The organism is Janthinobacterium sp. SUN128, from assembly GCF_030587275.1.
GTDB classification, from domain to species: Bacteria; Pseudomonadota; Gammaproteobacteria; order Burkholderiales; family Burkholderiaceae_D; genus Janthinobacterium; species Janthinobacterium lividum.
This window is the reverse complement of record NZ_JAPWHY010000001.1, coordinates 2,353,970-2,411,640: the sequence shown is the minus strand read 5'-3', so window position 1 is coordinate 2,411,640 and position 57,671 is coordinate 2,353,970. Positions and strand designations below refer to the sequence as shown.

Annotated in this window: 46 protein-coding genes, 1 tRNA gene and 1 pseudogene (2 of these 48 running past the window's edge); 35 read left to right on the top strand and 13 right to left on the bottom strand. The window is 63.5% G+C overall.

Annotated features, from left to right (window positions below; genetic code table 11):
- The 5 genes from gshA to O3297_RS10860 all read left to right on the top strand — a co-directional run.
- Positions 1-1,237 carry the 3' portion of a glutamate--cysteine ligase gene (gene gshA, locus O3297_RS10880; protein WP_305048677.1) on the top strand. It extends 395 nt beyond the left edge of the window, so the window shows 1,237 of its 1,632 coding nt (coding positions 396-1,632); its start codon lies off the left edge, out of view; the stop codon is at positions 1,235-1,237.
- Between the two features lie 33 nt (positions 1,238-1,270).
- On the top strand, positions 1,271-1,666 hold the full coding sequence (gene gloA, locus O3297_RS10875) for a lactoylglutathione lyase (RefSeq protein WP_034783936.1): 396 nt from the start codon (positions 1,271-1,273) through the stop codon (positions 1,664-1,666).
- An 85-nt stretch (positions 1,667-1,751) separates the two neighbouring features.
- Entirely contained in the window at positions 1,752-3,263 is a 1,512-nt protein-coding gene (locus O3297_RS10870) for an SUMF1/EgtB/PvdO family nonheme iron enzyme (protein ID WP_305048675.1), read from the top strand.
- A complete protein-coding gene (locus tag O3297_RS10865; RefSeq protein ID WP_305048673.1) occupies positions 3,263-4,123 on the top strand; it encodes a DUF692 domain-containing protein in 861 nt (286 codons plus the stop codon). The genes O3297_RS10870 and O3297_RS10865 overlap by 1 nt, the downstream gene beginning before the upstream one ends.
- Positions 4,113-4,922: a DNA-binding domain-containing protein gene (locus O3297_RS10860; RefSeq protein WP_305048672.1), complete on the top strand. Its 810-nt coding sequence runs from the start codon at positions 4,113-4,115 to the stop codon at positions 4,920-4,922. Before O3297_RS10865 ends, O3297_RS10860 begins: the two co-directional genes overlap by 11 nt.
- Before the next feature lie 13 nt (positions 4,923-4,935).
- Here O3297_RS10860 and O3297_RS10855 read toward each other — a convergent pair whose 3' ends face one another.
- Positions 4,936-5,100, bottom strand: coding sequence for a hypothetical protein (locus O3297_RS10855; protein WP_167468680.1), 165 nt, complete (start codon positions 5,098-5,100; stop codon positions 4,936-4,938).
- Positions 5,101-5,313: 213 nt separating this feature from the next.
- On the opposite strand from O3297_RS10855, the gene O3297_RS10850 reads away from it, so the two are divergent.
- Entirely contained in the window at positions 5,314-6,219 is a 906-nt protein-coding gene (locus tag O3297_RS10850; RefSeq protein ID WP_305048671.1) for a LysR family transcriptional regulator, read from the top strand.
- A gap of 19 nt (positions 6,220-6,238) precedes the next feature.
- Here the strand turns inward: O3297_RS10850 and O3297_RS10845 are convergent, their stop codons facing one another.
- The 6 genes from O3297_RS10845 to O3297_RS10820 all read right to left on the bottom strand — a co-directional run bounded on the left by O3297_RS10845 (position 6,239) and on the right by O3297_RS10820 (position 15,568).
- Positions 6,239-7,678 carry an efflux transporter outer membrane subunit gene (locus O3297_RS10845; protein WP_305048670.1) on the bottom strand — a complete coding sequence of 480 codons (1,440 nt, stop codon included), beginning with the start codon at positions 7,676-7,678 and terminating at the stop codon, positions 6,239-6,241.
- Positions 7,679-7,683: 5 nt separating this feature from the next.
- Complete coding sequence (locus O3297_RS10840) at positions 7,684-10,824, bottom strand: efflux RND transporter permease subunit (protein WP_034783941.1); 3,141 nt, start codon at positions 10,822-10,824, stop codon at positions 7,684-7,686.
- A gap of 9 nt (positions 10,825-10,833) precedes the next feature.
- Positions 10,834-11,976, bottom strand: coding sequence for an efflux RND transporter periplasmic adaptor subunit (locus O3297_RS10835; protein ID WP_305048669.1), 1,143 nt, complete (start codon positions 11,974-11,976; stop codon positions 10,834-10,836).
- A complete protein-coding gene (locus O3297_RS10830) occupies positions 11,973-13,442 on the bottom strand; it encodes an MFS transporter (protein ID WP_083299738.1) in 1,470 nt (489 codons plus the stop codon). The genes O3297_RS10835 and O3297_RS10830 overlap by 4 nt, the downstream gene beginning before the upstream one ends.
- A gap of 121 nt (positions 13,443-13,563) precedes the next feature.
- Positions 13,564-14,421, bottom strand: a complete 858-nt coding sequence (gene cysE / locus O3297_RS10825; RefSeq protein ID WP_080753494.1) for a serine O-acetyltransferase — start codon at positions 14,419-14,421, stop codon at positions 13,564-13,566.
- A 289-nt stretch (positions 14,422-14,710) separates the two neighbouring features.
- Positions 14,711-15,568 carry an MBL fold metallo-hydrolase gene (locus tag O3297_RS10820; protein WP_034783945.1) on the bottom strand — a complete coding sequence of 286 codons (858 nt, stop codon included), beginning with the start codon at positions 15,566-15,568 and terminating at the stop codon, positions 14,711-14,713.
- A gap of 188 nt (positions 15,569-15,756) precedes the next feature.
- Here O3297_RS10820 and O3297_RS10815 point away from each other — a divergent pair, with 188 nt between their 5' ends.
- Both O3297_RS10815 and O3297_RS10810 read left to right on the top strand, forming a co-directional pair.
- The gene (locus tag O3297_RS10815) at positions 15,757-15,993 is read left to right on the top strand and encodes a hypothetical protein (protein ID WP_070257673.1); all 237 of its coding nucleotides are present in this window, start codon (positions 15,757-15,759) and stop codon (positions 15,991-15,993) included.
- 112 nt (positions 15,994-16,105) lie between these two features.
- Entirely contained in the window at positions 16,106-16,354 is a 249-nt protein-coding gene (locus O3297_RS10810; protein ID WP_211550413.1) for a hypothetical protein, read from the top strand.
- Positions 16,355-16,415: 61 nt separating this feature from the next.
- Here the strand turns inward: O3297_RS10810 and O3297_RS10805 are convergent, their stop codons facing one another.
- Positions 16,416-16,673, bottom strand: a complete 258-nt coding sequence (locus tag O3297_RS10805) for a hypothetical protein (RefSeq protein WP_305048668.1) — start codon at positions 16,671-16,673, stop codon at positions 16,416-16,418.
- Positions 16,674-16,723: 50 nt separating this feature from the next.
- Between O3297_RS10805 and prpB the strand changes: the two genes are divergently transcribed.
- The 7 genes from prpB to O3297_RS10770 all read left to right on the top strand — a co-directional run bounded on the left by prpB (position 16,724) and on the right by O3297_RS10770 (position 27,601).
- The gene (gene prpB / locus O3297_RS10800; protein ID WP_034783951.1) at positions 16,724-17,611 is read left to right on the top strand and encodes a methylisocitrate lyase; all 888 of its coding nucleotides are present in this window, start codon (positions 16,724-16,726) and stop codon (positions 17,609-17,611) included.
- Between the two features lie 69 nt (positions 17,612-17,680).
- Positions 17,681-18,835 (top strand): 2-methylcitrate synthase, encoded by a 1,155-nt coding sequence (gene prpC / locus O3297_RS10795; protein WP_034783952.1) that lies wholly within the window; start codon positions 17,681-17,683, stop codon positions 18,833-18,835.
- A gap of 11 nt (positions 18,836-18,846) precedes the next feature.
- Complete coding sequence (acnD, locus tag O3297_RS10790; RefSeq protein WP_305049647.1) at positions 18,847-21,441, top strand: Fe/S-dependent 2-methylisocitrate dehydratase AcnD; 2,595 nt, start codon at positions 18,847-18,849, stop codon at positions 21,439-21,441.
- A 115-nt stretch (positions 21,442-21,556) separates the two neighbouring features.
- Entirely contained in the window at positions 21,557-22,747 is a 1,191-nt protein-coding gene (gene prpF / locus O3297_RS10785) for a 2-methylaconitate cis-trans isomerase PrpF (protein WP_305048667.1), read from the top strand.
- 137 nt (positions 22,748-22,884) lie between these two features.
- A complete protein-coding gene (locus tag O3297_RS10780) occupies positions 22,885-24,411 on the top strand; it encodes an MBOAT family protein (protein ID WP_305048666.1) in 1,527 nt (508 codons plus the stop codon).
- 12 nt (positions 24,412-24,423) lie between these two features.
- Positions 24,424-25,683 carry a hypothetical protein gene (locus tag O3297_RS10775; RefSeq protein ID WP_305048665.1) on the top strand — a complete coding sequence of 420 codons (1,260 nt, stop codon included), beginning with the start codon at positions 24,424-24,426 and terminating at the stop codon, positions 25,681-25,683.
- Positions 25,634-27,601, top strand: a complete 1,968-nt coding sequence (locus tag O3297_RS10770) for a propionate--CoA ligase (protein WP_305048664.1) — start codon at positions 25,634-25,636, stop codon at positions 27,599-27,601. Before O3297_RS10775 ends, O3297_RS10770 begins: the two co-directional genes overlap by 50 nt.
- A gap of 44 nt (positions 27,602-27,645) precedes the next feature.
- On the opposite strand, the gene O3297_RS10765 is transcribed toward O3297_RS10770, so the two are convergent.
- Positions 27,646-28,359: a S24 family peptidase gene (locus O3297_RS10765; protein WP_083299753.1), complete on the bottom strand. Its 714-nt coding sequence runs from the start codon at positions 28,357-28,359 to the stop codon at positions 27,646-27,648.
- Between the two features lie 149 nt (positions 28,360-28,508).
- Here O3297_RS10765 and O3297_RS10760 point away from each other — a divergent pair, with 149 nt between their 5' ends.
- The 18 genes from O3297_RS10760 (at position 28,509) to O3297_RS10675 (ending at position 50,100) form a co-directional block, all read left to right on the top strand.
- On the top strand, positions 28,509-28,925 hold the full coding sequence (locus O3297_RS10760; RefSeq protein ID WP_034783960.1) for a FeoC-like transcriptional regulator: 417 nt from the start codon (positions 28,509-28,511) through the stop codon (positions 28,923-28,925).
- An 18-nt stretch (positions 28,926-28,943) separates the two neighbouring features.
- On the top strand, positions 28,944-29,486 hold the full coding sequence (locus tag O3297_RS10755) for a zinc finger-like domain-containing protein (protein ID WP_034783962.1): 543 nt from the start codon (positions 28,944-28,946) through the stop codon (positions 29,484-29,486).
- A 335-nt stretch (positions 29,487-29,821) separates the two neighbouring features.
- Positions 29,822-31,027 (top strand): phage tail tube protein, encoded by a 1,206-nt coding sequence (locus tag O3297_RS10750; RefSeq protein ID WP_034783963.1) that lies wholly within the window; start codon positions 29,822-29,824, stop codon positions 31,025-31,027.
- Between the two features lie 30 nt (positions 31,028-31,057).
- Positions 31,058-31,555, top strand: coding sequence for a hypothetical protein (locus O3297_RS10745; protein ID WP_139144556.1), 498 nt, complete (start codon positions 31,058-31,060; stop codon positions 31,553-31,555).
- Positions 31,556-31,563: 8 nt separating this feature from the next.
- Positions 31,564-31,899, top strand: a complete 336-nt coding sequence (locus tag O3297_RS10740; protein WP_070257666.1) for a hypothetical protein — start codon at positions 31,564-31,566, stop codon at positions 31,897-31,899.
- A 115-nt stretch (positions 31,900-32,014) separates the two neighbouring features.
- Complete coding sequence (locus O3297_RS10735) at positions 32,015-36,583, top strand: tape measure protein (protein ID WP_305048663.1); 4,569 nt, start codon at positions 32,015-32,017, stop codon at positions 36,581-36,583.
- Positions 36,580-38,049 (top strand): hypothetical protein, encoded by a 1,470-nt coding sequence (locus tag O3297_RS10730; RefSeq protein ID WP_305048662.1) that lies wholly within the window; start codon positions 36,580-36,582, stop codon positions 38,047-38,049. Before O3297_RS10735 ends, O3297_RS10730 begins: the two co-directional genes overlap by 4 nt.
- Positions 38,046-39,608, top strand: coding sequence for a hypothetical protein (locus O3297_RS10725; protein ID WP_305048661.1), 1,563 nt, complete (start codon positions 38,046-38,048; stop codon positions 39,606-39,608). The genes O3297_RS10730 and O3297_RS10725 overlap by 4 nt, the downstream gene beginning before the upstream one ends.
- Before the next feature lie 289 nt (positions 39,609-39,897).
- A complete protein-coding gene (locus O3297_RS10720) occupies positions 39,898-40,641 on the top strand; it encodes a hypothetical protein (protein WP_305048660.1) in 744 nt (247 codons plus the stop codon).
- A 193-nt stretch (positions 40,642-40,834) separates the two neighbouring features.
- Positions 40,835-41,665: a hypothetical protein gene (locus tag O3297_RS10715; RefSeq protein WP_305048659.1), complete on the top strand. Its 831-nt coding sequence runs from the start codon at positions 40,835-40,837 to the stop codon at positions 41,663-41,665.
- Positions 41,665-43,512 (top strand): hypothetical protein, encoded by a 1,848-nt coding sequence (locus O3297_RS10710; RefSeq protein ID WP_305048658.1) that lies wholly within the window; start codon positions 41,665-41,667, stop codon positions 43,510-43,512. Before O3297_RS10715 ends, O3297_RS10710 begins: the two co-directional genes overlap by 1 nt.
- A gap of 183 nt (positions 43,513-43,695) precedes the next feature.
- Entirely contained in the window at positions 43,696-44,550 is an 855-nt protein-coding gene (locus tag O3297_RS10705; protein WP_305048657.1) for a hypothetical protein, read from the top strand.
- Positions 44,551-46,380 (top strand): hypothetical protein, encoded by a 1,830-nt coding sequence (locus tag O3297_RS10700; protein WP_305048656.1) that lies wholly within the window; start codon positions 44,551-44,553, stop codon positions 46,378-46,380. It abuts the gene before it with no gap.
- Positions 46,381-46,448: 68 nt separating this feature from the next.
- Positions 46,449-46,877 carry a hypothetical protein gene (locus O3297_RS10695; protein WP_034785835.1) on the top strand — a complete coding sequence of 143 codons (429 nt, stop codon included), beginning with the start codon at positions 46,449-46,451 and terminating at the stop codon, positions 46,875-46,877.
- Between the two features lie 14 nt (positions 46,878-46,891).
- Positions 46,892-47,389 carry a glycoside hydrolase family 19 protein gene (locus O3297_RS10690; protein WP_305048655.1) on the top strand — a complete coding sequence of 166 codons (498 nt, stop codon included), beginning with the start codon at positions 46,892-46,894 and terminating at the stop codon, positions 47,387-47,389.
- Entirely contained in the window at positions 47,386-47,736 is a 351-nt protein-coding gene (locus O3297_RS10685; RefSeq protein WP_305048654.1) for a hypothetical protein, read from the top strand. Before O3297_RS10690 ends, O3297_RS10685 begins: the two co-directional genes overlap by 4 nt.
- A gap of 155 nt (positions 47,737-47,891) precedes the next feature.
- On the top strand, positions 47,892-48,128 hold the full coding sequence (locus O3297_RS10680) for a hypothetical protein (RefSeq protein WP_161789594.1): 237 nt from the start codon (positions 47,892-47,894) through the stop codon (positions 48,126-48,128).
- A 505-nt stretch (positions 48,129-48,633) separates the two neighbouring features.
- Positions 48,634-50,100, top strand: coding sequence for a nucleobase:cation symporter-2 family protein (locus O3297_RS10675; protein ID WP_305049645.1), 1,467 nt, complete (start codon positions 48,634-48,636; stop codon positions 50,098-50,100).
- 27 nt (positions 50,101-50,127) lie between these two features.
- On the opposite strand, the gene O3297_RS10670 is transcribed toward O3297_RS10675, so the two are convergent.
- The 4 genes from O3297_RS10670 to O3297_RS10655 form a co-directional block, all read right to left on the bottom strand.
- Positions 50,128-55,170 carry a diguanylate cyclase domain-containing protein gene (locus tag O3297_RS10670; RefSeq protein WP_305048653.1) on the bottom strand — a complete coding sequence of 1,681 codons (5,043 nt, stop codon included), beginning with the start codon at positions 55,168-55,170 and terminating at the stop codon, positions 50,128-50,130.
- A 402-nt stretch (positions 55,171-55,572) separates the two neighbouring features.
- Positions 55,573-55,974 (bottom strand): hypothetical protein, encoded by a 402-nt coding sequence (locus O3297_RS10665; RefSeq protein ID WP_305048652.1) that lies wholly within the window; start codon positions 55,972-55,974, stop codon positions 55,573-55,575.
- A gap of 428 nt (positions 55,975-56,402) precedes the next feature.
- Positions 56,403-56,708: a hypothetical protein gene (locus O3297_RS10660; protein WP_305048651.1), complete on the bottom strand. Its 306-nt coding sequence runs from the start codon at positions 56,706-56,708 to the stop codon at positions 56,403-56,405.
- Positions 56,709-56,807: 99 nt separating this feature from the next.
- A tRNA-Leu gene (locus O3297_RS10655) sits at positions 56,808-56,891 on the bottom strand.
- A 104-nt stretch (positions 56,892-56,995) separates the two neighbouring features.
- Here O3297_RS10655 and O3297_RS10650 point away from each other — a divergent pair.
- Together O3297_RS10650 and O3297_RS10645 are read left to right on the top strand one after the other, a co-directional pair.
- Positions 56,996-57,273: pseudogene (locus O3297_RS10650) on the top strand (IS110 family transposase); the annotation flags it as partial.
- 374 nt (positions 57,274-57,647) lie between these two features.
- Positions 57,648-57,671, top strand: partial view of a hypothetical protein gene (locus tag O3297_RS10645; protein WP_070281942.1) — the start only. Its footprint extends 1,794 nt past the window's final position; the window shows 24 of its 1,818 coding nt (coding positions 1-24); its start codon is at positions 57,648-57,650; its stop codon lies off the right edge, out of view.

The window sequence follows — 57,671 nt, the reverse complement described above, 5'->3', positions numbered from 1 at the left end:
CTACCGGCGCGGCCTGGCGCTGCGCTATGGCAAAAGCATGCAGTGCATCGCCGGCATCCACTACAACTACTCGCTGCCGCCCGCATTGTGGGAGCGCCTGCGCGCGGACGAGGGCGATGGCCGCACGGCGATGCAGTTTCAGTCGGAAAGCTATGTCGGGCTGATCCGTAACTTCCGCCGCTATGGCTGGCTGCTGATGTATCTGTTCGGCGCCGCGCCAGCCCTGTCGGCGCATTTCCCGGGACGCGGCGACTTCCCGCTGGAGCAGCTGTCGGCCGATACCCTGTACCTGCCGTACGCCACCAGCCTGCGCATGAGCGACATGGGCTACCAGAACGATGCCCAGGCCGGCCTGACCCCCGACTACAACACGCTCGACAGCTATATCACCAGCCTGGCGGCGGCGATGAACCATCCGTACCTGCCGTATGTCGAGCTGGGCACGCGGCGCGAGGGGCAGTGGGTGCAGATCAATACCAACCGCCTGCAGATCGAGAACGAGTACTACTCGGCGATCCGCCCCAAGCGCGTGGCGCACAGCGGCGAGCGCCCCTTGCATGCGCTGGCCCAGCGCGGCGTGCAGTACGTGGAGGTGCGCTGCCTCGATGTCGACCCGTTCGAGCCGCTGGGCATCGGCGCGCCAGCCTGCCACTTCCTCGACGCCTTTCTGCTGTTTTGCGCGCTGCAGGACAGCCCGCTCACCGGCCATGCGGAAAGCCGCGAGAACACCGAGAATTTCGCCCGCACCGTCAAGGAAGGACGCCGTCCGGGACTGCTGCTGGAGCGCCACGGCGAACAGCTCAGCCTGCAGGCGTGGGCTGGCGAGCTGCTCGATCGCATTGCCCCCATGGCCGCGCTGCTGGACCAGGCGCGCGGCGGCGATGATTGCGCCACGGCGCTGGCGGCGCAGCGCGCCAAGCTGGCGGACGTGGCACTGACGCCTTCGGCGCGCGTGCTGGCGGCGATCCGCGCCGAGCAAGGCAGTTTCGACGCATTCGCCCTGCGCCAGAGCGCGGCGCACGCGGCGCATTTTCGCGGCCGTCCCCTGGCGCCTGCGGCGCTGGCGCGCTTCACGGCGCAGGCCGATGCCTCGCTGGCCGAGCAGGAGCGCGTGGAACGCGCCGACAGCGGCGATTTCGGCCAGTTCGTCCAGCGCTACCAGGCGGGCGCCCGCTACCTGCCGGTGCCGGACGAACCGGCCATGGAAGCTGTCTTGCCACAGCAGCGCGTCGCCTGACCCCTTGTCCCAATTTGATTGAGCCATCACACCATGCGCATACTTCATTGCATGCTGCGCGTCGCCGACCTCGACGCCGCGCTGCATTTCTACCGCGACGCCCTGGGCATGACCCTGCAGCGGCGCCACGACTATCCGGATGCGCGCTTTACGCGCGCCATTGTCGCCTATGGCGAAGCGCCGGCGCACGCCGCCATCGAACTGACGCATAACTGGGACCGGCAAGCCTACACCCACGGCGATGCCTACGGCTACCTGGCCCTGGCGGTCGACGATGCGGCCAGCGTCTGCGCCAGGGTGCGCGCGCATGGCGGCACGGTCACGCGCGAGGCGGGGCCGATGAAACACGGCAGCAATGTCATCGCCTTCGTGCAGGACCCCGACGGCTACCGCATCGAGCTGATCGAAGCGAGCGCGCACTATGACTGATACATCGACTTAACAACGACTGACACGGCATGGCTGGCGCCCCGCTGGCGGCGCCTGCCGGCATTTTTGAAAAGGAAGTCACCGCATGGTGCAAGTATCAACGACAAGCAAGGCCGCCACGCCGCCAGCGCCAGTGCCGCAGCCGCAGAACCGGCAGGCGCTGGTACAGGCGGCCGTGGCCGCGGCCTGCGCCCTGGCCGTGGCGCTCCCCGCGCCGGCGCAGGCGCCGGAAAAAAAGGCCGCCGCCAAGAGCGAAATCTGCTATGGCGTGGCCAAGGCCGGCCAGAATGAATGCGCCAATACCACCTGCTTCCATTTGTGTTCGGGCATGGCGACCGTCGACCGCGATCCTGGCGAATGGATGACCGTCCCGGCCGGCACGTGCACGGCGCTGGGCGGCAAGGTGGAAGCGGCGCCGCTGGCCTGCCCGGGCGCGGCGCCCGCCAGGACCGGCCCACCGGCCGATGTGGCGGCGGGCGATGCGCTGTACCACGAGGGCGACGCGGCGCGCGCGCTGCCGGCGTGCGCCGCCTGCCATGGCCCCAAGGGCAATGCCGCCGTCGCCGATTATCCGAAGCTGGCCGGGCAGAACCTGGCCTACCTGGATGGCCAGCTGCGCGCCTTCCGCTCGCATGCGCGCGTCAGCCCCCTGATGAACACGGCTGTCGCGCCCCTGACGGATGGCGATATCGCCAACCTGTCCGCCTATTTGTCCAGGCAAAAGCCGGATGCCATCGACCCCAGCCTGACCACTCCCGTGGCCGCCGGCAAGTCGTTCCGCGATTGCGACGGCGCGTGCCCGGAGATGGTGCCGCTGCCGGCCGGGCGCTTCCTCATGGGATCGCCGCCTGGCGAGAGCGGGCGCTTCGGCAATGAAGGCCAGCACCCGGTCGAGATCCTGCAGCCGTTTGCCATCGGCCGCTTCAGCCTGACGTTCGAGCAGTTCGACGCCTGCATCCAGGATGGCGGCTGCGACGGCTACCGGCCGTCAGACGAAGGCTGGGGACGCGGCACGCGCCCGGCCGTCAACGTCAGCTGGAACGATGCGCAAAGCTATCTGCGCTGGCTGTCGAAAAAGAGCGGGGCGCGCTACCGCCTGCCCACCGAGGCCGAGTGGGAATATGCGGCGCGCGCAGGCACCGTCACGGCGCGCTGGTGGGGCGAGGACATCACGCGCGGCGACGCCAAGTACGGCCCCGACGACTGCCCGCAGCAGAAGCATTGCGGCGGCGTCGTCTCCGGTTCGGGCAACTGGCCCACCACGGCGCCCGTTGGCAGCTACGCGCCCAATCCGGCAGGGCTGTACGACGTGCTGGGCAATGTGTGGCAGTGGACGGCCGATTGCTGGCACAGCGACTACGAAGGCGCGCCGAAAGATGGCCGCGTGTGGGATGAAGCGGCTTGCAAGAAGCGCGTGGCGCGCGGCGCCTCCTGGACCGACACGCCGAACTTCGTGCGCGCGGCCACCCGCCTGGGCCTGGGCGCGGAAGGGCGGCGCGGCTGGATCGGCCTGCGCGTGGTGCGCGAGATGGACGCGGCGCCCGGCACGGCGGCCAAGGGCGGCGCGGCGCCGGCGGGCACGCGCGGCTTGCCCTGATGCGCGAGGTGGCGCAGGCCGCGCCCCTGGTGGGCATCGGCCTGCGCGGCGCGCATTACCGCGACATGCTGGCGCGGCGCCAGCCCGTGGACTGGCTCGAGGTCCACAGCGAGAACTACCTGGCCGAAGGCGGCTGGGACCTGCACGTGCTCGAGACGCTGCGCGCCGATTATCCCGTCTCGCTGCATGGCGTCGGTATGGGCCTTGGCTCCGTGTACGGCTTTTCGCGCGCGCACGTGGAGCGCATCGCGCGCCTGGCCGCACGCATCGAGCCGATGCTGGTGTCCGAGCACCTGTGCTGGGGCGCCACTGGCGAGGCGATGCTCAACGACTTGCTGCCGCTGCCGCTGAACGGTGCCAGCCTGGAACTGGTTTGCCGGCGCGTCGACCTGGTGCAGGAGGTACTAGGCCGTCGCATCCTGCTGGAGAACGTCTCGACCTATCTGCGCTTTCCCGGCGACAGCTGGGGCGAGACGGAGTTCCTCGCCTGCGTGGCGCGCCGTACCGGCTGCGGCGTGCTGCTGGACATCAATAACCTGTATGTCAATCAATGCAACCACGGCGAGGATGCCCTGGCCGCGATGGCGGCGCTGGCGCCGGGCCTGGTCGGCGAATTGCATCTGGCCGGCCACTGCGAAGATGGCGGCCTGCTGGTCGACCACCACGGCGCGCCCGTGGCCGCTGCCGTGTGGGACCTGTACCGGGCCGCCTTGCGCCGCTACGGTCCGCTGCCCACCCTGGTCGAATGGGATACCAACTTGCCGCCCTTCGCCACCTTGCTCGACGAAGTGGCCCGCGCGCGGGCGCTTGCCGGCGAGGTGCTCACGCCGGCGGACCTGGCGGCGTGCGATGACGCTTGAGGAGCTGGCGCGCCTGCAGGCCGCGTTCGGCGCGCAGATCAGCGCGCACACGCCGGATGCCTGCGCGCTGGCGCCGTGGCTGGGCACCGATGCGCGCAGCGCCAGCGCCCTGGCGCGCTATGGCCAGACGCTGCGCCAGCATCACGCGCGCTCGCTGGAGCTCGTATATCCGGTGCTGCGCGCGCTGGGCGGCGCCTCCTGGTTCCTGGCCATGGCGCATGCCTATGGCGATGCGCATCCGTCGCGCAGCGCCGACCTGGCCCGTCTCGGCGCCAGCCTGCCGGTGTTTCTTGCCGCCTGGCCGCCGGCCGCCGCGCATGGCTATTTTGCCGACGTGGCGCGCCTGGAGTGGTTGCTGCATGAAGCCCATGGGGCGCCCGATGCCGCTGCGCTGACCTTGCGCGACGTGCAGGCGGCCGGGGCGTGCCAGGTCGATGCCTGGCAGCTGGCGCTGCATCCGGCGGCCGTGCCGTACCGTTCGCCCTGGCGCGCGGCGGCGATCTGGCTGGCGCACGACGCCGCGGCGCGGCATGCCATGCCGCCTGATGCATGGGGCGAGACGCTGGCACTCGTGTACCGCCACGGCTGGTCGGCGCAGGTGCGCGAGATCGACGCGTTGGAAGCGGCGGCGCTGGACGTGCTGGCTGGCGGGTCCACTCTGGGCGCTGCGCTGGCGGCGGCGCAGCAGGCGCACCTGAAGGGCAACGGCTGCAGGCCGTTCGCGCCGGCGCCCTTGCTGCTGCGCTGGCTGGCCGATGGCTTGCTGGTGCAGGCGAGTGATGGCGGGCGCGTGTGCTGAAGTAGAGGCGTGCCTACAATGGCCAGCCGCAGGTGCCCCAGCCGGTGGCGTCGAGCGGATAGGCATCGGCCGGCGCGGCCGCAGCCTTGCCTTCGCTGCCGTCTTGCTCCTGCTCCTGGATCGGCGCTTCGCTGGCCGGCGCAAGGAAGCGCGCGGCCCAGGACAGCAGGCGGCTCACCGGATGCTCCCCGGCATCGATGCCAGTGGGTGATAAATGGTGCGGGCGGCTGGGGCGGATGAAGGAGCAAGAATGGCTGGCATGTCGTTGTCGATCAAAGTGGCGATGCAGCCATCGTAGCGCCGCGCCGGGCGCGCCGGAAGGCGTGTGGCGCGCAATGTATCCATGCGTCTGGCGCCATGGCGCCGGCAAATCATGCTAAGGTAAGAAACTATGTCGATACCAGATCTGAACCTGTTAATCACCCTCGATGTCCTGCTTGCCGAAGGCAGCGTCACGCGCGCCGCGCGGCGCTTGCGCCTGAGTCCATCGGCCATGAGCCGCGCCCTGGCGCGCCTGCGCGAGACGACCGGCGATCCGCTGCTGGTGCGCGCCGGGCGTGAACTGGTGCCCACGCCGCGCGCGCTGGAGCTGCGCGAACGGGTGGGCCAGTTGGTGGGCGAGGCGCTGGCCGTGCTGGGGCCGGCGCAGCGGCTCGATCCGCGCCAGCTGGAGCAGACCTTCACGCTGCGTTCGAGCGACGGTTTCGTGGAAAATTTCGGTCCTGCGCTGCTTGCGCATATCGGCGCGCAGGCGCCCGGCGTGCGCCTGCGTTTCGTGCAAAAAGTCGACCGTGAAAGCGTGCAGCTGCGCGAGGGCAGCATCGACCTGGAGACGGGCGTGATAGGCAATTTCACCAGCCCGGAAGTGCGCACGCGCAGGCTGTTCGGCGACCGTTTCGTGGGCGTGGTGCGCAGCGGCCATGCGCTGGCCCAGGGCGAGATCAGCGCCGAGCGCTATGCGGCCGGCCAGCATGTGCTGGTGGCGCGGCGCGACCAGGATACGGGGCCGATGGACGACGCGCTGGCGGCGCTGGGACTGCAGCGCACGATTGCCAGCATCGTCGGCGGCTTCACTGCGGCGCTGGCGCTGGCCGCCGGTTCCGACCTGATCGCCACCGTGCCGGAACGGCATACGGGCAATCTGCGCGCCGGCATGTTCAGCTTTGCGCTGCCGCTGCGCATGCCGGATCTGACCGTCTCCCTGATGTGGCATCCACGCATGGACGCCGACCCCGCCCACCGCTGGCTGCGCGGCTGCGTGGTCGACGCCTGCGCCGGCCAGTCAGGCGTCGCCTGACGCCGCCGGCAGCGTCATCCTAGCGCGTCACGGGCCCGTCGAAGCCGCCCGCCATGGCCGTGTAGCTACGGGCCGTGGCGATGGCCACGTCGCGGTGGGCCGTCACCAGCTGCTCCTGCGTGGCCAGCGCAATACGTTCCGCTTCGAGCACGCCGAGCAGGCTTTCCGCGCCTTCCTGGTAGCGCACCCTTGCCAGGCGCGCGCTCTCCTGCGCCAGCTGGTGCGCCTCGCGCAGTTCCGCGTGGCGGCTGCGCAGCTGTACCCATTGCGCGATGGCGCTGTCGGTTTCCTCCAGCGCCAGCGCCAGCGCCTTGTCGAAGCCGGCCTGCGCGGCCAGCACTTCGGCGCCGGCTGCGCGCGCGCGGGCACGGCGCGTGCCGCCATCGAACAGCGGCAGGGAAAAGGCGGCGCCCGCATGCCAGCGCGCCGCATCGCTGCCATTCCAGTCGCCGGCCACGCCGGAGGCGCCGAACAGCGCGCCCAGGCTGATGCGCGGAAAGCGCTCGGCGATGGCGGCGCCTTCGCGGGCGCTGGCCGCCGCCAGCGCCCGTTCGGCCGCGCGCACGTCGGGCCGGCGCAGCAGCAAATGGGCCGGTTCGTCCGTCAGCAAGGATTGCGGCAGCGCCAGCGGCATCGGCTGGTCGAGCGCTGCCAGTTCCGGCGCATCGAGGCGCTGTCCCGTGAGGGTGGCCAGCCGGTTGCGCGCCACGCGCTCATCAAAGTTCAGGCTGGGCAGGCGGGCACTGGCCAGGCGCATCTGCGCCTCGGCGCGCATGCGTTCGGCCGGCGCGGCGCGGCCCGCGTTCTCGCGCTCGCGCACCAGCCGCAAGGTGCCGGACTGGTTAGATAATTGCTCCTGCAGGCTGGCGCGCATCTGCTGCGCGCCGCGCAGCACCAGGTAGGCATCGACCACCTGCGCCAGGATCAGGCGCCGCACGTCGTCGCGCACGGCGGCGCGCTCGTCCGCCGAAGCCTCGGCCGCGGCGATGCTGTGGCGCACGCGGCCAAACAGGTCGAGCTCCCAGCTGAAGACGGCGTTCCACTGCACCGGCGAGGCGATGTGCGGCTGGCCGTCGCTGCTCTCGATCGCCGCCAGGCGCGCGCGCCCGGCCTGGGCATCAAGATCTACCGTCGGCAGGCGGGCGCCGCGCGCCGCTTGCGCGAACTCGCTGGCGCTGGCCAGGCGCGCGGTGGCGATGCGCACGTCGTAATTGTCTTGCCAGGCGCGCTTGACCAGCTGCTCCAGCCTGGCATCGCCCAGTTCTTGCCACCACAGCGCGGGCGGCGCGCCGGCCTGCAGCTCCGGTGCGCCGGCGGCCGAGGGCAGGACCGGCAGCTGCGCCGTGTCGAGCGCCCGCGTGGCCGTGGGCGTGCCGACGCTGCAGCCGGCCAGGGCCAGCATGGCGGCCGCCAGCAGCGGCGCGGCGTGGCGCGTGTTCAAGTGAGTCATGCTGCTCATGCGGCTCATGCGGCTTCTCCCAGCGCGACCGTGCGCGCGGCAGGCGCCGTGCGGCGTCTGCTCAGCAAAGTGAAAAACAAGGGTGTAAACAACAGGCCCGACAAGGTCACGCCCAGCATGCCGGCGAAGACGGCCGTGCCCATCGACTGGCGCATTTCCGCGCCCGCACCGGAAGACAGCATCAGCGGTATCGCGCCCAGCAAAAAAGCCAGTGAGGTCATCAGGATGGGCCGCAGACGCGTGCGGGCGGCGGCGATGGCCGCTTCGCGCGCATCGGCGCCGGCCGCCATCGCCTGGCGCGCGAATTCGACGATCAGGATGGCATTCTTGGCAGCCAGACCGATCAGCACCACGATGCTGATCTGCGTCAGCACGTTGTTGTCCAGGCCGCGCCACGATACCCCGATCAGCGTGGCCAGCACGCAGCTGGGCACGATCAGCACGACGGACAGGGGCAGCAGCCAGCTTTCAAACAGGGCCGCCAGCAGCAGGTACACCAGCAGCACGGCCAGGCCCAGCACCATGCCGGTGCTGCCGCCCGCGTGCTTTTCCTGCAACGCCAGTTCCGTCCACTCGTAGTCGAAGCCGGCCGGCAGGCGCGCCTTGAGCAGCTCTTCCATCGCGGCGATGGTTTGCCCCGTCGAGTAGCCAGGCTTGGTGCTGCCCTGGATTTCGGCGGCAGGATACAGGTTGTAGCGCGGCACGCGGAACGGCGCCGTGCCTTCGCTGAAGGTGGCCACGCTGCCCAGCGGCACCATGTCGCCGTTGGCGGCGCGTGTCTTCAGCGCGGCCAGGTCGGCCACGCTGCGCCGGTAGGGCGCGTCCGCCTGCGCGGTGACCCGCCAGACCCGGCCCATCAGATTCATGTCGTTGACGAACACGGGCGCCATGTAGCTTTGCAGGGTCTCGTTGACGCGCAGCAGCGGCACGCCCAGGTACTCGGCCTTGGTGCGGTCCAGTTCAACCTTGATCTGCGGGCTCATGGCGTTGAACGGCGTGAAGGCGCCCATCACCGAGGGCAGTTTCCCCGCTTCCTCGGCGATGCCGCGCGCGGCCGCCTGCAACGCTTGCGGTCCCAGGCCGCCCGTGTCGCGCAGCATCAGCTTGAAGCCGCCGCCGGTGCCGATGCCGGGCACGGAAGGCGGGGGTATCACCATCACGCGCGCCGCGCTGATGGGCGCCAGCCTGGCGCGCATGGCGCCCAGCATGGCCGGGCCATCCAGGCCATCGCTGGCGCGCGCGCCGAAGTCCTTGAACATGGTGAAGATGACGGCCGTGTTGGGCGCCGAGGTAAACGTGGCGCCGTCGGTGCCGACGAAGGCGGCCGTGTGGGCCACGCCGGGGTGGCTCATCAGGCGGGCCGTGGCGTCCTGCACCACTTCGCTGGTGCGCGCCAGGGTCGAGCCGGCCGGCAGCTGGATCGAGACGATGGCATAGCCGCGGTCCAGCTGCGGCACGAAGCCGCGCGGCGTCACGTCCAGGCGCCACAGGGTCAGGCCCGCCAGCACCAGATACACGGGCAGCATCAGCCAGCGCCGCGAGAGTATGCGCCCGGTCAGCTGCACGTAGCCGCCTGTCAGGCGGGAAAAACCGCGGTTGAAGATGGTCATCCAGCGCGCGCCCAGGCTGTTGGCATCGTGCTGCGGCTTGAGCAGCAGCGCGGCCAGGGCCGGCGACAGCGTCAGCGAGACCAGCGCCGAGATCACGGTGGAGGCGGCGATGGTGACGGCGAACTGGCGGTAGAACATGCCGGAGATGCCATCGATGAAGGCCGTCGGCACGAACACCGCCACCAGCACCAGCGCGATGGCGACCAGGGCGAAGCCCACCTCGTTCATGCTGCGCTGCGCCGCGGCGACGGGACTCATGCCTTCCTCCATGTGGCGCTCGACGTTTTCTACCACCACGATGGCATCATCGACGACGATGCCGATCGCCAGCACCAGGCCGAACAGCGACAGGGTATTGAGCGTATAGCCCATCGCGGCAAGCACCGTGAAGGTGCCGACCAGGGATACGGGAATGGCCAGGATGGGAATGATGGCGGCGCGCCACGAGCCGAGGAACAGCAGCATGGCCAGGCACACCAGCAGTGCCGCCTCGAAGATGGTGTCGCGCACCTTGTCGATCGAGGAGCGGATGAATTCGGTCGGGTTGTAGTAGGCGTGGTAGGCGACGTCCTGCGGGAAATCGGCTTCCATCTTCGCCAGCTGGGCCAGCACGCGGTCGCCCGTGGCCAGCGCGTTCGAGCCGGGCAGCAGGCTGATACCCAGCGCGATGGCCGTGCGGTTGTCGACGAAGCCGCTTTCCGTGTAATCCTGCGCGCCCATCTCGACGCGCGCTACGTCGCGCAGGCGCACCACGCCGCCATCGGCATGGGCGGCCACGACGATCGCTTCGAATTCGGCCACGTCGCGCAAGCGGCTTTGCGCCTGCACCTGCACCTGATAGGCACCGTCGCTGCCGCCCGGCGGCTGGTTCAATACCCCCGCGGCGACCTGCGAATTGGCTTGCCGCACGGCGGCGATCACTTCCGGTGCCGTCAGGCCCAGCGAGGCCACGCGCGCCGGGTCGAGCCAGATGCGCATCGAGAAGTCGCGCGCGCCGCGCGTGTAGATGTCGCCGACGCCTTCAACACGGGCCAGCTTGTCCTTGATGGCGGTGCCGATGAAGTTGGAGATGTACTGCTGGTCGCGCGTGCCTTTCGGCGAATCGAACAGCACCACCATCAGCAGGTCGGGCGAGGCCTTCTTGACGGCCAGCCCCAGCCGGCGCACGGCTTCGGGCAGGCGCGCTTCGGCTACCGCCACGCGGTTCTGCACCAGCGACTGGGCCTGCTCGACGTTGGTGCCCGGCTTGAACACCACGCTGATGGTCAGCTTGCCGTCGCCCACCGATTGCGAGGACATGTAGAGCATGCCGTCGACGCCATTGATTTCCTGTTCGATCGGCGCGGCGACGGTATCGGCAATTTCCTGCGCCGAGGCGCCCGGGTAGTTGGCCTTCACCGTGACCGTGGGCGGCACGATCTCGGGAAACTCCGAGATCGGCAGGCGCATGGCCGACACCGCGCCCACCAGCGTGATCAGGATAGACAGCACGATGGCAAACACGGGACGGCGGATGAAAAATTGGGAAAAACGCATGGTCTCTCCTTATGCGCCGTTGGCGCGGGGAGTCGCCACCAGCACCTGGTCGCCCGGCCGCACCTTGGCCGCGCCGGAGACGATGACCCTGTCCTGCGGCGAGAGGCCGGAGAGCACGATCTGCTTGTCGCCCTGCAGGCCGCCCAGTTCCAGCTTGCGCGGCGCCACCTTGCCCGCCGCGTCCACGACGAACACCATCTTTTTGTTCTGGTCGCTGAGGATGGCGGCGTCGGGCACCAGCAGGCGCTCTTGCGCCGCGCCGACGGGAATGCGCACGCGCGCAAAGCTGCCCGGCATGACGGCGCGGTCGGCGTTGGCCAGGCTGGCGCGCAGGCGCACCGTGCCCGAACGGGCGCTGATCTCGTTGTCGACAAAGTCGACGGTGGCATCCTGGGCGGGGCCGCCGCCATCGAGCGCCAGCTGCACCTTGCCCGGCAGCTTGCTTTGCTGGCGCAGGCGCTGGAAATCCGCTTCCGACAGGTCGACCATGGCGCGTACGGGGCTGTGCGCAACGATGGTGGTCAGCACGCCGCTCTGCGCCGCGCCGCCTGCCACGTAGTTGCCGACATCGACGCGGCGGTCCGACACCGTGCCGGCGATGGGAGCGCGCATGGTGGTGAAGGACAGCTCCAGTTCGGCGCTGCGCAATTCCGCCTTGCTCAGCATGACGGCCGCCTGCGCGCCTTCCAGCTCCCCGCGCGCCCGTTCCAGTTCCTCGGTGCTGGCCGCGCCCGTTTGCTGCAGCCGGCTGCTGCGCTCGAACTGGGCCGTTGCCAGCTTGCTGCGCGCATTGGCCTGGGCCAGGCTGGCCTGGGCGCGGTCGCGCGCCGCCGCGAAGGGACGCGGGTCGATGACGAACAGCGCATCGCCGGCCTTGACCTGCTGGCCATCGCGAAAGGCGATCTGCTGCAGATAGCCCGACACGCGCGAGCGCACTTCCACGCGCTGCGACGGCTCGATGCGGCCCGTGTAGTCGAGGGTCGCCTGCACCATCGACGTTTCCGGCAGGGCCACGGAAACGGTGGGCTTGGGCGGCGGGCCGCCAGGCGCGGCCTGGGAACGGCCGCAGCCGGACAAGGTGGCGCTGCAGGCCAGGGCCAGCAGCAGTAACAGCGGGACGGGCAGGGACGGGATCGGACGGGGGCGCATCATGCGGGGTCTCCAGAAGGCGTAGGGGGCTTGGCCAGGGCGCGGCCGAGCGCGAAAATGGCCAGCGCGGCGAGTATCAGCGCGCTGGCGACGGCAAAGGTGGCGTGCATGCCACGGATCATGGCGGCTGGCTGGGCGCTGGCGATATCGCTGGCGCTGGCAAAAAAAGCAAAGATGGCGCCCATCACGGAGGCGCCCGTGACGAGGCCCAGATTGCGCGACAGATTGAGCATGCCGGAGATGAGGCCGCGCTGGTCGGGAACGATGTCGCCCATCACGGCGGTATTGTTGGCTGCCTGGAACAGCGCGTAGCTGGCCGTGAGCAGCATGATCGGCGCGACGTAGCCGGGGATGCCCAGGCTGGCGGGCAGCAGGGACAGCGCCAGGCAGGCAGCGGTCGCGCCGCACAGGCCCGCGCCGCCCATGCGCTGCGCGCCGTAGCGGTCCACCAGCCAGCCGGACGGTACGCCGCAGAACGCCGCCACCAGCGGTCCGGCCGCCAGCACCATGCCGGTGACGGCCGTGCCCAGGCCCAGGCCGCGCGCCAGGTAGAAGGGGCCGACCACCAGGGTGGACATCATGACCGTCGACACCAGCATGCTGGTCGCCAGGCCGGCGCTGAGCACGGGCGCGCGCAGCATGGCCAGGCGTATCAGCGGCGCCGGCGCCTTCAGTTCCACATACACGAACAGGGCGCCGCCCACGCAGGCTGCCAGCAGCAGCGCCACGTTGCGCATGCCGAAATGGCCGCGGCCCAGGGTCATGGCCAGCGCATAGGCGGCCAGGGTCAGCGCCAGCAGCAGCGTGCCGCGGTGGTCGAAGACGGGACGCCTGGCGTGCGCGCCGCGCTGGTCGGCCGGCAGGAAGCGCCATGCCATCAGCAGCGCCACGCCGGCCAGCGGCACGTTGACGAGGAAAATGGCTTGCCAGCCGAACTGCGCGATCAGCAGGCCGCCCAGTGCCGGACCGAGCGTGGTGCCGACGGCCGACATGGTGCCGAGCAGGCCCATGGCGCTGCCCGTCTGCGCCTTGGGCACGGTGCTGCCGACAAAGGCCATGGTCAGGGCCATCATGACGGAAGCGCCGAGGCCCTGCAGGGCGCGCGCGGCGACCAGCAGCCACAGGGTGGGCGCCAGGGCGCACAGGATGGAGGCGACGGCAAACAGCGCGATGCCTGCCAGTAGCAGGCGGCGCCGGCCGATCATGTCGCCGAGGCGGCCCACGCTGACGATCAGCGCGGTGATGGCCAGCAGGTAGGCCAGCACGATCCATTGCACATCCTGGAACGGCGCATGCAGGGCCTTGGCCATGTCGGGCAGGCCCACGTTGGCGATGCTGGTGCCCAGCGCGGGCAGCAGCATCGACAGGGACAGGCTGGCAAGCGCGCCGCGCACGGGCATCGTGGCGGTACCGGCCGGGGCGGCCTGCTGGCTGGGTGAGGGTGGTAGGGGTTTTGACGGCGAATTCATAAGGTGGTTGATCCATCCATTAACGGTCATTACATGGTACTGAGGGATTTGGTATGGCGGAAGACGCACAATTTGCACTTTGTTATTGCGTTTGACGCCATGCCTGGTGCGCCGGGCAGCGCTACAGCATCTGGTCCATCTCGAAGGCCGGCAGGCTGTCGGCCTGGTGGTAGCGGACGATGCGCCCGGGAATGCCGGCCACGGTGCAATGCGCGGGCACGTCGCGCAGGACCACGCTGCCGGCGGCCACCTTGCTCATGGCGCCGATCTCGATGTTGCCGAGGATTTTGGCGCCCGCACCGAGCATCACGCCCGAACGGATCTTCGGATGGCGGTCGCCATGCTCCTTGCCGGTGCCGCCGAGGGTGACGTTCTGCAGGATGGAGACGTTGTCGTCGACCACGGCCGTTTCGCCGATGACGATGCCGCTGCCGTGATCGAGCATGATGCCCGCGCCGATGCGCGCGGCCGGATGGATGTCGATGCCGAAGACGCTGGCCGCGTGGCTGGACAGGGCAAAGGCGGCCTCGCTGCGGCCCGCCGTCCACAGATGGTGCGCCATGCGGTAGGTCTGCAGCGCATGAAAGCCCTTCAGGTTCAGCAGCGCATGCAGGCCGTCAGGACAGGCCGGATCGCGCTGCGCGATGGCCGCCAGGTCGGCCGTGATGCTGGCCAGGATGCGCGGCTGCGTGCTTAAAATGTCCTCGAACAGGGGGCGCAGCACGGCCGGGCGCATGTCGCGCGCGCCCAGGCGGTGCGCCAGGACGGCGGCGAGCAGTCCGGCGGGGCTGTCATGCGGCAGAATCAGCTCGTCGAGCATGGGCCGCAGCAAGGGCTCGCGCGCGGCGAGCCGCAGCGCCAGTTCGCGTACCTGCTCCCAGGCGCAGTCCACGCTGGCGGGCTGGCAGGCTGCGGCGGCGTCGATGCGGCGCAGGGGCGGCGCGGGCGGCAGGGGGCTGGCGTATGTCAAGTAAGTCATCGTGGCGCCTGTCCAGGCAAAGGAAGGAAAAGTGGAGCGCCTGGCAACAACGCCGGCGCCGGCTGGCAAGTGCCCAGGGCCCCGGAAGGCCGGGCTGCGCGGATTGCGGGTACACGATAAGCCGCCGCAGGGGGCGAAGCAAATCGTAAATACTGAGCGCGCGGCTCACGATTCCTGATGCTTGGGGAGGGTGTGGCAGGGGCGCATGCCGCACCGGCGCTCGGGCAGGCGGCGCCAGGGGGCGGTGCGATGTGGCGGGAAGGAGGGGGCGCAGCGTGGCCCCGCGAAATTACAGCGCGTTGAGCGGAATCTTCAGGTAGCGCACGCCGTTGTCTTCCGGCTCGGGCAGCTTGCCCGCATTGATGTTGACCTGGATGGCGGGCAGGATCAAGGTCGGCATGTCGAGGGTGGCGTCGCGGCTGGTGCGCATGGCCACGAATTGCTCTTCCGTGATGCCGTCGCGCAAGTGGATGTTGCCGGCGCGCTGCTCGGCCACCGTCACTTCCCAGCGCGCCTCGCGGCCGTTGGGCGGGTAGTCGTGGCACATGAACAGCCGCGTCTGCGGCGGCAGCGCCAGCAATCGCTGCGCGGAGCGGTACAGCAGGGCAGCGGAACCGCCGGGAAAGTCGCAGCGGGCCGAGCCCACGTCCGGCATGAACAGGGTGTCGCCGACAAACACGGCGTCGCCGATCTGGTACGCCAGGTCGGCCGGCGTATGGCCGGGCACGTGCAGGGCGCGTACTTCCAGCTTGCCGATATGAAAGACCTGGTCGGGCGCGAACAGCTGGTCGAACTGCGAGCCGTCGGCCCTGGCATCATCCTGGTGGTAGACGGCCGCGAACGCCTGCTGCACCGTCTGGATGGCGGCGCCGATGGCCACGTCGCCGCCCAGCTGCTGCTGCAGGTAGGGCGCGGCGGAAAGATGATCGGCGTGCGCGTGGGTTTCCAGCAGCCAGCGGCATTGCAAGCCGTGTTCGCGCACGAAGGCGATCACCTTGTCGGCCGAGGAGGTGGACGTGCGCCCCGCCTTGGGGTCGTAGTCGAGCACGGAATCGATGATGGCGCAGTCCCGGCCATCGGCCTCGTACACAACATAGGTGACGGTGGCGGTGGCGGGGTCGAAGAAAGCTTGGATTTGTGGAGTCATCACGGCGGCAAGGGGCGGGCAAGGGAGGGACAGGGAATGGCATTATATCGCCAGAGTTCGCCCAAAAAATGTTGAAAATAGACATTTAGCATGCGGAAAACAGATAAGCGGGCGCGCATGCGCCTGGCACAGTCGTGCGCACCCTGGTGCTTGCAGCATGGTAACCTCATTCTTACAAGGAGGAATTCATGAACGATATCACTGCACGCAGCGAACAATACCGCGGTTTTACGATTTCGGTGACCCCGCAAAAAGATAACGACGATTTATGGGATTTCACCTACCGCCTGCAGCGCGAAGGCGAGCCCGAGGCGCAGGCGATCACGCGCAGCCGCACCCTGGGCGGCTACGCGGCCCCGGAGACGGCTTGCACGGCTGGCCTGGAAGTGGCCAGGACGGAAGTGGATAATCTGCTGCGCCCTTGAGCCGGCGTAAATCGTTTAGCCCGATTGCCCGCTGGCGCGTGAAACACATCGCTGCCAGTCGCGCTTCATGCTACGATTTCCACTATTGAGTCAGTCACGAAGGAGGCACCCCATGGATAGCAGTTCTAAAATTCACTATAAAGGCTGGGAAATCGTTCCCCTGGCCGTGCCCACCACCGACGGCAGATGGTCGGCCAGTTGCGATATCGAGCGCGCCACCGCGGAAGGCCTGGAAGTGTTCGAAGGCTCGACCATGCAATTCGTGCGCGACGACGAGGAGGGCGCCATTGCCGCCGCCTGCGAAGAAGCCGTGCGCCAGATCGACAACATCATCGCCAACCCGCTGGTGCGGCTGGCCTAGTTTGCCTTCGCACTATCTGTCGCAGTCTCCGTATTACTCAGCCGGCGCCCGCCGGCTGTTTTTATTGCGCGTCTTGCCAGCCTTGGCTTTCATCCCCGCTGTTCTCCTGTTTGTTGCATGTTTCATGATATGTTTCAAAATGGATTGCATGAAACATAATTGAAACATCCTTGACGCCAAACGTGACATCGCTGCTCCGCTGCGTGACAGCGCACGACGCGCGGCCCATGGCCGTCTTGCCCGCATTTTCACTCTGCGGCAGATGGTGTGTGCCCTGGCCGGCAGGTCCTGGCACGGCATTTGCAATACTGATGCTCATAGCCACTCCGTGAAACATTCGGGACCATCCGAAACCCATAAGGTGAACACATGACTCAATACTCCGCAGGTGCCGCATTCCGCAAGGCCGTCCAGGAAGAATCCCCGTTGCAAGTCGTCGGCGCCATCAACGCCAACCACGCCTTGCTGGCCAAGCGTGCCGGTTACAAGGCCATTTACCTGTCTGGCGGCGGTGTCGCGGCCGGCTCGCTGGGCTTGCCCGACCTGGGCATTTCCAGCCTGGATGACGTGCTGACCGATATCCGCCGCATCACCGACGTGTGCGATCTGCCGCTGCTGGTCGACGCCGACACGGGCTTCGGTTCGTCCGCCTTCAACGTGGCGCGCACCGTGAAATCGATGATCAAGTTTGGCGCGGCCGGCCTGCACATCGAAGACCAGGTGGGCGCCAAGCGCTGCGGTCACCGTCCGGGCAAGGAAATCGTCAGCAAGGAAGAAATGGTCGACCGCATCAAGGCGGCCGTCGATGCGCGCACGGACCCGAATTTCGTCATCATGGCGCGCACCGATGCGCTGGCCGTCGATGGCCTGGAAGCGGCGCTCGAGCGCGCTGTCGCCTGCGTCGAAGCGGGCGCCGACATGATCTTCCCGGAAGCCATCACGGACCTGGACATGTACGCCACGTTCGCCAAGGCCGTCAACGTACCGATCCTGGCCAACATCACGGAATTCGGATCCACGCCGCTGTTCACGCTGGACGAATTGCGCAGCGCCCACGTGGGCCTTGCCTTGTATCCGCTGTCGGCCTTCCGCGCCATGAACAAGGCGGCGGAAAACGTCTACCAGGCGCTGCGCCGCGATGGCACGCAAAAGAACGTGGTCGACACCATGCAGACGCGCATGGAGCTGTATGAATCGATCAATTACCATGACTTCGAGCAAAAGCTCGACGCGCTGTTCGCCGCGCAAAAGAAATAAACAGAAGCAGGGGCCGCATGCCGGCCCCGCAGTGACGCAACCGAGACTAGTCAATTTTTGGAGAAATCAATGAACGCACCGCAAGCCGCCACTTTCAAGCCTAAAAAATCCGTCGCCCTGTCCGGCGTCACCGCCGGCAACACGGCGCTGTGCTCGGTCGGCAAGACCGGCAACGATTTGCACTACCGCGGCTATGACATCCTGGACGTGGCCGACAGCTGCGAGTTCGAGGAAATCGCCTACTTGCTGGTGCATGGCAAGCTGCCGACGTCCGCGGAACTGAAAGGCTACAAGGCCAAACTGAAATCCTTGCGCGGCCTGCCGTCCGCCGTCAAAGCCGCGCTGGAAGCCTTGCCCGCCGCCGCCCACCCGATGGACGTGATGCGCACGGGCGTGTCCGTGCTGGGCTGCACCTTGCCGGAAAAAGACGACCATAACGCGCCAGGCGCGCGGGACATCGCCGACCGCCTGATGGCGTCGTTCGGCTCCATGCTGCTGTACTGGTACCACTATAGCCATAACGGCAAGCGCATCGAAGTGGAAACGGACGACGACTCGATCGGCGGCCACTTCCTGCACCTGCTGCATGGCGAAAAACCGTCGGCGTCGTGGGAAAAAGCCATGCATACGTCGCTGATCCTGTACGCGGAACACGAATTCAACGCTTCGACCTTTACCAGCCGCGTGATCGCCGGTACGGGTTCGGACATCCACTCGGCCATCACGGGCGCCATCGGCGCGCTGCGCGGCCCGAAACACGGCGGCGCGAACGAAGTGGCGCTGGAGATCCAGAAACGCTACGACAACGCCGACGAAGCGGAAGCGGATATCCGCGAGCGCGTGGCCAACAAGGAAGTGGTGATCGGCTTCGGCCACCCCGTCTACACGATCTCGGACCCGCGCAACGTGGTCATCAAGGAAGTGGCGCGCAATCTGTCGCTGGAAGCCGGTTCCACGAAAATGTTCGACATCGCCGAGCGCCTGGAATCGGTCATGTGGGAAATCAAGAACATGTTCCCTAACCTGGACTGGTTCTCGGCCGTGTCGTACCACATGATGGGCGTGCCGACGGCGATGTTTACGCCGCTGTTCGTCATCTCGCGCACCTCGGGCTGGGCCGCGCACATCATCGAGCAGCGTATCGACAACAAGATCATCCGCCCGAGCGCCAACTACGTGGGCCCGGAAGACCTGGAATTCGTGCCGATCAAGGACCGCAAATAATGAGCATCAAGATGAATACCTTGCACCGCAAATCCTTGCCGGGCACCCAGCTAGACTACTTCGATACGCGCGCCGCCGTCGATGCGATCCAGCCAGGCGCCTATGCCACCTTGCCCTATACCTCGCGCGTACTGGCCGAAAACCTCGTGCGCCGCTGCGACCCGGCGACCCTGGACGCTTCGCTGAGCCAGTTCATCGAACGCCGCCGCGACCTCGATTTCCCCTGGTTCCCCGCGCGCGTCGTCTGCCATGACATCCTGGGCCAGACGGCCCTGGTCGACCTGGCCGGCTTGCGCGACGCCATCGCGGCACAGGGCGGCGACCCGGCGCTGGTCAATCCGGTGGTCCCCACGCAGCTGGTGGTCGATCATTCGCTGGCCGTCGAATGCGGCGGTTTCGACCCGGACGCCTTCGCCAAGAACCGCGCCATCGAAGACCGCCGCAACGAAGACCGTTTCGACTTCATCGACTGGACGAAAAAAGCGTTCAAGAACGTCGATGTGATTCCGCCGGGCAACGGCATACTGCACCAGATCAATCTTGAGCGCATGTCGCCCGTGATCCAGGTGCAGGACGGCGTGGCCTACCCGGATACCCTGGTGGGCACGGATTCGCACACGCCCATGGTCGACGCGCTGGGCGTGATCGCCATCGGCGTGGGCGGCCTGGAAGCGGAAAGCGTGATGCTGGGCCGCGCCTCGTGGATGCGCCTGCCCGACATCATCGGCGTCAAGCTGACGGGCAAGCCGCAGCCGGGCATCACGGCCACGGACACGGTGCTGGCGCTGACGGAATTCCTGCGCAAGCAGAAGGTCGTCTCGTCCTACCTGGAATTCTTTGGCGAGGGCGCTTCTCACCTGACCCTGGGCGACCGCGCCACGATTTCCAACATGGCGCCGGAATTCGGCGCCACGGCCGCCATGTTCTACATCGACGCGCAAACCATCAAATATCTGAAACTGACGGGCCGCGACGACGAACTGGTGAAACTGGTGGAGCTGTATGCGAAGGAAACGGGCTTGTGGGCCGACAGCCTGGTGGACGCGCAGTATGAGCGCGTGTTGACGTTTGACCTGTCGTCCGTCGTGCGCAATATCGCCGGCCCATCGAATCCGCACAACCGCGTGCCGACGTCGGAACTGGCCGCGCGCGGGATTTCCGGCGTGGTGGAAGACGAACCGGGCAAGATGCCGGACGGCGCCGTCATCATCGCGGCCATCACCAGCTGCACCAACACGAACAATCCGCGCAACATGATCGCGGCCGGTCTGATCGCGCGCAATGCGAACCGCCTCGGCTTGACGCGCAAGCCGTGGGTGAAATCGTCGCTGGCGCCCGGCTCGAAAACCGTGGAACTGTACCTGCAGGAAGCGGGCCTGATGCCGGAACTCGAAACACTGGGCTTCGGCGTAGTGGCTTTCGCCTGCACCTCGTGCAACGGCATGTCGGGCGCGCTCGACCCCGTGATCCAGGACGAAGTGGTGTCGCGCGACCTGTACGCCACGGCCGTCTTGTCGGGCAACCGCAACTTCGACGGCCGCATCCACCCATATGCGAAGCAGGCTTTCCTCGCTTCGCCGCCGCTGGTGGTGGCCTACGCAATCGCCGGCACCATCCGCTTCGATATCGAAAAGGATGTGCTGGGCCATGATGCGGACGGCAAGGCTATCCTGCTGAAGGATATCTGGCCGTCCGACGAGGAGATCGACGCCATCGTCGCTTCCAGCGTCAAGCCGGAACAGTTCCGCAAGGTGTATATCCCCATGTTCGCCAAGCAGGCGGACGACGGCATCAAGGTCAGCCCCCTGTACGACTGGCGTCCGCAGACGACGTATATCCGCCGTCCGCCATACTGGGAAGGCGCGCTGGCTGGCGCTCGCCCATTGAAAGGCATGCGTCCCCTGGCCGTTTTGGGCGACAACATCACGACCGACCATCTGTCGCCATCGAACGCCATCATGCTCGATAGCGCGGCCGGCGAATACCTGGCGAAAATGGGCTTGCCGGAAGAAGACTTCAATTCCTACGCCACGCACCGGGGCGACCATCTGACGGCGCAGCGCGCCACGTTTGCCAACCCGACCTTGAAGAACGAGATGGTCATCGAAGATGGCAAGGTCAAGGCCGGTTCGCTCACGCGCATCGAGCCGGAAGGCACGATTTCACGCATGTGGGAAGCCATCGAGGTGTACATGGAGCGCAAGCAGCCATTGATCATCATCGCCGGCGCCGACTACGGCCAGGGTTCTTCGCGCGACTGGGCCGCCAAGGGCGTGCGCCTGGCCGGCGTGGAAGCCATCGTGGCTGAAGGCTTCGAGCGCATCCACCGCACCAACCTGGTGGGCATGGGCGTGCTGCCGCTGGAATTCCTCCCTGGCGTGAACCGCAAGACCCTGGGCCTGGACGGCAGTGAAACCTACGACGTCGCCGGCGAGCGCACGCCGCGTTCCACCTTGACCTTGCTGATCCACCGCAAGAACGGCGAAACGGTGGAAGTGCCCGTCACCTGCCGCCTCGATACGGCGGAAGAGGTGTCGATCTACGAGGCCGGCGGCGTCTTGCAGCGCTTTGCGCAGGACTTTTTGGAGTCTTCAAAAGCCGCGTAAACGGGTAGGTCGGATTAACGTAGCGTAATCCGACAATATTTGTGAAAAAACCGCCAACAATGTGTCGGATTAGCGTGGCGACGCCACGCTAATCCGACCTACTTTCGGACAGACAATGACTCACATCCCCCAAATCAAGATCCCCGCCACCTACATGCGCGGCGGCACCAGCAAGGGCGTGTTCTTCCGCCTGCTGGACCTGCCCGCCAGCGCGCAAGTGCCGGGCGCGGCGCGCGATGCGCTGCTGCTGCGCGTCATCGGCAGTCCCGACCCGTACGGCAAGCAGATCGACGGCATGGGCGGCGCCACGTCGAGTACCAGCAAGACGGTGATCCTGGCAAAAAGTAGCAAGCCGGAGCACGACGTCGACTACCTGTTCGGCCAGGTCTCCATCGACAAGCCTTTTGTCGACTGGAGCGGCAATTGCGGCAACCTGTCGGCCGCCGTCGGCTCGTTCGCCATCGCCAGCGGACTGGTGGACGCCGCCCGCGTGCCGCAAGACGGCATGGCCACGGTGCGCATCTGGCAAGCCAATATCGGCAAGACCATCATCGCCCATGTCCCCATGACGCATGGCGAAGTACAGGAAACGGGCGACTTCGAACTCGATGGCGTGACTTTTCCGGCCGCCGAAGTAAAACTGGAATTCCTCGATCCGGCCGCGGAGGAAGAGGGGGGCGGTGGCGCCATGTTCCCTACTGGCAACCTCGTCGATGACCTCGACGTGCCCGGCATCGGCAGCCTGAAAGTCACCATGATCAATGCCGGCATCCCGACGATCTTTGTCGACGCGGACGCCATCGGCTACACGGGCACGGAACTGCAGGACGCCATCAATGGCGACCCTGCCGCGCTGGCCCGTTTCGAGACCATCCGCGCGCATGGCGCGCTGCGCATGGGCCTTATCGCGCATCTCGACGAGGCGGCGAAACGCCAGCACACGCCGAAGGTCGCGTTTGTCGCCAAGCCGGCCGGCTATGTCTCGTCCAGCGGCAAGCAGGTGGACGCGGGCGATATCGACCTGCTGGTGCGCGCCATGTCCATGGGCAAGCTGCACCACGCCATGATGGGCACGGCCGCTGTCGCCATCGGCACGGCGGCAGCCATCCCCGGCACCCTGGTCAACCTGGCGGCGGGCGGCGGCGAAAAAACCAGCGTGCGCTTCGGCCATCCGTCCGGCACCCTGATGGTGGGCGCGGAAGCGGCGCTGGCCGATGGCGCATGGAGCGTCACCAAGGCCATCATGAGCCGCAGCGCGCGCGTGCTGATGGAAGGGTTCGTGCGCATTCCCGGCGACGCGTGTTAAGGCCAAGCAGGCGAATGCGCATGCAGATCAGTTGATATTTCTGCTAGCAAAGAAATTGAGCGACAAGGAAAATGGGGGAGCGCCGGCCGCGATGCGCATGCGGCGGCGACCTTCCATGCTTCCCGACGGGTGAATTGATGCTATTTAACTCCTACGTCTTCCTGTTTGCGTATCTGCCCATCACGGTGGCGGGATTTTTCATCCTGGGACGGCGCAGCCAGTTGTGGGCCGCCGCCTGGCTGGCTTGTGCCTCGCTGTTTTTCTATGGCTGGTGGGATTACCGCTACCTGCCGCTGCTGCTCGGCTCCATCCTCTTCAATTACGGCAGCGCCGCCCTGCTTGGGCCAGGACGCATCCGCCACCGCAAGGGCCTGTTGATCGTGGCCATTGCCGCCAACCTGGGGCTGCTCGCCTATTACAAGTATGCGGGATTCTTTGTGGCCAGCCTGGCGCAATTGCTGGCCCAGCCGCTGCCCGCCCTGCACGTGATGCTGCCTATCGGGATCTCGTTCTTTACGTTTACCCAGATCGCCTTCCTGGTCGATACCTACCAGGGCAAGGCGCAGGAAAGCCGCTTCGTTCACTATCTGCTGTTCGTCACGTATTTCCCCCATCTGATTGCCGGTCCCGTATTACATCACAAGGAAATGATGCCGCAGTTCGCAGACAAGCGCACCTTCCGGCTCTCGGCCAGCAATATCGCCATCGGCAGCACGATTTTTTTCATCGGCCTGGCCAAGAAGGTGCTGATTGCCGATAATATCGGCCCGTATGCGGCGCCGCTGTTCGACAGCCCTGCGGCGCCATCCCTGCTGATCGCCTGGGGCGGGGTGCTGGCGTATGCGTTCCAGCTGTATTTTGATTTCTCCGGCTATTCCGACATGGCCATCGGCTTGTCGCGCCTGTTCGGCGTGCGCCTGCCGCTCAATTTCGCTTCACCCTACAAGGCGCGCAATATTGCGCAATTCTGGCGCCGCTGGCATATGACCCTGTCGCGCTTCCTGCGTGATTACCTGTATATCCCCCTTGGCGGCAATCGCTGCGGCCCGCTGCGGCGCCATCTCAATCTGATGGTTACCATGGTTCTGGGCGGCCTGTGGCATGGCGCTGGCTGGAACTTCATCGCATGGGGTGCTCTGCATGGCGCCTACCTGGCTATCCACAAGGGCTGGAGCACATTCGCGCGTCAGGTCCACCTGCCGTCCGATACGCGGGTTGGGAATGTCCTGACGACGATCCTCACTTTCATCGCCGTCTGCGTTGCATGGGTCTTCTTTCGCGCGCCGGACATGCCGGTGGCCTTGACGATATTAAAAGGCATGGCGGGCGGCTTTGGCCTGGCCTTGCCCGATGCGCTGGCGTCCCATTGGCAGTCCTTGCAGCCCGCGCTGGCAGCCATGGGCATGGACTTTTACCTGGGCGGCGGCACGCTCTTCATCGAAACATGGACGTGGATAGCGGTTGCGGCGCTGATTACCTTTGCCATGCCGAATACGCAGCAGATCATGCGCCGTTTCGATCCCGCGCTGGACTTTCAGGCAAGTGGGCGGCACCTGCTCACCTGGCGCGCCTCGCCCGCGTGGGCGGCGGCCATCGCGCTGCTGGCGCTGGCGAGTATGCTAGCCCTGAACCGTCCCGCCGAATTTCTGTATTTTCAATTCTAGGGGGAGCGAACCATGACGGCATCCCCATTCAAATCCTATCTGGCCATCCTGGCGCTGGCGCTGACGGGTGGCGCCCTGTTGCTTGTCGCCTTCGTGATCATTGTCGATCCCTACGGCCTGTATGGCGTCGTCCGGCGCGACAATTTCAATGCCGTCAAGCCGGGCTTGAGCCGCTACCAGAGCCAGATCAAGCAGGAGCATGCGCTGCGCAGGCGGCCGCAATTCATCATCCTGGGTAACTCGCGCGCGGAGATCGGTTTCGATCCGCGCGCCAGTGCATTGTCAGCGCTTGGCACCGGCTATAACCTGGCGATTCCCGGCACGGGCCTGGCCACGTCCGCCAGCCAGTTCGCGCAATTGCGCCAGGCTGGCATCCGGCCGCGCACGGTCATCGCGGGCATGGAATTCATCGATTTTCTCAATCCGGCCGTCGCATCCGCCGCGCGCCCGGCGGCGGCTACTGCGCCCTCCGCGCATGGCCGCATATTTTGGCGCTTTGATGCGCTCTTTTCGCTGGCTTCCGTCAAGGATGCCGTGCATACGCTGCGCATCCAGCATGATGGCGAGGCGGCCACCTTGTCGGCAGACGGTTTCAATCCCTTGCTGGAGTATGGCGCCCATGTGCGCCGCGACGGCTACCACAAGATGTTCACCCAGCGGGCGCGGGAAAGCGCCGCCGGTTTGCGCCGGAAATCGACGCACGGCTTCGCCACCGAAGACTTTCTAGTCCTGCGTGCCTTTTTGCTGGCGATGGCGGCCACGCAAGCCGACATCAAGCTGGTGATCTATCCGTATCACGCGCAACTGCTGGCCATGTTTGAAGCTGCCGGTTTGTGGCCCCTCTTCGATGAGTGGAAAGACCAGCTGGTGCTGGCAATTGGCGAGGTCAGGGCGCGGTACCCGGACGCACGCATTTCCCTGACTGATTTCAGCGGCTATGGCGCATACAACTGCGAGCCGATTCCCGCCGCGAATGAACGGGAGAGGGCCACGCGCTGGTACTGGGAAGCGGGGCATTTCAAGAAGGCGCTGGGCGACATCGTGCTGCAGCGCCTGATGTCGCCACAGGAAAATGCGCCTGGCGAGGGACAGTTTGGCATGCCGCTCGATGGTGCTCGCCTCGAGGAAAACCGCGCGCGGATCGCGCAAGAGCGCAGCAGTTGCGCGGCGGCGCAGCCGGCATTGTTTTCAAGTCAGTTGTTCGCTATGCAGGGCAGTCATTTTGGAGGACGCACACAAACACAAACAAGCGCAACATATACGAACAAATAACACCACAGATTGCACGCCTACCGGAGGAGACATGGATTTCGCAGCATTTTATCAACGCTCGATCGACACACCTGACGCTTTCTGGCGCGAGGAAGCGGACAAGATCGACTGGAACACCCCGTTTTCGCAAGTGCTCGATTATTCCCGCCCGCCATTCGCCAAATGGTTCGTCGGCGGTACCACGAATTTGTGCCACAACGCCGTTGACCGCTGGGTGGAAAGCCAGGGCGATGCCGCCGCGCTGATCGCCATTTCCACCGAGACCAATACCGAGCGCAGCTACAGCTTTCGCGAGCTGCAGCGCGAAGTGGAGCGCTGCGCCGCCATCCTGCTGGCGTTGGGCGTGGGCAAGGGCGACCGCGTATTGATCTACATGCCGATGATCGCCGAGGCGGCGTTTGCCATGCTTGCTTGCGCGCGTATCGGCGCCGTGCATTCCGTCGTGTTCGGCGGCTTTGCCGCCAACAGCCTGGCCAGCCGCATCGACGATGCGCAGCCCAAGCTGGTGTTCTCCGCCGACGCCGGCTCGCGCAATGGCAAGGCGATAGCTTACAAGCCGCTGCTCGACGAAGCCATCCGCATCGCCGCGCACAAGCCGCGGCAGGTGCTGCTGGTCGACCGCCATCTCGTGCCGATGGAACTGACGCCCGGCCGCGACGTCGACTACGCCGCCCTGCGCGAGCAGCACCTGGACGCGCAGGTGCCCGTCGCCTGGCTCGAATCGAACGAGCCGTCGTATGTGCTGTACACCTCGGGCACGACGGGCAAACCGAAGGGGGTGCAGCGCGACGTGGGCGGCTACGCGGTGGCGCTGGCATCGTCGATGCAGTACAACTTCTGCGGCAAGCCCGGCGAAACCTTCTTTGCCACCTCGGATATCGGCTGGGTGGTGGGCCATTCCTACATCGTGTATGGTCCGCTGATCGCCGGCATGGCCACCATCCTGTACGAAGGCTTGCCCATCTGTCCCGATGCCGGCATCTGGTGGAGCATCGTTGAAAAATACAGGGTCACGCGCATGTTCTCGGCGCCGACGGCCATCCGCGTGCTGCGCAAGCACCCGGTGGAACTGATGCGCAAATATGACCTGTCTTCCCTGAAGGCGCTGTACCTGGCGGGCGAGCCGCTCGACGAAACCACCTCGCAGTGGATCGCCGATGAACTGAAAGTGGACATCATCGACAACTACTGGCAGACGGAGACGGGCTGGCCGATTCTCTCGGTGGCGAAAGGCGTGGCTGATACCCCGACGCGCCTGGGCAGCCCCGGCCTGGCCATGTACGGCTACCAGGTCAAGCTGCTCAACGAAGCGACGGGCGAGGAGTGCGCCGCCAACGAGAAGGGCGTGCTGGTACTGGAAGGCCCGCTGCCGCCGGGCTGCATGCAAACGGTGTACGGTGATGACGCGCGTTTCGTCGACACCTACTGGTCCACTTTCAGCGGCCGGCAAGTGTATTCCACCTTTGACTGGGGCCTGCGCGATGCGGATGGCTATTATTTTATTCTGGGCCGCACCGATGACGTGATCAACGTGGCGGGTCATCGCCTGGGCACGCGCGAAATCGAGGAAAGCATCACCAGCCACCCGAACGTGTCGGAAGTGGCGGTGGTGGGCGTGGAAGACAAGCTCAAAGGCCAGGTGGCGATGGCTTTCGTGATCCTGAAGGACCCGCGCGGTTTCGACAGCGTCGAAGCGAAAGCGGTGCTGGAACGCGAAGTGATGGCCGTCGTCGACCGCCAGCTGGGCGCCGTGGCGCGGCCTGCGCGCGTGCTGTTCGTGTCGCAGCTGCCGAAGACGCGCTCGGGCAAGCTGCTGCGCCGTTCGATCCAGGCCATCTGCGAAGGGCGCAGCCCGGGCGACCTGACGTCGATGGACGACCCGGCATCGCTGCAGCAGATCCAGGCGGCGCTGGCGTAAGCGCCAGGAAGCAAGCGAAGTTTATCAATCGATAAACTTCGCGTTCAAATGCGGTCGCTTTCCTTGCGCACGACCCTGCCGACGATCAGGCATTCATTGCCACGGCACAGCTTGCGATGGTATTTGCGCTGGTCGGGGTTGTCCGACGTCAGCCACCATTCGCCGATATCGCGCGCCATGCGCTTGACCACCGGCTCGCCTTCATAATTGATGGCGAACACAATGCCGTCGGCTGGCCGGTTGTCCGCCGTGTTGATGATCACCACGTCGTCCTCGTACAGGGCCGGCTCCATGCTCTCGCCCTTGACCTTGATCGCCACCAGTTTTTCAGGATGGTAGCCATTGCGCTCGACCCAGCTGCGGGGCACGCTGATGGTGCTGCCGTCGTGCGTTTCCGGTTCGATGGCAAAGCCCGTGATGCCTGCCGACAGGCGCAGTTTCACCTTGCGGATCGGGTAGAAGCGTTCATCCTCGCCATCTTCCACCACCACGGACTGCACGCCTGCCAGCGCGCGCGCGGCCATGGTCACCTGGTCCGGTGCCGCACCCTGGTCGAAGTACATGCTGTCCAACTGCAGGTCCGCTTCCAGCTTGCGCGCGATCTTTTCGCTGAAGGCGCGGCCCTCGCGGTAGGTGGGCGAGAGGATTTGCGAGATGCGTGCCTCGCTCCAGCCGCTGACGTCGGAAATTTTCTTGCGCGTGTTGTCGTAGTGCTCGCGGATCAGGGCCAGCAGGCGGTCGCGTCTGTATTGATACATATTCATCTCCACATTAAACCTGAAATTTACCGTTTGATAAATTACCAAATGCTTGACTTTAACATTAGCGATTGATAAAGTCCACTCGTTGCCTGTCGCAAACGCACTACAGCGTCTGCCGGTTGGCGACACCACGGGAGGTCAGGCAGATGTTGAACAGCAGTCAGTTGGTTGAAAGCAGGGCGGCGCCGCGGCAGGGGCGCCAGTTACAGGGACGCAGCAAGAAGTCGCAGCTGCATATCGCCCGCATCGCGCAGTACATTCGCGAGCAGGGCCAGGCCAGCGCGGCGCAATTGTCCGCCTTGCTGGGACTCGATGCGGGCACCATGAGCCGCTATTTGCGCCACATGTGCGGCATGGGACAGATCCACCTGGCGCAGCGCCATTGCACGGAACCGGGACGCCAGCGGCCCGCCCTGTACGCGCTGGGCGAGCAGGATGACGAGGTCGATGGCTGGGCCGAACTGCCGCCGCAAGTGCGACGCACGGCCAGCTGGGCACGCGGCACGGCGCACCGCGATCCGCTGGTGGCGGCGCTGTTTGGCCCGGCACAGAATAACGATTAGTATCAACGAGGAGAAATCATGGGGTTTGCAGAAAAATTCATCGCATCGCTGTCGTCGCAGAACTTGCGCGACGATGCCGTCCACCACGACCTGGATGTTATCGCGGCGGCCGCGCTGGCCGGCGACATGGGTGCCTTGCTGTGCCGCGTCAAGTATGCGGACGGCACCGTCAGCCGCCTGTTCGAAGGCAATGCGGGCAACCTGGCGCAGTTGCTGCGCGCCTGGACGGCTGCCGTGACGCAGAAGGGCCGCGCGCGGCGCTGGGTCAAGGCGCAGACGGCCTGGGATGCGCAGGCGGCCAATACCTTGTACCGCCGCGTTGCCGAAGCGTCGCTCGCGCATTGGCTCGACAGCAAATGCAAGGTCTGCCACGGCACGGGCGTCGTCGCTGCCATGCAGGCCGGCGCGCCTGTCGTCTGCAAGGCTTGCCACGGCGCCGGCGAGGCGGCCATCAGCTGCTCCGGCGGTTTCGAGCTCGAACGCATCAAGGATATGGTCAGCGAACTGGAAGGCATCTTCCAGTCGCACGGCGCCCGCGCCATGCGCCGCCTCGGCCACTGACAAATTTTCTGCAATATGCCTGACACTGGAAAAAACGCCCCTACAATAGAGTCTCGATCACGCAGCAACAGCAACACCGGCAGCACCGCAGTACACCACATGCTTCTCCACTCGTAATAGACGCGCCCAAGGCGCGACACCGATAGGGGAACTCAGCGCAGCGAACGGCCTTCATGGCCCCTTCGCCCACCTTCCGTCCGGCATGGCCCCGCGCCATCCGGACGCCAGCCCGCCGCCTCACCGCGCGCGGGCTTTTTCGTTTCCTGATTATCGTCAGTTCCCCCCTCAAGACCGCAGATGCGGTCTTTTTTTTCATCCCACGAAAGGTATTACTTATGGCATCGACAGCAAACGGCATCGACAGCTTGATCGTTATCAGCAAACAAAGCGCCGAAGGCAGCAAGGCCGCCGCCGGCGGCGGCCAGATTTATCCCCGCGTCACAGCCACTTTCGACACGGAAGCGGACAAATACGCGAGCGCCGAAATCGACGCCAGTCAGCAGCAGGGCGATACCCGCCTGGGCAATTTCCGCACCACGGGCGCCATCAAGGCCGAAGCGGCGTGCGGCACGTATGCACCGCTGATGGCGGCGCTGCTGCGCCGCGACTTCACGGCAGGCGGCGTGGCTGCCGCGCAAACCACCATCGCGGCGGCCGCCTCCGGCCTGACGCGCAGTGCCGGTTCCTGGCTGAGCGAAGGCTTCCGCGCCGGCAGCGTGGTGCGCATCACCGGCATGACGGCGCCGGCGGCCGCCAACAACGCGAAGAATTTCTTCGTCACGTCGGTGACGGCCACCAACCTGAATGGCCAGTTCATGGACGGCTCGGCGATGATCGTCAAGGCGGCCGGCGACTCGGTCGGCGTGGCGGCCGTGGGCAAGCGCAGTTTCACCCCGTTGACGGGCCATACCACCGACTGGTTCACGGCCGAAGTGCAGGACCCGAAGATCGGCGTGCACCGCAGCTTCGTCGACCAGCTGGTCAGCAAGATGGATATCGCCGTGCAGCCGAACGGCATCACCAGCCTGGACTTCACCCTGATGGGCAAGGCGGAGGGCCCGACTACGGCCGTGCCGTACTTCCCCGCGCCGCTGGCAGCGCCGGGCAGCGGCAAGTTTTCGGGCGCCACGGCCATGCTGTCGGTGAACGGCATCCCGTCGCAGATCTGCACCGGCATGTCTGTCTCGCTGGACGGCCAGGTCAAGGTCGACCCGGTGATCGGCTCGAAGTACGCCACGGCCGCCTCGCGCGGCAAGGTGATGGGCTCGGGCCAGTTCACGGTGCTGTTGCAGGACGCCACCTACCTCGACTACTTCAAGTCCGAGACGGAAATCCCGCTGGCCTACGCCATGGCATCGGGCACCGCGCCGGCCGCCGACGTGCTGGCGCTGGCCATGGGCCGCATCAAGATCACCTCGGCCAAGATCGACGACGGCGAGAAAAACAAGATCGTCACCTGCGCCTTCGACGTCCTGCGCTACAAGGGCACGGACGCGCAGCACGAAGCGACCACCTTGACCATCCAGGACAGCGCGCTGTAAGCGGCTGACGCTTGACCCGGGGCTGCCTTGATGGCGGCCTTTTTACTTTTACCTCAATCAAGAAAGCAAATACATATGAACAACGCACAAATGATCGCCTCGGCTGGTTTTGATATTTCCCTGTTGAATGATGGCAACAAATCGGTGGATCAGGTGCACCTGGTGTCGGTGTTGTTTGACGAAGACGGCGCACACAAGGCGGGCTTTGAAATCGTCAGCAAAAATTCCGACCAGTACCGTGCCGTGATTCGCGAAACGTCGGTGGTGGCGATCAAGCGCTCGGTGCAAAAAAGCAAGCAAATCGACGCGAAGACCGACGAAGGCGCCGCGGAACTGTATGACCTGGCGGAAAACCGCAACATGAAGATCGCCATCGCGGTGGTGGTGGGCATGCCGGGTTTCGTCGACAAAGGCGTCCCGGTACAGCCTTCCCCGGCTTTGCTGAAGGCGATTTTTGAAAAAATGCCGTCCTGGCAGGAAAAAGTGCTGGCCGCACTCGAGGCGGATGGCAATTTTTTGACGGTCTAGCCGCCGCCTTGCTGCTCTTTGCCGAGGAACAGTTCGAGCGTTCGGCAAAGGCGGCTGATGGCAATGCGAAAGGCGAGCACCTGGATGCCGCCAAGCGCCATCCACTCTACCGGGAGCCGCAGGCTCCCGTTCGCGCGCAACTGCCGTTTGAACTGGCGCATGTGTGGCAGTTTTTCGTGCAGATGAGCCGCAAGCGGCAAAACGGCATGGCGGTCAATCCCTTGAGCAGCCTGGATATCCTGGCATGGCAACTGCGGCATCGTATCCGTCTGGCGGTTTGGGAGGAGGAGCTGGTCGATCAGCTCGACGCAGCGTATATCTCCCATCAAAACAGTTCGCCTTAGCCCTGGTTTTGCCCTGATTTTTACAGCAGAGGTGACACGGAAAACACAACAGCCGTCGCGAAGGTGGCCTCGATTGCACGGTCACCTTTGCGGTGGCTTTTTTTATGGGTAAATTATGACCGTTGAAATTGAAACATTACAGATACGCATCGATACGCTCAATGTGCGTATCGCGGCAGATGACCTGGAACGCATGCGCGAGGCCAGCGAGCGGGCTGCCAAGTCGACTTTCAAACTCGAAGATGTCACGAAAAAATACACGGAGATACTCTCCAACCTGGGTATTTCCAACAATATCGGCCAGATCGTCAAACTGTCTGATGAATATACGAAACTGACAGCGCAACTGCGCATGTCGACCAGCACCACACAGGAATATGGCGAGGCGTACGACAATGTCAAGCGCATTGCCGCCTCGGGGCAGACGGACCTTGCCGCCACGGCAGGGTTGTATGCCCAAATGAACGATGCGACCAAGAAACTGGGTATCAGCCAGGCCGAAGTGGCCGGCATCACCGAGGCGCTCAATCTTGGCGTCAAGATCAGCGGCGCCTCGGCTGCAGATTCCGCCACCGCCTTCAAGGGGCTGTCCAGCGCCTTCGCCGATGGCGCCCTGAGCAGCCAGCAATTTAACGATATCAGCCAGGCTGCCCCCGAAGTCATGGCGGCCATGGCCGCCGGCCTGGGCGTGTCGAAAGAAGCGCTCGCCGGGCTTGCCGGCGCAGGATTGATCACTGCCGACGTGATGGCCGTCGCACTGCCGAACGCGCTGGGCGAGTTGCGCAAGGAAGCTGTGCAGTTCGAAACCATCGGTGGCAGCTTTACAGTCCTGAGCAATAACGTGATGGAGTTCACGGCGAGACAGGCGGAGTCGACCGGCGCCGTGCGCCTGATGACGAGCGGCCTCGAATTTCTGTCGAATAACCTGACCCTGGTCGTTGGCGTGCTCGAAACGCTGACCACCGCGAAATTTGGTTCCTGGGCTGCCGGCGTCGTCATGGCTACGTATAGCAAGGTCACGGCCAACCGGGCCTTGCTGGCATCCACCCTGGCGGCGGCGAATGCCGACGTGACGGCGACCGCCGCCACCTCTGCACTGGCGACCGCACGTGTTGCTGAATTACAAGCGACGATACGCGCCAGCCAGGCCGACGTGGCGCTGGCGCTGACCACCAATGGCCTGATTCCGGCACAAGCCCGTGCCACAGTTGCCTCCGAGGCTCACTCCGCCGCATTGGTGGCGCAAACGGCAGCAACGCGCGCCGCATCGGTCGCTGCAGGGGTACTGAAAGGGGCCTTGGCATTCATGGGTGGGTATATTGGCTTGCTGGTGACTGTCGTAGGGTTAGGTGTTACTGCCTGGAATATGTGGGGGAGTTCGTCGAAAGACAATGCGGAGAAAGCCGTAGAACCCATGCGCAAGAGTACCAAGGAAATCGTTGCTGAGCTCGACAAGCAGATGGTCCAGCTTGCAAAGCGCAATGAGCTGGCAAAGCTGGGCGTGTCGGAGAACGGACTGAATACCCCGGCTGGCGAACGCATGCTGGAGATTTCGACGGAAATGGATGCCGTGCGCAATCGCACGGGAAAATACCAGTCCCTGGACAAGGCCACGCAGGACAAGACCATGGCACGGCTGCAGGGCGAACTGGATACGCTGCAGGGCAAGCTCAAGCAGCTAGAGCAGCAAGGTGCGTCGGGTAAACCGCAGGGTGGAACTGGTACAGGCGCGCCATCGCTTCCCGCTCCGCCCACGCCTTTCGAATCCATGATGAATGAGATGCACGGCAAGGCCCGCGACCTGAAGCGCGAAGCTGCCGGCTATGCCGAGATGAACGAGGCGCAAAAGTTCGATTTTCAGTTGAAGGAACTCCGCGAGAGTCAGACGAAAAAACTGACTGCGTCGGAGCAGGCGGGATTCGAGGTTGCGCGTAAGGTGCTTCAGGCCCGCGTCGATGAGATCGAGGTGGGCAAGCAAGCCAAGGCTGTGACCGAGCAGGCGCTGGCTGACGCGAAAGCGCTGTCCGATACGCGGACGCAGGCCGTCGCCGATGCCGTCAAGGAAGCCGAGGCTGGCGAAAAGCTGGTGGCGGTGTATGGCATGAGCAAGACCGCCATCGCGCAAAACGAAATGGCGCTGCTGAAGGAACAGCGCGCCGCGCTGGCGGTGGGCAAGGAAAACGCGGCCCAGATTGAGTATTTGAATGCATTGATCGATGCCAAGCAGCGCAGCATGACGGCGACGGAAGAACTGGCCGCCAAGGAAGCGTCTGCCGCTGCGGCCAAGAAGGCCTCCGATGACTGGGCCGCCAGCGCCAAGGATATCGAAAAGTCACTGACTGACGCGTTCATGAACGGCTTCGAAGGCGGCAAGAACCTGGCGACCATGTTCAAGGATAAGTTGAAGAGCATGTTCAACAACCTCGTGTTGCAACCGATCATGTCGCCCATCGCGGCCGGCTTTGCCTCATTCCTGAATCCGGGCGCGGCGCAGGCACAGGGCAGTTTGGCCAACGGCGGGGGCATCCAGTCGTTCCTGAGTTCGGCGAAGGGCATCTACGATTCACTATCCAGCGGACTTTCCGGTATTGGTACATCGGTGGCCAATGGCGTGCAGCGTGGCATGAGCATGCTGCAAGGCACTCCTTACACGGCCGGGGCCAATGGCGCATTCGCCACCGGTGCTGGTGCGGCGGCAAGCGTTGCTGCCGGCGTCATGGGCGGCGTGTATGGCGGCAAGATGATTTCAGGCGAATATGGCCGCAATGGTGTGGTCAATGCCGGTACGGCCGTTGGCGCAGCACTGGGAACCGTCGTCTTTCCCTTGGTGGGTACGGCGATGGGCGCGCTGGTCGGCGGCCTGCTGGGCGGAGCAGCGAACCGTCTGTTCGGCATGGGCGAGAAAAAGGTCAGCAGTGCCGGTATTTCGGGCAACCTCGGTGCCGATGGCTTTACGGGCGAGAGCTATTCGAACTGGACCCAGAAAGGCGGTCTTTTCCGCAAGAATAAGAAAGGTACGGACCGCTCTGAAGTCGATGCCGAGCTGGCGGCCTCGCTAGGCGATACGTATGCGCAGATGAAGGCGGTGACGGGCGCTTTCGCCAGTACCTTGGGCGTCAACACGGATAGCCTGGCCACACGCACGCAGTCGCTCAATATCGTCATGACCAAGGATGACGCCGCGAACCAGAAAGCCATTGCCGATTTCTTTACCGGCGTCGGCGATGCGATGGCAAAGGAACTGGTGCCATCGCTGTCGCAACTGAGCCAGAAGGGCGAATCGGCCAGCGCTGCGCTGCAGCGCCTGGCGGGCAACTACGCGGTCGTCGATGGCGTGCTGGCTACTCTGGGCAGCACATCGCAGCAGGCATTCGGCGCCGTTGGCGTGGCGTCCCTGGCGGCACGCGAGCAGCTGGTCAAGGCTGCCGGCGGCGTGGAAGCACTGGGCAATCGGACTGCATTCTTTGCCGAAAACTACCTGACCGAAGCCGAGCGCCTGGCGCCCGTGCAAAAACACGTGACGGAACAGATGGCGGCCCTGGGCTATGCCAGTGTGACTACGCGAGCGCAGTTCAAGGAAACGGTATTGCAATTGGTCAATTCTGGCGCATTGGCTACCAAGACGGGGGCCGACCAGTATGCGGGCCTGATGGCATTGGCCGATGCGTTCGCGAAGACGCATGCGGCGACGGAAAGCCTGACCAGGTCGGAACAGAGTATTGCCGACGAGCGCAAGGGTATCCAGGAAAAGCTTGACCAGATGACGATGACTACGGCGCAATTGCGTGCCAGGGAGCGTACAGCGGTCGATGCCGCTAACCTGGCCTTGTATGACCAGTTGCAGGCGCGGCAGGATATTGCAACTGCCTATGAAACGGAGTCTTCGGCCCTCAAGTCCACCATCGAGCGCCTGAAATCGTTTGGCGACGGCATTCGCACCTTCAAGGATTCTCTGTTGCTGGGCAACCTGTCGACCTTGACGCCGATGCAGAAGATGGTAGAGGCGCAGCGTCAGTATGAAGAGACGCTGGCCAAGGCGAAGACGGGCGATGCGGCGGCGCAGTCGGCGCTGACAGGTACTGCCACCGCGTATTTGACGGCCAGCCAGGTCGTGAACGCTGCAAGCGCGAGCTATGCCGCCGATGCGGCCAGGGTCCAGTTCGAGCTGGCGGCACTGGCGGCGATCACGGGCACACAGTTGAACGATGCGCAGAAGCAACTGACGGCACTCGATACGCAAGTGGGGCAGTTGATCAACCTGAACAAGACGGCGGTTGGCATCCAGCAGGCGGTCGATGCGCTGGGTGCTGCGTTGCGGGCAGGCGGGCAGACCGATGTCACGGGTGGCATGCGCTTTGCGCCTGCTGCCGGCATGTCTGTCGCCGCCTCCTTTGGCGAAGCAGCGGTGGAAGCGCCGGCCGTCTTCGACCCCGTGCGCTACTCGTCGGCGGCGAACGTCGGCTCCGATGTACTGGTGGCCGAAATCCGCGGCCTGCGCGAAGACAACCAGGCCATGCGCGTGGAGCTGGAAGGCTTGCGCGCCGACCAGCGGGCGCAAACAGGCGCCACCATCCAGGCCACCTTTGAATCGAACGCCAACGCCGCCAGGACGGTGGTCGATGGCGTGGATAAATCGTCCCGGGCATCCGCCTGGGCCAATGCAGTGAAAGGAGAGTACGCATGACCGATGCGCAATTTCAGGATTGGCTGCAAAGCCCGTCGGCCATCCGCATGGTGCTGATCGAAGCGCAGGCTAACGTGGCTGGCAGCGAGGTGACGCGGTATATCGCTTCGCGGCCCTACATCACCGGGCCGCGCGAAGTGCCTGCGAATACCGCCTACCAGCCGCTGGCCAAGGGCGGCCTGGCCTTCACGGAACAGGTCAGCCTGTCCGGCGAGGCGGGGCTGTCGGGCGGCGATATCGAACTCGATAACGCCGATGGCGCGCTTGATGGCTGGCTGGATGATGTCTGGATGAACCGGCCGATCAAGGCCTGGGCCGGTGATCCGTCCTGGCCGCGCGCCGACTTCCAGCTGGTCTTTGACGGCATCATCGCCGACGTGGCCAGTGCGGGGCGCGAGTCGGTCAACCTGGTACTGCGCGACAAGCTGCAGCGCCTGAATACGCCGATCTCCGAGGCGAAGCTGGGTGGCACGACGCCGAACAAGGACACCATCCTGCCGATACCGTTTGGCGAGTGCCACAACGTGGCGCCCTTGCTGACCAATCCTGCCACTTTGGAGTACGGTTTTCTTGGCGCGGTCGAATCGACGTTCGAGGTGCGCACCAACGGCAAGCCGATTGCCGTGGCTTTGAATGACCAGGCGGGCCGCTTCAACCTGACTACCGATCCGTTTTCCACCACGATCACGGCCAGCGTACAGGGCGACAAGGGCGGCGGCTATGCGCCGCGCATCGCGCCGCTGGTGCAGCGTATCGCCACGGCCTACGGCAAGGCGGCCGACCGTTTTGTCCTGGCGGACCTGGACCTGGACAACCTGGCCGCCTTCGACGCGTCCCACCCGCAGCCGGTGGGGTTGTATGTTGCTGACCGTACGAACCAGGTGCAGGCCATCCAGCAACTGGCGGCCAGCGTGGGCGCCCAGGCGATCATGTCGCGCACGGGCCAGCTGCGCCTGGTGCAGATCGCGCTGCCGGCCGCCGGCGTGCCGGTGGCGATCGGTCCGGAGCAGATGCGCGAACGCTCGCTGCGTCCCGCGCAGCGCCTGCCTGTGACGGCCGCCGTGAAGATCGGTTTTGACCGGAACTGGACGCCGCAGGCTGGCCTGACGACCAGCATACCGCCCGCGCATGCGGATTTGTATGCCACCGAATGGCTGACGGAGACGGTGGTCGACACGGTGGTGCGCACGCGTTACCGCTTGAGCGACGACCCGGTGCAGATCGATACGTGCCTGAAGACGCGGGCCGATGCCCGCGCGGAAGCGCAGCGGCGCCTGGCCTTGAACAAGGTGCCGCGCACCATTTATGAATTCGATGGAGAACCCGAGATGATGATGCTGGAACTGGGACAGCCCGTACAACTGCGCGCTGAACGCTTTGGCTTGCAGGATGGCGTACCGGGCGTGGTGGTGCTGCTGTCGCGCTTCTGGCTGACGGGCAGAGTGACGGTGGGGGTGCTCGTATGAGCGCCATAGTGGGGGAGCGCGACAGGCTGCTGCAGGCAACGGCAGAGCGTTTCAGTACCGTTGCCGATGGCAAGGCGATCCTGATGTCCGCCAGCACGCCCGTCTTTCGCGTCAATAGCGCCGGCGAGGGAGCACCCGGCTCGATCGCCATTACCGCCAAGCCGGTCAATGTGGTGGGCGATATCGTGTTTTCCGTATCCGCCGGCACAGCCTTGCAGGTGAACGGCAACGTGGCCACGGTCGATTTTGCCAACATGACTACCGATACGGCACTGGTGCAGGCACGTATCCGTGAATTCGGCGTCGATTACCTCGCCAATTACATGGTCAGCAAGGTCTTCGATGGCGCCGCCGGCGAGACAGGCTTGTCCGGTTTGAACACGGGCCAGGCCTTCGCCTACAAGCGCGCCGCTGCGGTACCTGGTGATTCTCCGGGCGACGTTATCTTTACCTTCGCCACGGCGGCCATCACGACGCCGGCCGGCAATGATCTGGCCAATGGCTGGTCGAAGAACATCCCTGCCGGCACGGCGCCGCTGTACGTGCGCGTGGCAGCAGCCAGTTCGCGCAATGCCACGGACAATATCGCCGCCAATGAGTGGTCGGCGGCGGTGCAACTGGCCAAGGATGGCGTCGACGGTTTGAACGTGATTTCCGTGCCCATCTATCAGCGTGGCGCGACCAATATTGCGCCGCCGCTGCCCACGGCCGTCTGCACGTTTACGTTTGCCACGGGCAAATTGGCGGGGCTGAACAACGGCTGGTCAACCCAGGTGCCGTCGGCGGGCGGCGCCTATCTGTTCATGTCCAGCGCCACGGCCGTTTCAAGCACGGCGACCGATGACATCGCTCCCGGCGAATGGGCCGCTGCTGCGCGCCTGGCCGCCGATGGCGCCCCCGGCCAGCGCGGCACGGTGACGGTGACGGCACCTGGCTACTCGGCCTGGTCGGATGCGTCGGCCGTGTCCGAGCTGGGGCGTGCAGGCTATGGCGCACCGATCAACCGCGACGTGGTCACCTTGTACGACGCGACGCATGCGGTGACGAAGTTCTACGTTGATGGCGCCTGGATGGTGCTGGGCACGGTGTTGAACGGCAGCTTGCTGGTCGATGGGACTGTGGCGGCGAAGGCGATTGTGGGCGACACGCTTGGCGCCATCAGGGCGAACCTGGGGAGTGTGGTTGCTGGCGATTTGTACGGCACGACGCTGCATGGAGGCGAAGGATACCCGACCAGCGCATACGCCTGGCCTAGCAATGGCGGCACGGGGTTCCACCTGAGCTCGCAGGGGCTATTGATTGGGAACCGCTATGTGCCAGGAGGTTACATTCAGCTGTCGAGTACGGGCCTTTTGGATATGCCTGGGCTCACAGTGACGCCTGGAACGGCGGTATCTCCGCCAGTTGCGCGGTTTTCCGGTGAACTGGTGGCGGCGACCGGAACGATTGGCCTGCTGCGCAGTCGTACGTCTGGTGGGCGTGTTGAAATTTCGGGAGAAAAGATCACGGTCTTTGATGATAAAAATCAGCCGCGGGTAATTATCGGGAGTCTCGACTAATGCTAACAGGGTTAAGGTGCCTTGACGCACAGGGAAATGTCACATTGGATATTAATGATCGAGCAACACGATTGCTGGGCACGGTGCAGACAATATCGGGGGCTGCTGGCAGTATTTCAGTGCCTGAATTTGCTACAGGAACGCCTTGGGTTGTTTGCCAGCCAATAGCATTCCCCACTTGGAGTATCTATTACCACCCTAAGCCAGTAGCTATAGCACAAGTAGTTGGCACCACTTTGGGATGGAGCAGCGGCTCCCGAGAAACTAGAATTATATATGGGGTCTACTAATGGGTACCGGATTAATCGTCTATAACAGCAGCAATATTATACAAATTGACCAAGATTATAAGAATTACTTTTATAAGTATAAGTTTACTAGAGCTAATTTAACAACGAATCAGACTTTGGTAATTATGACGGCAGTAATGTCTCCGGCAGACTTTGGCGGCCTACCAGACAGCCCTTATAACCTGGGCTACAGTGCATACATTGATGTAGACGCTCAAAGTCCATTTGTAGCTTTACGGATAGGTGCAGCCCATGCTACAGGTGCTTATGGCGTGCAGTACATGGCCTCTACCCAAATAGGATCAGAAAGATGGCGTTTATGGTTCATCTATTCTGCTGGCTGCGAATTTACCCTATATGTGCTGGACTCTTTATCCCCTAATGAGACAACAAAGGTTGGTTTTACGGTCTATAGAGCAGATGGCAGCATTACTTTTGACGCTGGTTGGAAAGTGGCAAGAGTGGCATCAGTTTCTTCATTTGATGCTGGCGGAAGAGAATATGCATTTGCCCCGTCAGGCTATGGTTTTTACCAAGTGGATTGGGAAGAGAGCGGCAGTATTGACTACGACGGTACATCTGCGCATGCCCAGTGTATTGCACGCAAGCCGGACGGCACTGTTGGCGAATGTACTATACCTGTATTTTTCTACAGTGAAGAAAGTGTTCCTGGTACAAATTTGCCTTATATGAACCCTTACCAAATTTATGGCGGTATGTTTTTGGATGTGACAAATGTGTAGAGAAAACTTGATTTTTTGCCGAAGCTTTTCTCTCCCGTGCACCAAACACATTGAACCAAACGAAAATGTCTGTGCATGCGGAACCTTTCGCCCCCCCTCACCATTCGCATTGCAAATGCGCTACCACACCAGTACCGTGCTGCTGCTCAAAATGGCCGATTGTTAATACCAATTTTCTGGAGTTGGCGACATCATGAGTAATCTTCGCATCATCTACGATAACGCCGCCGACCGTGCGGTGTTGACGGCATCGAGCCAGGCCGGCACCTTGGGGCCGGCCAATTTGCAGCGGGAAGGAAAATCTTCGGTTTTACGTTCAATCGGCGCTGCGCTGACTATCACGGCAACGTGGCCGTCACCGGAAATTGTCGGCGGCGTGGCCCTGCCGTTTTGCAACCTGACTCCAGGGGCGACCATCCGCGCACGCGGCTACATCGAGCCTGCCCACACTGCGCCTGCATTCGATACGGGCCTCATGCCAGCGTGCGAGTATGCGCGGCTGGGCATGTGGGACTGGGGCGCATTGCCGCTGGGCTTGAATGCCTACAGTTACGGCGGCGGTACGTACGCCCGCTGCTGGTTCCAGATGCGCAGCATCAGGAAGCTGGTGATCGACCTGGCCGACCCCGACAATCCTGCTGGCTACATCGAGGCCGCGCGCCTGGTAGCTGGCCCTTACTGGAGCCCCGAGCAGAACGCGTCGTATGGCGCCGGTATCACGCCAATCGATACCAGCAGCCAGTACCGCAACGGCGCAGGCGAACAGAAGGTGGAGCGGGGCGTGATGTACCGCAAGCTGTCGCTGGCGCTTGATCACATGACGCCGCTGGACCGGGCCGAGCTGTGGCGCATCGTGCGCGGCAACGGCCTGTCGCGCCCACTTTTTGTCAGCCTGTATCCGGATAGCGACGATGTCGAGCTCGAGCAGGCACACCAGGTGTATGGCCGTCTGGCCAATCTGGCCGCCATCACCGCACCATCTTTCCAGGCTTATGCCAGCAACATTGAAATTGAGGAGTTGTAATGGGTGATTTTTTTTACTACGGTCAAAAGGATACGATTCAGCGCTTGAATGAGCTGGCTGGACGGGGCGCCGTGGTGGCGTCGTATGCGCCAGCCGTGGGGCGGTCGCCGCTTGGTGGGCCGAATGGGTACATGAATCCAGCGTGGCTTGATCCAAGTATTTCCATCACGACGTCAACACCTGTAGTAGTTGGAGTTTCTAATAAGTACGGGTACAGCTATATTGGCCAAAATCCACCAACAGGCCTCTGGTATCGAATCGCCACATTTGCAGCTGACGACAGCAGCAATGCGCAGCATCTGCGCATTGACGGGGTATTGAATGATGGCTGGGCAGCAAATGCCAATTCCTCCTTCGTGCTTATGCTGGCCGTCCGAGGCGGATTTTATTACGATGCGACCTTTAATGGAGCAGTCCCGATCAACGCCAGAATACAAGCATATCAACTGGTAAATGGGACGTTTGAGGTGTATTTGAACTTCAGGGCAGGTTCATTCGGCGCAGCGTCGTTTAATCTGCTGGGCTTTACCACTACAACATACGCACAGCCCGTCTCAGTGACAGCGACGCCCGCTGGAACAGTGGTGTACGACTCAGGAAACACCGCAAGTTACCCGCCACGCCGCCGAGGGGTCGCACCGGTCGGCTCAACTGGCTCTATTGCAAATATGTTCCGGTCGACCTTGTTTGTGGGGGACGGCAGTGCCAGTTCTTCCTTCCTGAATCCTGGAGCTGCTACTGATGCAGTGGCAGCGGGTGTCTTTAGCCCAATTCTTCGATTGGGAATGGGGGGGATATCTGGAAGCGCCTTCTCCGGAGCTTTTAACTGGCGGGTGTCTGCCGGAAATGGGTCAGCTTTCAATAGCGGCTACACAATGACCCTAAGCGCTTACGACACAGGGTCTAACATCAATGGTGCAGATCTGCTGAGCATTAAGGGGACAGGACAGGTGTATGTACCCTTGCTGAAAGCAGGCAGCACCAACACCGGCCTTCAGCACAATATCAGTCGCTCCGTTGCCGAGGGGGAGCAGATTTTGTACATTGGCGCAGATGCAGCCACATTTCCATCCGTATGGGTGGTTGCGTCGAATGGCCAGGCCGGATGGTCGTTTTCGCCCACAGTATTGTCTGTTGGTAAGAACAGCACGACAAGCCGCAGTATTAATGTCGTCGGCACGGTGAACACAAACGGCAATGATTATGCCGAGTATATTTTCAAAAGCTCGACATGCAGCAGCGTAGCTCCTGGGCAGATTGTCGGTATCACCGCAGACAATAAGGTTACCGACAAGTGGGCCGACGCCGTGATGTTTTCCATCAAGTCAACGGCGCCTTCGTTCGTCGGTGGCGATTCGTGGGGCAATGACATAGGGCCACGCCCGCTGGCACAAGCTGGAGCTGCGCCGACCCAGCCGACGCGCCGTGAAGACGTGCTCACGCAGCAGGCAGTACCAGGCACCAACCCACCACAATACGAGGACGTGGTCACCGAGTCTGGAGATACCGATGACGAGTGGGCAGAAAAACAGGCAACGTTCACCGCTGCACTCGCCGCCCATGAACTTGCCGTGCAGCAGGACGCCGAGACCATGGCCACCTTCGACGCGGCGCTGGAAGTTGCGCGCCAAAAGGTCGACCGCATCGCCATCGCCGGCCGCGTGCCGGTGAACGTGCTGGGTGCCCAGCCGGGCGACTACATCGTGCCAGTGCAGGACGGCGCTGGCATCAAGGGCATCGCCGTGCATGAGGACGATCTCAGCATGAAGCAGTACCTTCATGCCGTCGGCCGCGTGATCTCGATCGAGCCGGACGGCAGGGCTTATGTGATGGTCAAGGCCGTGTGACCAAGCATTAATCCCTCTCAAACCCGCTTCGGCGGGTTTTTTTATTTCGTCTACCAGTACCGAGATAGTCGAGGTGATGCTGTCGAAGCGGCGCTGTTGATATACCGCCACCGAGCCTATCGGCGTTACCACTGGGTTGATTTTACCAACCACTTACCTCATCCTGGAAGGGGCAATGCTGCCATGAGAAATCTTCGCATCATCCACGACAATGCCGCTGACCGCGCGGTGTTGACTGCATTAAGCCAAACCGGCGAACTGGGCCCGGCCAACCTACAGCGCGACAGCAAGAATGCCGTGCTGCGCGCCGCCGGCACGGCGCAGACCATCTCAGCTATATGGCCGACACAGGAGTCCATCGCCTGCGTGGCGCTGATCTCCACCAACATGACCAGTAGCGCGCGCATGCGCGTGCGCGGTTATGCCCGGCCGGGCGACGCCGTGCCGGTATTCGACACAGGCAGCATCTTCCCGTGTCCGGCTGCTGTGCATGGATCCTATCCTTGGGGTGTGCTGCCGCTCGGCTGGAACGCCTACCAGTGGGGCGGTGTGAACACCTGGCCGCGCGGCGGCGGCTCTGACGGCGTGACATGGTTCGCGTCGGTGCGCGTGCGCCAGATAGTGATCGACGTGTCTGCGCCACAAAGCCCGGAAGGCTACCTGGAAATCTCGCGTCTGGTAGTGGGCAACTACTGGTCACCGCAATATAACGCCGAGTACGGCGCCCAGTTGCAGACGCAGGATAGCAGTGAAAATTACCGAACGGGTGCAGGCAACCTGAAAACCGCGCTGGGCACGACCAGCGACAAGCTGAGCATCAATCTGACGCATCTGACACCGATGGACCGCGCCCGCTTCATGCGCATCCTGCGCGAGAACGGCAAGGGCAAGCCGATGCTATTCAGCTTGTTCCCGGAAAATCCGGATCCGTTGGTGGAACAGGACTACATGCTGTATGGCAAGGTCAGCAATATCGATGCTGTGGCTACGCCGTACTTTGACACTTACTCTGCAGCTCTACAAATTGAAGGAATTTAAATGGCTGATAAATTTTATGACGGTATGCCTAACGTCAACGAGAAATTGAATGAAATGGATCGGGCGTTTGCGGCGGGTCCCTACAATGCATTGCCATTGTCCGGGGGGAATATGAAGGGCACGATCTATTCGAATGCCCCGATCATCACATCGCAATATGTGCAAGCTTGCGCGTATGGCCCAGGCGTTATCGTGAACACCGGTATGAAGGCAGGCTGGTGGCGAATCGGGAAGTTTAATCCCGCACAGCAGGGAATGGAGGCATCAATTCGTGTAAGTGGAACCACGTCATACGGTGCTATTGCAGGTATGTCGAACGCCATGGTAACCATTATTCAGCTTCGAGTAGACAACGACAGCAAGATACGCAGCGTTTTTCACAACGAAGGTGGCATGACAAATAATACGGTATCGGAAGTAACCATCACGGATGATGGTCAGGTATACATCCTGTGTGGCACCTTCTTCTCTCTGGCGGTTTACTGTGAGTCCAGCTGCTGGCAGGATTCTGACGTATCGTATTACGGTGTGGGGGCTGAGCCCCCAGCCGGGACCTTGGCGTCTTCCATCTTTGGCTTGAAACTTGGTGCCCAGAATACGGTTACGTTCGAGCGGCAGCGGACTACTTTCGATTCTTCGTCAGTATTGATCGGTCCGAAACAAATAATTGCCGGTGGGATATCCAGTACTCTTTGGGCAAGCGCTCTTCGGGCACCGAATGATGGTGGAGCGGGTGGCGCTGGCATCTACTATGAAGTACTCTCCATGGGGGCTGCATCGGTTCCAGGCTACTCCAATACAGGTAGATTTTTTTGGAGTACACGCAGTCATCCGGGGACTAACGGAAAGGGATTTCAACTGCGTTTGAATGTTGTCGATGCAGGCTTGCCTGACAATGTCACACCAGTTTTGGATATGAATGGCTCCGGCGACATTACCCTGCCAGGCATTATTACTGCTGGCCCAGTTATCCCGTTAAGTGCGCATCAGTTAACCCGTAGGACTGCAGAGTTCGGCGAACTTTGCTACGTCGGGCGCGTCGAGACGGGGGTAACCTCCTCGTGTTTTGCGATTAGAGCCTCCAATGGTGCCGGCGGTTGGGGCAACAGTGCCTCGGTTGCATACGTGGGGCGAAATTCCACGACAGCGCGCTCGATTAGCGCCGCCGGCACCATCAACGCCGGCGGTACCGATTACGCCGAATACATGTTAAAAGCGCCTGGATGCATGGGTATTCTTCCGGGGCAGATTATCGGTATTGATGTTGATGGGAAACTAACCGACCAGTGGCAGCGCGCCATTGCCTTTGCTGTTAAATCGACCGATCCTTGTATGGTTGGCGGAGATCGGTGGGCGCGGCATTTGGGCGAAAGGCCAGTGCCGGTAGAGCGTCTCATGCCTTCAACGCGTCAAGTGCTGCTCAGCGCGGCCGTTGATGCCATTGATGCTGTGCTGGAAGAGGTCGATGGCAGGCTTGTTGAGGTTGCCCCCGCAGTGCCGGCCCGCGAGGCGCAATATCGCGACGAAACCATACCGGGAGATACGGATGAGGAATGGAACCTTAAATGCGCACCCGGTCTGGCGTTTGAGGCCGCTCTGGAAGCGGCGCGCCAGCAGGTTGACCGCATCGCTTTCTGCGGCCAGGTGCCTGTGAACGTTCTGGACGCGACACCAGGACAGTACATTGTCCCGGTGCAGAAAGGCGAGGGCATCGGGGGCTTGGCCGTGTACGAGGATGACATGACCTTCAAGCTTTATTTGCGGGCGATTGGGAAGGTCATCGCCACCGAAGACGATGGGCGCGCCCGTGTAATCGTGAAGGTGGCATAAAGATTGTGCTTGCAACATCCAAACCCGCTTCGGCGGGTTTTTTCATTTCCACCACCTGAAAGGCAACCATGGCCCTCGAAACCACCGCCGCCGGCGGCGCATTGATCAAACTGTTTGGCGTGCCCGTGCTGGCCGGCGCCGCTGCCACGTCGCTGGGCTTCATGTTCATGTGGCCCCAATCCACCAAGGAGGCATTTATCCGTTTTTGTTCCAGCATCATCATTTCCACCTTTCTCGGTCCCGTGCTCGTGGCCGCCGTGCTGTCGTGGTGGCCCAGCCTGTTCGACAGCGCGAAGACCGTGGCGGGCTTGTATGGCGGCGATCCGGCCACGGGTTTTTTATTCATCGCCGCGCCGCTGATGGTGGCGGCCGGCTTGCCCGCCTGGTGGGTACTGGGCGCCTGCGTGCGCTGGTTCGACAAGCGGCGCGGCAAGGATATCGGCGAACTGGCGGCTGATGCGGCCGCTGCCGTCAAGGATGTGCGGGGCATGCTGTGACAGGCGCCCAATTGATGCAGATCATGCCATTGGCCGGCCGCCGCGCTACGCTGTTCCTGGCACCTCTGAATGCGGCGATGGTCGAGTTCAGCATTGATACGCCGCAGCGCCAGGCGTCGTTCCTGGCGCAGGTGGGCCACGAATCGGGACAGTTGCGCTATGTGCGCGAACTGGCCAGCGGCGCGGCCTATGAAGGGCGGGCGGACCTGGGCAATGTGATTGCTGGCGATGGTGTGCGCTTCAAGGGGCGCGGCTTGCTGCAGGTGACGGGGCGCGCCAACTATGCCGCGTGCGGCGTGGCGCTGAACCTGGACTTGCTGGCGGCGCCGCAGTTGCTGGAGCAAACGACTGCCGCTTGCCGCTCGGCGGGCTGGTTCTGGCAATCGCGCGGCTTGAACCGGCTGGCCGACGCGGGCGACCAGGAGCGCGTTACGCGCCGCATCAACGGTGGCGTGAACGGCCTGGCCGAGCGCCTGGCTTTGTATGCAGCAGCACGCAAGGTGCTGGCATGAAGCCGCCCTTGCTTGTGCTGGCCATGCTGCTGTTGCTGGGGGCCGCCGTGTTTTGCGCCCAGCGCTGGGGGCATGAGGCGGGTCGTGCCGCATGCGCGGCACAGGTGCTGGAGGTGCAAGCCGTGTTGAAGCGCCAGACCCAGGCCCTGAATGCGATGCGGGAGGAGGGAGTACGACGGTCGACACGGGCCCGGCAGGCGTTGGACAATGCGCAGGCCGGGCAGGCAGACGCCCAGGCGGCAGCGGCGCGTATCCTGGCGCTGCAGCCGGATGATGACGCTTGCCAGGCGGCCGAGGTGCTGATCGCCAGTGAAATGGCTGGAAGACCCGCTGGCGGGACGCCATGAGGGCGGCAATGACGAGTGCGCCGGCGCTGCTGCGTGTCCGGGGCTACTTGCAGGCTTGTTTACGGGCTGGCGCACGGGCTTGCTCATCAGCCTGCTCACTGACCTGCTCGCTACCCCATTCACTGACCTGTTCATGGGCCTGTGTATTGGTCTGCGTGCTTGCTGGGCTGCTGGGTGGCTGCGCGGCCGGTGGGGCAAAGCTGGAAGCCGCGGCGGAAAGGCTGCCCATCGGCGTGCCCTGTATCGCCGTTCGTCCTGCGGCACCCGTCTTGCCAACCGTGCCGCCGCATGGCATTTTTGAACAAGTGCAAGCCTTGCTGGCGCGCGAACACTTGCGCGCGGCCTATGTGCGGCAGCTGGAAGCGCTGATGGATGGCTGTGCCGGCAGCTAGCGTCGATTGTTGCGCAACGACGTCGGCGGCTGCTCTACGGCTGGCCTGCGGCTGTTTGCAGTTGGCTTGCAGCTTGCTTGCGCCGCGCGTGATCCCCTGAGGTCGTCGCCTGGCGCCACTCGCCATGCCAGAGTCCCAGAGTCCCAGACCTTGATACCGCTTCGTCGTACCAGGTCTGGACGCCGCTTCCGATGCTGCCTTCTGGTGCGGCCGCGTGCCGGCGCGCCAGAAAACAGTGCACTGCAGCGCGTCCAGTCTCGGATTTTTACAGCCGCGATGCTATTTCGGCACAATTCCTGTATACAATTTACCTGGCACGATGCATGCATGGCATTCCTTGGTCGTCCCATCCAAGGAGCTTCGCATGCATCATCCGCCGCCAGTGCGTTCCTGTCGTCCAGTTTCTCTCTTGCTTTTCCCTTTCATCTGCGCCCATCCGGGCCGCGGTAACCCAGGAAATGGAGCGTAAATGGCTACTCCCCGTCTGAAATCCATCCACCGCAGCATGCCGGGCGCCACGCCTGCCGTGCCATCGCCCGTCGATGAAATCCTGCCAGCCGGCAAGCTGTTCACCCTGGGTTTGCAGCATGTGCTCGTCATGTATGCGGGCGCCATCGCCGTGCCGCTGATCGTCGGCCGCGCCCTCAAGCTGCCGCCCGAGCAGGTGGCGGCGCTGATCAGTGCCGATCTTTTCTGCTGCGGCCTCGTGACCCTGATCCAGTCCCTGGGGATAGGCAAGTACTTCGGCATCCGCCTGCCCGTGATGATGGGCGTGACCTTTGCCGCCGTCAGTCCCATGCTGGCCATGGCGAACAATCCGGCCTTGGGCATCACCGGCATCTTTGGCGCCGTGATCGGCGCCAGCGTCGTGTCCATGCTGATCGCTCCCTTCATCATCAGCCGCCTGCTGGCCCTGTTTCCGCCCGTGGTCACGGGCAGCATCATTGCCGTGATCGGCGTGTCGCTGATGCGCGTGGGCGTCAACTGGGCCATGGGCGGGCCGCCGGCCATGGCCCAGATTGCCGATCCTGCCTTCGTCAAGATGGCCGCTGCCGCCACGGCGGCCGGCTTGCCCGCGCCAGCCGGTCCCGTGCCCATGATTGCCAACCCCGGTTATGGCGCGCTCGATAACATGGGCATCGCCTTCTTCGTGCTGGCTGTCATCTTGTTGGTGGCCAAGTATGGCCGCGGTTTCCTGTCGAATATTGCGGTATTGATCGGCATCATCGCCGGTACGGCCCTGTCGTTTGCCCTGGGCAAGGCCGATTTCGCCAAGGTGGCCAGCGCCAAGGCCTTTGCCATCGTCACGCCATTCCAGTTCGGCATGCCGACCTTCGACGTGGTTGCCATCGTCACGATGAGCCTGGTGATGATCGTCGTCATGATCGAGTCGCTGGGCATGTTTCTGGCGCTGGGAGAAATGACGGACAAGCGCATCACGCAGGCCGATATCAGCCGCGGCTTGCGCGTCGATGGCCTGGGCACCTTGATCGGAGGCATCTTCAATACCTTCCCGTACACCTCGTTCTCGCAAAACGTGGGCTTGGTGGGCGTAACGGGCGTGCGCAGCCGCTGGGTCTGCGTCGCGGCCGGCATCATCCTGCTCGTCATGGGCGTGATTCCAAAGATCGCGCAGACGGCCGAAGCCGTGCCGGCGTTCGTGCTGGGCGGGGCAGGGCTGGTGATGTTCGGCATGGTCGCCGCCACCGGCATCCGCATCCTGGCTGGCGTCGACTACAAGAGCAACCGCAACAACCTGTTCATCGTGGCCCTGTCGATCGGTTTCGGCATGCTGCCGCTGGTGGCCGAGCAATACGCGCAGCACATGCCCAAGGCCCTGTCGCCGTTGCTGCACAGCGGTATCTTGCTCGCTGCCATCGTCGCCGTTCTGCTCAATCTGTTCTTTAATGGAGTGGCGTCGCAGGAAAAGGCGCAGGAGCAGGCGCGCGCGAACAGTCATGGCAGCGATTGAGGAGCCACCCCGTACCGCGAATGCCGGTCAGCCAGGCGGCAGAATCCGCTGCACCACGCAATTGCGTCCCGCATCCTTGGCCTGGTACAGCGCGGCATCGGCCAGGCGCAGCAGGGCGTCCGGATCGGCGGCGCCCGGCGCCAGCTGGATCGCGATGCCGACGCTGATCGTCACCTGTTGCGTCTGCGTACTCGCGTGGACGATGCCCAGATCTTCGATGGCGCGCCGCAGCGCTTCGCCGATCTGCTGCGCTTCGTCCGTACCGGTATTTGGCAGCACGATAGAAAACTCTTCGCCGCCGTAGCGCGCCGTCAGGTCACCCGCGCGCCGCATGCTGGCCGCCAGCGCCTGCGCGACTTGGACCAGGCAGGTATCGCCAGCCTGGTGGCCGTGACGATCGTTGAATAGCTTGAAGTAGTCGACATCGAGCATCATGACGGCGAGGGGCTGGCCGACGCGCGTGGCACGCGCACATTCGGTGCGCAGCACGTCGTCGAAATGGCGCCGGTTCGACAGGCCCGTCAGGCCATCGGTGATGGACAGGGTCGCCAGTTTGCGGTTGGCGTCTTCCAGCTGTTCCGTGCGTTCGGCAACGCGCCGCTCCAGGCTGTCATGCAGCCTGGCGCTGGAGATCGAGATCATCGCCTGTGCGCCGAGCATGCGCAGGAATGCGACGCGTTCTTCCGTAAACGAGGCGTCGGCCAGCCGGTTCTCGAAGTACAGGATGCCGTCGATCTGGCCGCCATGCCGTATCGGCAGGCACATGACGGCGCGCGGCCGCTGCAACTGCACGTACGGGTCGGCGGCAAAGCGCGAGGCATCGGTGATGCAATCCTCGATCACCTCGGCGCCAGTGCGGCTGACGTAGCGCAGCAGCGACAGCGGAAATTGCGGATCGCTGGCGGCGTTCAGGTCGATCAGCCGGGATTGCAGGACGGTGGTGACGTCGTCATCGATATTGGCCTCCAGCCGGTAGCTGCCTTCGGATAGCAGCAGCAGGCGCGCTACCTGGCCGCCTGCGTTCTCGCACACGATGGAGATCAGGCGTGTCAGCACGTTGCGCAGGCCGACTTCGTTCGACAGGATTTGTGCCGCCTTCAGCAGCGATACCAGGTCGAGCGCTGAACTGCCGTGCGTGTGGGAGATGGAATGTCGCTGCGTGCTGCGGCCGTCCATCCTTGACAGCAGCGCGGCGTGGCGCCGCTGCAGCTGCGCCACCTTGCCCTCCGCGCCCCACTGGCCGTAATGCGCGATGGCGTCGCGGATGAATACGGCGGCCACGCGCGCCTGTCCCTGGTCGTGCCAGCATTCGCCGCATAGTTCGTTGCCCAGCGCTTGCATGTTGACGTAGCCTGCCAGGCTGGCGGCGTCGATCGCCTGCTGATAAAGGCGCGTGGCCAGCGGCAGATCTTCGCGGTAGCGTGCCATCTCGGCCATCACCAGCAGATGTTTGGCGTCGCTATTGTCCGAGCCTTGCCTGGTCCACTCGGTGAGACTCGCCTGCAGCGTGCCGATCACTGTCAGCATATCGCGCGTGTCGGCGCGCGCAGGAGCGCGCCGACACGCGCGGATCAGGATCAGCGCGGCGTAGAAGCTGCATTCGGCAACCTTGGCCTGGCCGCGCATGATCTGCGTGACGATGCCGAGCTGGCCGGCCAGCAGTTCGGCGTCGGCGCCGTCGAACAGGTAGGCGTTGCGGATCTTCCCTTGCAGGAAGTAGGCGCGGTACAGGTGCGACTCGCCATATTGTGCGAGGAAGCGCGCCTCGCTGAAGGCCGCATCGTCGTAACTGTCATGGCGGGGCAGGAGGCCCATCAGGCACTTGATCGGCTGGACCGCGGCGGCGACGCAGCAATCGGCCATCGCCTGCTGGCCATTGGCGCGCATCAGCGCCAGGTCGTGCTCGATGTCGTGCATCAGGTGCGGCAGGTAGTCGCCGAGGATGATCCGGTCGGTGGCGCGCACGGCCGCCACCACGCCGACCTGCACGAAATCGGCGATTTCCAGCGCCCAGCCAAACGCTTCCTCGTACAGGGCGTCCGAGCCGCGCAGCGGCTGCGTCCAGTGGTTGCTGAGCGCGCCGAACATCAGGCCCGTGAGGGTGCGCGTCTGCAGGTTGGCGCGGCGTCTGGCCAGCGCCATCGCCATCGCGCCGAAGTCGTAGCCGCGCGCGACGTCGCCGCTGTACAGCGCCAGCATCATCGCGTAACCGACATAGGCGACAGCGCTGAAATCGCTGTTCCCCCGCTGCATGGACAGGCGCGTCATCGACACCACCATCAGCGCGCTGAGATCCTGCTGGCCGGCGTAGTAGCTGGCCATCCACAGGCCCTGCATCATCTGCATCGCGGCCACCGCGTCCGGCTCGCACATGTCGCCGGCCTCCAGCAAGGTCGCGGGCGCATGCGCGCCTGGCTGCCGCCCGATATCGGCGAGAATGTCGGTGAAGCGCGCCTTCATGTGCGCCACATCGTGCGGAATGTCGATGTGCAGCAGCGCCAGGCCGTCGCGCTGCACGGCGATGGCGTCGAGCAGGCGGCCCTGCAATTGATACTGGTGCGCCTGGATGGCAATGCAGCGTACCTGCAGCAAGGAGTCCAAGACACGGGAGCGTACCAGTGGATAGATCGCCTCGGCGACATCGAACTGGCCACACAGGTAGGCCGCTTCGGCCGCGCCCAGCTGCAGTTCGAGCCAGAGGCCGGCGTGGACGTTCCATGCGTCCGCCGGCAGAAGGTCGAGACCGATGCGCATGTGCTCCAGGGTGGACTGGAACGCGGCAGAACGCCGTGCCTTGACGCCGGCCTGGAGATTGAGCGTCGCCAGCTGCGCGCGCTCGCCCGCATCGCCGATCAGCGCACGACCCGCGTTGAGCTGCTCGACGATGTCAAACAGTGTCTCGTCCTGGCGCTCGGGTACCGTATGCCGCAGGAGCAGGCGACCGATGAGAAGATGGTTGGCCACGCGCGTAGCGGCATCGGCGACCAGGTAGGCTGCTTGCTGCACCCGGTCATGCAGGAAGCGGTAACTGACGCCGCTGTTGCCCGCAGCGGTGTCGCCATTGACGTATTTATAGCGCTCGTCGAGCGGCTGGATCAATCCCGCCCTGAGTGCCGGCCACAAGTCTTGCTGTGTTTGCCGGGGAGCGCGCTCCACTGCCAGCGCAAGCGTGTCGAGCGTGAAGCGGTTGCCGCTGGAGGCGGCCAGTTGCAGCAGGTGCTGCGTTACGCTGGGCAGGCGGCGGATTTTTTCCAGCAGCACCTCGACCACGTTATCTGTGTATTTGGCCTGTTCAATCGCGGCCAAGTCCCAGTCCCAGCAATCGTCGGCGGCCCGGTAGCGCAGATGCCCTGTCTCATTGAGCGCAGCGAGGAACTGGTTGAGGAAAAAGGGATTGCCGGCCGTCTTGCGGTAGCAGATGCTGGTCAGTGGTGCGCAATCGGGGGCCGCCACGCGCACGGTGGCCGACACCATTTGCGCCACCTGCGGCTCGGTCAGTGCGCTCAGCAATAGCGTCGACAGGCGTACGTCACGGGCGAGCAGCTTGTCGCGCAGCGCGATGAGCGGGTGCGCGGCGCCTACTTCGTTGTCGCGGTAGGCGCCGATGACCAGCATGCAGCTCCTTTCGCAGGAGACCATGAGCCGTTCGATCATCCGCAGCGTGGCCGCATCGGCCCATTGCAGGTCGTCGAGGAACAGCACCAGAGGATGCCCGGCGCAGGCGAAGACTTCGACGAAGCGGGGGAACAGCCGGTCCAGGCGTAGCTGGGCTTGTGCCGGCGCCGACGCGGGCATCGCGTCGGTGGGACCGACGATCAAGGCCAGTTGGGGAATCAGCTCGACGATCACGCCCACGCCGCTGCCCAGGGCCTGGTGCAGTTTTGCGGACCACTGCCGCAGCGTTTCCTCGGGCTGGCCGAGCAACTGGCGCACCAGCCCCTGGAAGGCCTGGATCAGCGAGGCATACGGTACGTCGCGTTGGAGCTGGTCAAATTTGCCGGACAGAAAGCGGCCGCGCCGGGCGATGATGGGTTTTTGCACTTCGTTGACGACCGCCGACTTGCCGATACCCGAATGGCCGGCCACCAGCAGCATCTCGCACGTGCCTGCGGCACTGCGCTCAAACGCCGCCAGCAGCACGGCGATGGCATCCTCGCGCCCGTGCAGCGTTTGCGGAACGAGAAAGCGGCCGTTGTGGTCGGACAGCTTGAGCGCTTGCGCCGGCTTGTTCGCGCGGCAGGCTGCAAGGTCGCTGCGCAAGCCTTGCAAGCTCTGGTAGCGCTGATCGGCATTTTTTTCCAGCAGCCGCTGGATGATCGGCAGCAGCTGGCCAGGCAAGTCTGCGAACGCCGGGTGCGACCAGTCAGGACTGCGCGCAATGTGGCAATGCACGAGTTCCATCTCGTCGCCTGCCTCGAACGGCGCCTGGCCGGCCAGCAGTTCGTAGAAGGTGGCGCCGAGCGCATAGAAATCGGCGCGCCAATCGACCCGCCGGTTCATGCGCCCCGTCTGCTCCGGCGCCATGTAACGCAGCGTGCCTTCCAGTGTCTGGAGATTGACGATGCCATGGCTTTCAGAGGGCAGTTCACAGGCGATGCCGAAATCGATCAGCTGCAGCAGACGCCGCTCGGCATTCCACACCAGATTGGAGGGATTGATGTCCTTGTGGATCACGCCCTGACGATGGACCTCGTCCAGCACCGCGCACAGTTGCAGCGCGATGTCGAAAAAATCGTCCAGCGCCAATGCGGGCTGCGACGGCGTCCTGCGCGCCGCCACCTGCGCGCGCAACACCTGGTCGAGCGCCAGGCCGCCGGTATCTTCCTGAATCATCGTCCAGCGCCCGCCGTGCAGCTGCAGCGCCAGCGGATGCGCCACGCCAGGATGGCGGCAGCGGCGCGCGATCGCATACTCGCGCTTGAATTGTGCCAGTTGCTGAAATGAGGGGAACTGCTGATTCGGCATCTTGACGATCAGCGTCGTGCCATCGGCGGCCCGGGCGCGGTAAACCCGAGAGCGGGCACCGCTGTGCAGCTGTTTGATGATCTCGTAGTCGAAAAGGGAGCGCATGGGCTGGGCTTGGCGTTACACAGACAGTTGCGGGAGCCCTGAGGCGCACATTTCGGAATATTAGTTGATTGTTAGTATTATATCAGTAGGCAGCCTTGGAGTGAGCGCGGCCACGTGGTGCGATGGGCTGTGTTGTATAAAAGCCGGCAGGGCTGTGACGGCCGCATGCTGGGCTTCACGCAGCAAGCTGACCAGATGTTCGTTGCGCGTTGCGGCGATGGTTACGAATTCCGGCACTTCCATTACGCAGGGTGCCGGCAACCGGCCTGGTCGATGGGTGCGCGTGCGACGCTTGCTTGTTTTACGGGCACGGCCAGGATGATGGCTCGGCCGGACAGGTCGGCGTTCATGCAATGCATGATGCCGACATTCGCGTGCGTACGCACGCGGTGGCGGGGTGCTTTAGCTCTTTATCATCCTTACAAAGCCGATTAGGACAATGAAAAAGGCAATAAGGCTGATCCATTTATAGACGTTATTGGTTTTTGTAACGTTATCTAAAAGTTGATTGGCAGTTTGTGAATTAATGGCCATGGTCTTGTCGATAGAGGCTTGGGTAGCCGCATTCAACTCCTGTTCGTAGAGAGCGGAGAATTTTGATCCATCTTCATGCGGCAGAGTTTTGATGAAGGACTCTATTTCATCGCTTTGGTCAAGGGCTAGTTGATGAGTATTCTTCCCAGCGATGGCGGCTGCCTGTAGCGCCTCAAAGTTTTTAACAGCCAGGTTTCTGACAAATGCTCTATCTACAGTAGGAGCGATGCTGCGATCGGCGGATGATGGCATTTCTTTTTCTAAATTCATACTTTCCTCAGATTGCTATTGTGAAAAATCATTATGTTTGCCGGCGCCTTGTCTTCCGACCATGCTTCGTCACAATGCCGATAGTGACCAGGCGTGTTCATCGTTTCAGAGCGTTGGCTAATCCATATTGAGCGGAATCAATTCAAAAAACGACTTCGCCGGTAGCAACTATGCCACGTTGCCTGTATTTTTTGAAGGTGACTTCCCCCAGGCCCATTTTTTGCGGTCAAATACTCGCCAGTTTGTGGTTGCCATTCGGGGGCGATACAAGGACGCAAAATCATCAGGCAGGAAATGGGCGACTTTGTATCGCTCGAAGGCTTGTTCACTATTGAGGGGGAGGCTGGGGCCTTGTGCATCACCTGGTCACAATCCTTGTCAGGGGAAGTTCAGGGGCAACATGCGAATCCGTCGTTGCGATCCGTTGTTTAAGCCCGAAGTGGCAATACTGAAGGGCAAAGGCCTAAATTTAGTGAGGCCATGAGATCGAATCGGTCGACGAGACGCAAATCCAGTATGTTCAGTTGTGGATTGCCGTCGGCCAGCGCCACGCGCTGGCCGGCCTCCCAGGCGAGAGCGGCCGCCTTCGTTTCAAAGATGCCGGACACCCGAATGCCCTTGACCATGAGGCGATGCCGCCAAATCTTGCCATTCTTGACCGGAGCTGCGATTTTGGTAAATCCATTGGTAGATTTTGGCAAATGGTAGCAGTATTTCGGTGTCCTATGCTGCATTTTGCGTTTCGTTTTCTACAGACGAAAAAAACCCGCTTCCCCCTATGAAAATAGAGAAAAGCGGGTTTTGTACTACTACTATGCGATTTTTGTTCTGAGTGCCCGGAGCCGGAATCGAACCGGCACGCCCTTACAGGCGGGAGATTTTAAGTCTCCAGTGTCTACCAGTTTCACCATCCGGGCAGCGCGGCAAGATTCTAGCACAAGTGATATAGATAACGCCATGCTGCGCCGCATTTGTGTCAGTCCGGTTGATCGAGTTACTTCTCCAGATTGGTGGGGGCTTACTGGGCAACGTTACGCTCGTCGGCATTGATCTCGGCAAATACAGTCTTCATGTCCACGGACAGGAGCGTGGTGGAAAATATTGCCGCGCAAGGGGGGCAGAAGCAAATAACTGATCGAGTTTTTCGCCAAATTCTACCCATACACCATTGTCATGGCGGCTTGTGCGGAAGCGAACTTCATTGATGCCGAAGCCATTTGCGCGGCGGCTAGCCGCCCCGCCATGCGTTTCGTCGCGCCCACAATGGAGGCTCAACAAACACTCCCGGCGCCGCAACGTGCGTGCCATTCTTGTAGCACGCTTATCTGGCGGCACTTTTAAGCGGCGACAGGCGCGACCCTCATCGTAGCGAGAAAAATCATCTCCCGCCAGACGTCGGACAGATTGAAGCGAGCCTACTTGCATCATTCACAATCAGCTTGCAAAGGGAGGGTAACCATAGGATAGATAACCATAGATTTTTATGGCCGCAAGGTCAACGTAAGGAGGGGGCAAAAATCAGCACCTCCATCTCATGCGAGGCTGCGATCATTGCAAGCCCGGCCAAGGTGCGCGAGCAAAGCGGCCATATCCTTGCCATCACTGCCCCCAAGGCTTGAATCACGCGTCCCGCACGCCGGGACGCTTCCTCAATTTCTTGTTTGAAAGTTGTCATGCAAAAAAAAATCGCTAGTACC

Coding starts and splice junctions, on each gene's coding strand:
- gloA (WP_034783936.1), top strand. CDS start 1,271: ATGCGCATACTTCATTGCATGCTGCGCGTCGCCGACCTCGACGCCGCG.
- O3297_RS10870 (WP_305048675.1), top strand. CDS start 1,752: ATGGTGCAAGTATCAACGACAAGCAAGGCCGCCACGCCGCCAGCGCCA.
- O3297_RS10865 (WP_305048673.1), top strand. CDS start 3,263: ATGCGCGAGGTGGCGCAGGCCGCGCCCCTGGTGGGCATCGGCCTGCGC.
- O3297_RS10860 (WP_305048672.1), top strand. CDS start 4,113: ATGACGCTTGAGGAGCTGGCGCGCCTGCAGGCCGCGTTCGGCGCGCAG.
- O3297_RS10850 (WP_305048671.1), top strand. CDS start 5,314: ATGTCGATACCAGATCTGAACCTGTTAATCACCCTCGATGTCCTGCTT.
- O3297_RS10845 (WP_305048670.1), bottom strand. CDS start 7,678: ATGAGCAGCATGACTCACTTGAACACGCGCCACGCCGCGCCGCTGCTG.
- O3297_RS10840 (WP_034783941.1), bottom strand. CDS start 10,824: ATGCGTTTTTCCCAATTTTTCATCCGCCGTCCCGTGTTTGCCATCGTG.
- O3297_RS10835 (WP_305048669.1), bottom strand. CDS start 11,976: ATGATGCGCCCCCGTCCGATCCCGTCCCTGCCCGTCCCGCTGTTACTG.
- O3297_RS10830 (WP_083299738.1), bottom strand. CDS start 13,442: ATGAATTCGCCGTCAAAACCCCTACCACCCTCACCCAGCCAGCAGGCC.
- cysE (WP_080753494.1), bottom strand. CDS start 14,421: ATGACTTACTTGACATACGCCAGCCCCCTGCCGCCCGCGCCGCCCCTG.
- O3297_RS10820 (WP_034783945.1), bottom strand. CDS start 15,568: ATGACTCCACAAATCCAAGCTTTCTTCGACCCCGCCACCGCCACCGTC.
- O3297_RS10815 (WP_070257673.1), top strand. CDS start 15,757: ATGAACGATATCACTGCACGCAGCGAACAATACCGCGGTTTTACGATT.
- O3297_RS10810 (WP_211550413.1), top strand. CDS start 16,106: ATGGATAGCAGTTCTAAAATTCACTATAAAGGCTGGGAAATCGTTCCC.
- O3297_RS10805 (WP_305048668.1), bottom strand. CDS start 16,673: ATGAGCATCAGTATTGCAAATGCCGTGCCAGGACCTGCCGGCCAGGGC.
- prpB (WP_034783951.1), top strand. CDS start 16,724: ATGACTCAATACTCCGCAGGTGCCGCATTCCGCAAGGCCGTCCAGGAA.
- prpC (WP_034783952.1), top strand. CDS start 17,681: ATGAACGCACCGCAAGCCGCCACTTTCAAGCCTAAAAAATCCGTCGCC.
- acnD (WP_305049647.1), top strand. CDS start 18,847: ATGAATACCTTGCACCGCAAATCCTTGCCGGGCACCCAGCTAGACTAC.
- prpF (WP_305048667.1), top strand. CDS start 21,557: ATGACTCACATCCCCCAAATCAAGATCCCCGCCACCTACATGCGCGGC.
- O3297_RS10780 (WP_305048666.1), top strand. CDS start 22,885: ATGCTATTTAACTCCTACGTCTTCCTGTTTGCGTATCTGCCCATCACG.
- O3297_RS10775 (WP_305048665.1), top strand. CDS start 24,424: ATGACGGCATCCCCATTCAAATCCTATCTGGCCATCCTGGCGCTGGCG.
- O3297_RS10765 (WP_083299753.1), bottom strand. CDS start 28,359: ATGTATCAATACAGACGCGACCGCCTGCTGGCCCTGATCCGCGAGCAC.
- O3297_RS10760 (WP_034783960.1), top strand. CDS start 28,509: ATGTTGAACAGCAGTCAGTTGGTTGAAAGCAGGGCGGCGCCGCGGCAG.
- O3297_RS10755 (WP_034783962.1), top strand. CDS start 28,944: ATGGGGTTTGCAGAAAAATTCATCGCATCGCTGTCGTCGCAGAACTTG.
- O3297_RS10750 (WP_034783963.1), top strand. CDS start 29,822: ATGGCATCGACAGCAAACGGCATCGACAGCTTGATCGTTATCAGCAAA.
- O3297_RS10745 (WP_139144556.1), top strand. CDS start 31,058: ATGGCGGCCTTTTTACTTTTACCTCAATCAAGAAAGCAAATACATATG.
- O3297_RS10735 (WP_305048663.1), top strand. CDS start 32,015: ATGACCGTTGAAATTGAAACATTACAGATACGCATCGATACGCTCAAT.
- O3297_RS10730 (WP_305048662.1), top strand. CDS start 36,580: ATGACCGATGCGCAATTTCAGGATTGGCTGCAAAGCCCGTCGGCCATC.
- O3297_RS10725 (WP_305048661.1), top strand. CDS start 38,046: ATGAGCGCCATAGTGGGGGAGCGCGACAGGCTGCTGCAGGCAACGGCA.
- O3297_RS10720 (WP_305048660.1), top strand. CDS start 39,898: ATGGGTACCGGATTAATCGTCTATAACAGCAGCAATATTATACAAATT.
- O3297_RS10715 (WP_305048659.1), top strand. CDS start 40,835: ATGAGTAATCTTCGCATCATCTACGATAACGCCGCCGACCGTGCGGTG.
- O3297_RS10710 (WP_305048658.1), top strand. CDS start 41,665: ATGGGTGATTTTTTTTACTACGGTCAAAAGGATACGATTCAGCGCTTG.
- O3297_RS10705 (WP_305048657.1), top strand. CDS start 43,696: ATGAGAAATCTTCGCATCATCCACGACAATGCCGCTGACCGCGCGGTG.
- O3297_RS10700 (WP_305048656.1), top strand. CDS start 44,551: ATGGCTGATAAATTTTATGACGGTATGCCTAACGTCAACGAGAAATTG.
- O3297_RS10695 (WP_034785835.1), top strand. CDS start 46,449: ATGGCCCTCGAAACCACCGCCGCCGGCGGCGCATTGATCAAACTGTTT.
- O3297_RS10690 (WP_305048655.1), top strand. CDS start 46,892: ATGCAGATCATGCCATTGGCCGGCCGCCGCGCTACGCTGTTCCTGGCA.
- O3297_RS10685 (WP_305048654.1), top strand. CDS start 47,386: ATGAAGCCGCCCTTGCTTGTGCTGGCCATGCTGCTGTTGCTGGGGGCC.
- O3297_RS10675 (WP_305049645.1), top strand. CDS start 48,634: ATGCCGGGCGCCACGCCTGCCGTGCCATCGCCCGTCGATGAAATCCTG.
- O3297_RS10670 (WP_305048653.1), bottom strand. CDS start 55,170: ATGCGCTCCCTTTTCGACTACGAGATCATCAAACAGCTGCACAGCGGT.
- O3297_RS10665 (WP_305048652.1), bottom strand. CDS start 55,974: ATGAATTTAGAAAAAGAAATGCCATCATCCGCCGATCGCAGCATCGCT.
- O3297_RS10660 (WP_305048651.1), bottom strand. CDS start 56,708: ATGCAGCATAGGACACCGAAATACTGCTACCATTTGCCAAAATCTACC.